Source organism: Allorhodopirellula heiligendammensis (assembly GCF_007860105.1).
GTDB classification, from domain to species: Bacteria; Planctomycetota; Planctomycetia; order Pirellulales; family Pirellulaceae; genus Rhodopirellula; species Rhodopirellula heiligendammensis.
On sequence record NZ_SJPU01000001.1, the window covers coordinates 1895015 to 1952685 of the forward strand.

At 55.6% G+C, this 57671-nt stretch carries 58 protein-coding genes, 1 other RNA gene and 2 pseudogenes (1 of these 61 cut by a window edge); 22 read left to right on the forward strand and 39 right to left on the reverse strand.

The features are described 5' to 3' along the window. Both Poly21_RS27200 and Poly21_RS28250 read left to right on the forward strand, forming a co-directional pair. Positions 1–214 (forward strand): hypothetical protein (locus tag Poly21_RS27200; protein WP_302117948.1); only part of this gene is annotated, 214 nt, incomplete at its 5' end. After that, entirely contained in the window at positions 150–614 is a 465-nt protein-coding gene (locus Poly21_RS28250; protein ID WP_146406194.1) for a hypothetical protein, read from the forward strand. The genes Poly21_RS27200 and Poly21_RS28250, both read left to right, overlap by 65 nt. Before the next feature lie 386 nt (positions 615–1000). On the opposite strand, the pseudogene Poly21_RS28470 reads toward Poly21_RS28250, so the two are convergent. Then, positions 1001–1423, reverse strand: a pseudogene (locus Poly21_RS28470) (transposase); the annotation flags it as partial. A gap of 46 nt (positions 1424–1469) precedes the next feature. Next, positions 1470–2054 (reverse strand): annotated as a pseudogene (locus Poly21_RS07155) (tyrosine-type recombinase/integrase); the annotation flags it as partial. A gap of 448 nt (positions 2055–2502) precedes the next feature. Between Poly21_RS07155 and Poly21_RS07160 the strand changes: the two are divergent. From Poly21_RS07160 to Poly21_RS07170, 3 genes are all read left to right on the forward strand, one after another. Beyond that, positions 2503–3075 carry an Imm42 family immunity protein gene (locus Poly21_RS07160; RefSeq protein ID WP_302117950.1) on the forward strand — a complete coding sequence of 191 codons (573 nt, stop codon included), beginning with the start codon at positions 2503–2505 and terminating at the stop codon, positions 3073–3075. Positions 3076–3265: 190 nt separating this feature from the next. After that, the gene (locus Poly21_RS07165; RefSeq protein ID WP_146406195.1) at positions 3266–3745 is read left to right on the forward strand and encodes a tetratricopeptide repeat protein; all 480 of its coding nucleotides are present in this window, start codon (positions 3266–3268) and stop codon (positions 3743–3745) included. A 181-nt stretch (positions 3746–3926) separates the two neighbouring features. Beyond that, entirely contained in the window at positions 3927–4271 is a 345-nt protein-coding gene (locus tag Poly21_RS07170; RefSeq protein ID WP_146406196.1) for a hypothetical protein, read from the forward strand. 383 nt (positions 4272–4654) lie between these two features. Here Poly21_RS07170 and Poly21_RS07175 read toward each other — a convergent pair whose 3' ends face one another. The 9 genes from Poly21_RS07175 to Poly21_RS07215 all read right to left on the reverse strand — a co-directional run bounded on the left by Poly21_RS07175 (position 4655) and on the right by Poly21_RS07215 (position 10412). After that, positions 4655–4849 (reverse strand): hypothetical protein, encoded by a 195-nt coding sequence (locus tag Poly21_RS07175; RefSeq protein ID WP_146406197.1) that lies wholly within the window; start codon positions 4847–4849, stop codon positions 4655–4657. A gap of 255 nt (positions 4850–5104) precedes the next feature. Next, on the reverse strand, positions 5105–5401 hold the full coding sequence (locus Poly21_RS07180; RefSeq protein WP_146406198.1) for a hypothetical protein: 297 nt from the start codon (positions 5399–5401) through the stop codon (positions 5105–5107). 250 nt (positions 5402–5651) lie between these two features. Next, positions 5652–6302 carry a DNA-3-methyladenine glycosylase family protein gene (locus tag Poly21_RS07185; RefSeq protein WP_146406199.1) on the reverse strand — a complete coding sequence of 217 codons (651 nt, stop codon included), beginning with the start codon at positions 6300–6302 and terminating at the stop codon, positions 5652–5654. A gap of 185 nt (positions 6303–6487) precedes the next feature. Continuing rightward, entirely contained in the window at positions 6488–6802 is a 315-nt protein-coding gene (locus Poly21_RS27215) for a helix-turn-helix domain-containing protein (RefSeq protein ID WP_302117955.1), read from the reverse strand. Between the two features lie 59 nt (positions 6803–6861). Next, positions 6862–7770, reverse strand: coding sequence for a hypothetical protein (locus Poly21_RS07195; protein WP_146406200.1), 909 nt, complete (start codon positions 7768–7770; stop codon positions 6862–6864). A 25-nt stretch (positions 7771–7795) separates the two neighbouring features. Then, on the reverse strand, positions 7796–9244 hold the full coding sequence (locus tag Poly21_RS07200) for an AAA family ATPase (protein WP_146406934.1): 1449 nt from the start codon (positions 9242–9244) through the stop codon (positions 7796–7798). Between the two features lie 563 nt (positions 9245–9807). Continuing rightward, positions 9808–10017 carry a hypothetical protein gene (locus Poly21_RS07205; RefSeq protein WP_146406201.1) on the reverse strand — a complete coding sequence of 70 codons (210 nt, stop codon included), beginning with the start codon at positions 10015–10017 and terminating at the stop codon, positions 9808–9810. A gap of 6 nt (positions 10018–10023) precedes the next feature. Beyond that, positions 10024–10221, reverse strand: coding sequence for a hypothetical protein (locus Poly21_RS07210; protein WP_146406202.1), 198 nt, complete (start codon positions 10219–10221; stop codon positions 10024–10026). Beyond that, positions 10221–10412, reverse strand: a complete 192-nt coding sequence (locus Poly21_RS07215; protein ID WP_146406203.1) for a hypothetical protein — start codon at positions 10410–10412, stop codon at positions 10221–10223. The genes Poly21_RS07210 and Poly21_RS07215 overlap by 1 nt, the downstream gene beginning before the upstream one ends. Before the next feature lie 306 nt (positions 10413–10718). Between Poly21_RS07215 and Poly21_RS07220 the strand changes: the two genes are divergently transcribed. Then, on the forward strand, positions 10719–11516 hold the full coding sequence (locus Poly21_RS07220; RefSeq protein WP_302117958.1) for a hypothetical protein: 798 nt from the start codon (positions 10719–10721) through the stop codon (positions 11514–11516). A gap of 69 nt (positions 11517–11585) precedes the next feature. Here the strand turns inward: Poly21_RS07220 and Poly21_RS07225 are convergent, their stop codons facing one another. From Poly21_RS07225 to Poly21_RS07245, 6 genes are all read right to left on the reverse strand, one after another. Beyond that, positions 11586–11822 carry a metallophosphoesterase family protein gene (locus Poly21_RS07225; RefSeq protein WP_146406204.1) on the reverse strand — a complete coding sequence of 79 codons (237 nt, stop codon included), beginning with the start codon at positions 11820–11822 and terminating at the stop codon, positions 11586–11588. 378 nt (positions 11823–12200) lie between these two features. After that, positions 12201–12260 carry a hypothetical protein gene (locus Poly21_RS07230; RefSeq protein ID WP_302118478.1) on the reverse strand — a complete coding sequence of 20 codons (60 nt, stop codon included), beginning with the start codon at positions 12258–12260 and terminating at the stop codon, positions 12201–12203. Then, a complete protein-coding gene (locus tag Poly21_RS27220) occupies positions 12257–12415 on the reverse strand; it encodes a helix-turn-helix domain-containing protein (RefSeq protein ID WP_367302544.1) in 159 nt (52 codons plus the stop codon). Before Poly21_RS27220 ends, Poly21_RS07230 begins: the two co-directional genes overlap by 4 nt. Before the next feature lie 15 nt (positions 12416–12430). After that, entirely contained in the window at positions 12431–12928 is a 498-nt protein-coding gene (locus Poly21_RS07235) for a DUF6653 family protein (protein WP_302117960.1), read from the reverse strand. Positions 12929–12933: 5 nt separating this feature from the next. Further along, on the reverse strand, positions 12934–13224 hold the full coding sequence (locus Poly21_RS07240; protein WP_146406205.1) for a VOC family protein: 291 nt from the start codon (positions 13222–13224) through the stop codon (positions 12934–12936). A gap of 151 nt (positions 13225–13375) precedes the next feature. Beyond that, positions 13376–14374, reverse strand: a complete 999-nt coding sequence (locus tag Poly21_RS07245; RefSeq protein ID WP_146406206.1) for an RNA ligase (ATP) — start codon at positions 14372–14374, stop codon at positions 13376–13378. Positions 14375–14649: 275 nt separating this feature from the next. On the opposite strand from Poly21_RS07245, the gene Poly21_RS07250 reads away from it, so the two are divergent. The 3 genes from Poly21_RS07250 to Poly21_RS07260 all read left to right on the forward strand — a co-directional run bounded on the left by Poly21_RS07250 (position 14650) and on the right by Poly21_RS07260 (position 17914). Continuing rightward, positions 14650–15708 carry an ADP-ribosylglycohydrolase family protein gene (locus tag Poly21_RS07250; RefSeq protein ID WP_146406207.1) on the forward strand — a complete coding sequence of 353 codons (1059 nt, stop codon included), beginning with the start codon at positions 14650–14652 and terminating at the stop codon, positions 15706–15708. Continuing rightward, positions 15708–16667, forward strand: a complete 960-nt coding sequence (locus Poly21_RS07255; protein ID WP_146406208.1) for a M28 family metallopeptidase — start codon at positions 15708–15710, stop codon at positions 16665–16667. The genes Poly21_RS07250 and Poly21_RS07255 overlap by 1 nt, the downstream gene beginning before the upstream one ends. 170 nt (positions 16668–16837) lie before the next feature. Further along, entirely contained in the window at positions 16838–17914 is a 1077-nt protein-coding gene (locus Poly21_RS07260) for a transposase (RefSeq protein ID WP_146406209.1), read from the forward strand. Positions 17915–18274: 360 nt separating this feature from the next. Here the strand turns inward: Poly21_RS07260 and ssrA are convergent. The 4 genes from ssrA to Poly21_RS07280 form a co-directional block, all read right to left on the reverse strand. Then, positions 18275–18648, reverse strand: a transfer-messenger RNA (tmRNA) gene (gene ssrA, locus Poly21_RS07265). A 203-nt stretch (positions 18649–18851) separates the two neighbouring features. Then, on the reverse strand, positions 18852–20414 hold the full coding sequence (locus tag Poly21_RS07270) for an alpha/beta hydrolase (protein ID WP_302117964.1): 1563 nt from the start codon (positions 20412–20414) through the stop codon (positions 18852–18854). Positions 20415–20671: 257 nt separating this feature from the next. Next, positions 20672–22183, reverse strand: a complete 1512-nt coding sequence (locus Poly21_RS07275; protein ID WP_146406211.1) for a sulfatase family protein — start codon at positions 22181–22183, stop codon at positions 20672–20674. A 265-nt stretch (positions 22184–22448) separates the two neighbouring features. Further along, a complete protein-coding gene (locus Poly21_RS07280; RefSeq protein ID WP_146406212.1) occupies positions 22449–24620 on the reverse strand; it encodes an AMP-binding protein in 2172 nt (723 codons plus the stop codon). Between the two features lie 186 nt (positions 24621–24806). On the opposite strand from Poly21_RS07280, the gene Poly21_RS07285 reads away from it, so the two are divergent. Continuing rightward, entirely contained in the window at positions 24807–25559 is a 753-nt protein-coding gene (locus Poly21_RS07285) for a thioesterase II family protein (RefSeq protein ID WP_146406213.1), read from the forward strand. On the opposite strand, the gene Poly21_RS07290 is transcribed toward Poly21_RS07285, so the two are convergent. Then, positions 25510–26625 carry a tRNA-uridine aminocarboxypropyltransferase gene (locus Poly21_RS07290; RefSeq protein ID WP_146406214.1) on the reverse strand — a complete coding sequence of 372 codons (1116 nt, stop codon included), beginning with the start codon at positions 26623–26625 and terminating at the stop codon, positions 25510–25512. The two genes, Poly21_RS07285 and Poly21_RS07290, sit on opposite strands and share 50 nt — an antisense overlap. 344 nt (positions 26626–26969) lie before the next feature. On the opposite strand from Poly21_RS07290, the gene Poly21_RS07295 reads away from it, so the two are divergent. After that, positions 26970–27512, forward strand: a complete 543-nt coding sequence (locus Poly21_RS07295; protein WP_146406215.1) for a ferritin — start codon at positions 26970–26972, stop codon at positions 27510–27512. Between the two features lie 6 nt (positions 27513–27518). Here the strand turns inward: Poly21_RS07295 and Poly21_RS07300 are convergent, their stop codons facing one another. Continuing rightward, a complete protein-coding gene (locus tag Poly21_RS07300) occupies positions 27519–29054 on the reverse strand; it encodes a hypothetical protein (protein WP_146406216.1) in 1536 nt (511 codons plus the stop codon). 448 nt (positions 29055–29502) lie between these two features. On the opposite strand from Poly21_RS07300, the gene Poly21_RS07305 reads away from it, so the two are divergent. Together Poly21_RS07305 and Poly21_RS27225 are read left to right on the forward strand one after the other, a co-directional pair. Continuing rightward, positions 29503–30096 carry a redoxin family protein gene (locus tag Poly21_RS07305; RefSeq protein WP_302117968.1) on the forward strand — a complete coding sequence of 198 codons (594 nt, stop codon included), beginning with the start codon at positions 29503–29505 and terminating at the stop codon, positions 30094–30096. A 123-nt stretch (positions 30097–30219) separates the two neighbouring features. After that, on the forward strand, positions 30220–30417 hold the full coding sequence (locus tag Poly21_RS27225) for an SMR family transporter (RefSeq protein WP_302117970.1): 198 nt from the start codon (positions 30220–30222) through the stop codon (positions 30415–30417). 73 nt (positions 30418–30490) lie between these two features. Here the strand turns inward: Poly21_RS27225 and Poly21_RS07315 are convergent, their stop codons facing one another. Both Poly21_RS07315 and Poly21_RS07320 read right to left on the reverse strand, forming a co-directional pair. After that, positions 30491–31495 carry a hypothetical protein gene (locus Poly21_RS07315; protein ID WP_146406217.1) on the reverse strand — a complete coding sequence of 335 codons (1005 nt, stop codon included), beginning with the start codon at positions 31493–31495 and terminating at the stop codon, positions 30491–30493. Positions 31496–31526: 31 nt separating this feature from the next. Continuing rightward, complete coding sequence (locus Poly21_RS07320; protein ID WP_302117972.1) at positions 31527–32078, reverse strand: hypothetical protein; 552 nt, start codon at positions 32076–32078, stop codon at positions 31527–31529. A gap of 77 nt (positions 32079–32155) precedes the next feature. Between Poly21_RS07320 and nadC the strand changes: the two genes are divergently transcribed. Both nadC and Poly21_RS07330 read left to right on the forward strand, forming a co-directional pair. Beyond that, a complete protein-coding gene (nadC, locus tag Poly21_RS07325) occupies positions 32156–33106 on the forward strand; it encodes a carboxylating nicotinate-nucleotide diphosphorylase (RefSeq protein ID WP_146406218.1) in 951 nt (316 codons plus the stop codon). A 22-nt stretch (positions 33107–33128) separates the two neighbouring features. Then, positions 33129–33551 carry a hypothetical protein gene (locus Poly21_RS07330; protein ID WP_146406219.1) on the forward strand — a complete coding sequence of 141 codons (423 nt, stop codon included), beginning with the start codon at positions 33129–33131 and terminating at the stop codon, positions 33549–33551. 67 nt (positions 33552–33618) lie between these two features. Here the strand turns inward: Poly21_RS07330 and Poly21_RS07335 are convergent, their stop codons facing one another. Continuing rightward, entirely contained in the window at positions 33619–34701 is a 1083-nt protein-coding gene (locus Poly21_RS07335; RefSeq protein WP_302117975.1) for a DUF481 domain-containing protein, read from the reverse strand. Between the two features lie 356 nt (positions 34702–35057). Here Poly21_RS07335 and Poly21_RS07340 point away from each other — a divergent pair, with 356 nt between their 5' ends. Then, the gene (locus Poly21_RS07340; RefSeq protein ID WP_146406220.1) at positions 35058–35942 is read left to right on the forward strand and encodes a DUF6159 family protein; all 885 of its coding nucleotides are present in this window, start codon (positions 35058–35060) and stop codon (positions 35940–35942) included. 273 nt (positions 35943–36215) lie between these two features. Here the strand turns inward: Poly21_RS07340 and Poly21_RS07345 are convergent, their stop codons facing one another. The 3 genes from Poly21_RS07345 to Poly21_RS07355 all read right to left on the reverse strand — a co-directional run bounded on the left by Poly21_RS07345 (position 36216) and on the right by Poly21_RS07355 (position 37466). Then, positions 36216–36614: a GreA/GreB family elongation factor gene (locus tag Poly21_RS07345; protein ID WP_302117978.1), complete on the reverse strand. Its 399-nt coding sequence runs from the start codon at positions 36612–36614 to the stop codon at positions 36216–36218. A 236-nt stretch (positions 36615–36850) separates the two neighbouring features. Next, a complete protein-coding gene (locus Poly21_RS07350; RefSeq protein WP_146406222.1) occupies positions 36851–37048 on the reverse strand; it encodes a hypothetical protein in 198 nt (65 codons plus the stop codon). Between the two features lie 142 nt (positions 37049–37190). Beyond that, positions 37191–37466 carry a hypothetical protein gene (locus Poly21_RS07355; RefSeq protein WP_146406223.1) on the reverse strand — a complete coding sequence of 92 codons (276 nt, stop codon included), beginning with the start codon at positions 37464–37466 and terminating at the stop codon, positions 37191–37193. 680 nt (positions 37467–38146) lie between these two features. On the opposite strand from Poly21_RS07355, the gene Poly21_RS07360 reads away from it, so the two are divergent. Together Poly21_RS07360 and nhaA are read left to right on the forward strand one after the other, a co-directional pair. Continuing rightward, entirely contained in the window at positions 38147–40426 is a 2280-nt protein-coding gene (locus Poly21_RS07360) for a bifunctional SulP family inorganic anion transporter/carbonic anhydrase (protein WP_302117982.1), read from the forward strand. 139 nt (positions 40427–40565) lie between these two features. After that, complete coding sequence (gene nhaA, locus Poly21_RS07365; RefSeq protein WP_146406939.1) at positions 40566–41810, forward strand: Na+/H+ antiporter NhaA; 1245 nt, start codon at positions 40566–40568, stop codon at positions 41808–41810. 95 nt (positions 41811–41905) lie between these two features. Here the strand turns inward: nhaA and Poly21_RS07370 are convergent, their stop codons facing one another. Both Poly21_RS07370 and Poly21_RS07375 read right to left on the reverse strand, forming a co-directional pair. Next, a complete protein-coding gene (locus Poly21_RS07370; protein ID WP_146406225.1) occupies positions 41906–43288 on the reverse strand; it encodes a sigma-54-dependent transcriptional regulator in 1383 nt (460 codons plus the stop codon). Between the two features lie 102 nt (positions 43289–43390). Then, positions 43391–44608, reverse strand: a complete 1218-nt coding sequence (locus tag Poly21_RS07375) for a PAS domain-containing sensor histidine kinase (RefSeq protein ID WP_146406226.1) — start codon at positions 44606–44608, stop codon at positions 43391–43393. Between the two features lie 276 nt (positions 44609–44884). Between Poly21_RS07375 and Poly21_RS07380 the strand changes: the two genes are divergently transcribed. Then, positions 44885–45184 (forward strand): hypothetical protein, encoded by a 300-nt coding sequence (locus Poly21_RS07380; protein WP_146406227.1) that lies wholly within the window; start codon positions 44885–44887, stop codon positions 45182–45184. 76 nt (positions 45185–45260) lie between these two features. Here Poly21_RS07380 and Poly21_RS07385 read toward each other — a convergent pair whose 3' ends face one another. From Poly21_RS07385 to Poly21_RS07405, 5 genes are all read right to left on the reverse strand, one after another. Further along, complete coding sequence (locus Poly21_RS07385; protein ID WP_302117984.1) at positions 45261–46403, reverse strand: ligand-gated ion channel; 1143 nt, start codon at positions 46401–46403, stop codon at positions 45261–45263. Positions 46404–46931: 528 nt separating this feature from the next. Then, positions 46932–47855 carry a dihydroorotate dehydrogenase gene (locus Poly21_RS07390; protein WP_146406229.1) on the reverse strand — a complete coding sequence of 308 codons (924 nt, stop codon included), beginning with the start codon at positions 47853–47855 and terminating at the stop codon, positions 46932–46934. Further along, complete coding sequence (locus Poly21_RS07395; RefSeq protein ID WP_146406940.1) at positions 47834–48472, reverse strand: phosphopantothenoylcysteine decarboxylase domain-containing protein; 639 nt, start codon at positions 48470–48472, stop codon at positions 47834–47836. The genes Poly21_RS07390 and Poly21_RS07395 overlap by 22 nt, the downstream gene beginning before the upstream one ends. A 29-nt stretch (positions 48473–48501) precedes the next feature. Next, positions 48502–48897, reverse strand: a complete 396-nt coding sequence (locus tag Poly21_RS07400) for a tellurite resistance TerB family protein (protein WP_146406230.1) — start codon at positions 48895–48897, stop codon at positions 48502–48504. A 115-nt stretch (positions 48898–49012) separates the two neighbouring features. Next, positions 49013–49858, reverse strand: a complete 846-nt coding sequence (locus Poly21_RS07405) for a purine-nucleoside phosphorylase (protein WP_146406941.1) — start codon at positions 49856–49858, stop codon at positions 49013–49015. Positions 49859–49962: 104 nt separating this feature from the next. Here Poly21_RS07405 and Poly21_RS07410 point away from each other — a divergent pair, with 104 nt between their 5' ends. Then, the gene (locus Poly21_RS07410) at positions 49963–52398 is read left to right on the forward strand and encodes an ATP-binding protein (RefSeq protein ID WP_146406231.1); all 2436 of its coding nucleotides are present in this window, start codon (positions 49963–49965) and stop codon (positions 52396–52398) included. A gap of 169 nt (positions 52399–52567) precedes the next feature. On the opposite strand, the gene Poly21_RS07415 is transcribed toward Poly21_RS07410, so the two are convergent. Then, entirely contained in the window at positions 52568–53437 is an 870-nt protein-coding gene (locus Poly21_RS07415) for a DUF1559 family PulG-like putative transporter (protein ID WP_146406232.1), read from the reverse strand. Positions 53438–53568: 131 nt separating this feature from the next. On the opposite strand from Poly21_RS07415, the gene Poly21_RS07420 reads away from it, so the two are divergent. Next, the gene (locus Poly21_RS07420; RefSeq protein WP_302117988.1) at positions 53569–54582 is read left to right on the forward strand and encodes an endonuclease/exonuclease/phosphatase family protein; all 1014 of its coding nucleotides are present in this window, start codon (positions 53569–53571) and stop codon (positions 54580–54582) included. After that, entirely contained in the window at positions 54579–54791 is a 213-nt protein-coding gene (locus Poly21_RS07425) for an RNA-binding S4 domain-containing protein (RefSeq protein ID WP_146406233.1), read from the forward strand. Before Poly21_RS07420 ends, Poly21_RS07425 begins: the two co-directional genes overlap by 4 nt. Here the strand turns inward: Poly21_RS07425 and folP are convergent. Then, positions 54775–55668, reverse strand: a complete 894-nt coding sequence (gene folP / locus Poly21_RS07430; protein WP_146406943.1) for a dihydropteroate synthase — start codon at positions 55666–55668, stop codon at positions 54775–54777. The two genes, Poly21_RS07425 and folP, sit on opposite strands and share 17 nt — an antisense overlap. A gap of 188 nt (positions 55669–55856) precedes the next feature. After that, on the reverse strand, positions 55857–57671 hold the 3' portion of the coding sequence (locus Poly21_RS07435; protein ID WP_146406234.1) for a TolC family protein. Its footprint extends 636 nt past the window's final position; only the last 1815 of its 2451 coding nucleotides appear in the window; its start codon lies beyond the right edge, outside the window; the stop codon is at positions 55857–55859.

The window sequence follows — 57671 nt, forward strand, 5'->3', positions numbered from 1 at the left end:
TGTGTTTGGTGGGTGGAGTAAATGTGACGGGCGGCCGCAAGCTGCCCAGATCACGGGTTTGAGTCGCCAGTTTTTTAACGAATGGCTCCCACCCGTCAAACCTTGGACTTACATGGATTCTTTATCCGACTTACAACCCTTACTTGCCTATGAACGACCCATCTTCCCGCACGCCCGAGGGCATCCCGCATCGTTGCGATGTCTGTGGAACTGAGTTCAGACTCAATCTCGCCCTTTCTGGTGACACATGCTGTCCGAACTGCAACTCTCTCGCTTGGCCGGTTGGCGATGACGCATCCGAGTCGCAATCGCAGCTAAGCAAAGCCACCACTCTACGAACAAAGGAGGTTCGGATTCGTCCGAAGACAGATGCCGCGGATATTAGTGATGAGACCCGACGCATCCTTGCCTTCCTTAAAAGGCGTAACGATGTTAGCGTCTCGGTCTTGTTTCCTGGACGTGATCCGGAACACCAAGCCCTGTGCAGGTCTGTGCTTGAGCGGCTCGTAGATTCACTCGTCCCTGAGCTCGCGGTTGTGAAGACCCCTCCACATCTTGCAACTCGACGCATTTGCTGTACTCTGTCTCCCCCAAATCCCATTGCGGGCGGGTAACCAATGAGGATTTGACTTCGCGTAAACGCGACGGTTGAGTTACTATCTGATTCGATTTACTTCGTTCGTCGCAGGCAGAATTGCGAACGCCTAGCCGAAGCTCAAGTCCTTTGTTCAGGAAGCCCGGTGCTTACCCGACGCACCTTGAGCTTTGCTTCCACGCGGACAGCCCAGGTGCAGGCGGTGGTGCGTTTTGTGAATCCGGTGCGACGGATGACGACACCAAGAATCGCCTCCCGTGTACTTGGCAGATTGATGATTGGCGGTTTTTCCTCGACATTCACGCTCCTGTGACGACTTCGGATGTGATTGGCGCATAGCTTCATCGATCGCCCTCCTGCAGACGTTTCGATTCTCGCGGTCTTGTCAACTCGATGCCTCATCGCTTACCCGCTGTCGTAGAAGGTCTGTCCGTGTTCGGGACGAACGCCCAGCGAACCGAGTGAGCGGTAGGTCACTTCGGTCACCCGCATCTCGCCGCCACACTCGATGCACTTCATCGGTGCTGTCAACTTCTTAGTCTGCGGCGCATAGCCACTGGCTAGCCAGAACGTCCAGCCCAGCATGATCCACACGAGCCACTTCACTTCATCGACCGAGATCTTGCTGTTACCGCTCATCCAGCCATAGTGACGGATCTTCATGAAGTTCGTCGGCAGCACGTGCTGCGCGAAGTTTTCGACGAACGTTTCGCCAGGAACCACCTTGGTTTCCATCCGATTGCCTTTGCGGCGAATTCGATACGTCACCGTTTCTTCGTTGACGTCCACGATCCGGCTGTCGTTGATCGCAACGCGATGCACGTAAGGTATGAATGGTGCCCCTCTTAACCAAGTTCATTTTCGTTGTGATCCGCTTCATGGCACCCTGGACTGCCGTTTCGCTCATGGGTTTCTGGGCGCGACTGATACCTTGGCGAGCAAACGTATGATTGCGTCCGTCAGCGGGGAAGCGAAGCCGCGGGTGACAATGTGTTATCCAATGCTTTCTGAGCACCCGGGGCGTGGAATTGGCGATCGGCACACATCGATCCTTGGCTCCTTTGCCGCGATGAACATGCACCAGCCCACGGGCAGCATCAATGCCGCCCACTTGCAGGTGCAGGGCCTCGTTCATCCGCAGGCCCAACGAATAGACGGTCCAGAGGTAGGCTCGCATTCGAAGAGTCGTCGTCGCATGCACGATGGCATGGACTTGATCAATCGTAAGCACTTCAGGTAGGGCGGTGATATTCTGGAGCTTGAGCATCTCGAAAATTGCCCAATCCCGCTTACAGGTATAGGTATAGAAGAACTTCACTCCCGAGAGTGCAACGCGCAGCGTGCCATACGCGAAACCGAAGTCGTTTTTGAGATAGAGGAAGAATCGCCTGGCATCTTGCTCGGTCACGTCGATGGGCGACTTTTGTGCAAAGTCAGAGAGTTGGCGAACGGCGCGGATGTATCCCTTTCGAGTTCAGTCGGCTTTACCGGTCAGATGGAGATCATCACTCAATTTTTTGTTGGAGTTCAGCGGGAAAGAAGTGACCGAGTGGCTGTACGCCGTCGAGGGAGGTAAACTGAGGCATTGTTGTTTTCCTGATTCAGCAGGAGTTTTGGTTCGCTGCTCACAGCGAACAGCTCCTCCTGAAGCAGGTACCTCACGATCCAACCTTCACGACTCCCCGCCGCGATAGCGGCTTATGTGAACCATGCGATGAAGACGGAGCGGCAGTGGTCGCCGTTATCCCAGTGATTGAGTCGCTCGCCGCAGCCCGTATTTCGCCGTCGTTCGTCAGACAAGATGAGTCGCAGACGTGCAGGAAGATTCAAGACGACATTAGTCGTCATCGGATGCGTCATCGCCCTGCCCGTGATTTCTACCGTTATACCATCGAAGATTCCAGGCTTTGACCGATATTCTTATGCTCATAGGTGATCCTACCGATTTCGCGATTGAAGCGATGGTTGAGCCTGACTTAAAGGCTCCATCTGCCGTCTGGCGTCGGATGCGCATTCACCTCGGAAACGTGACGCTTGGAGACTTCGATGATCCCTACTGTGCGTTGTATCCCGCGTACGGACACTTTAAATGGCATGCGAAGTTAAACGATCAACTGTGGAACGACAGTTTCAATGGAATGATACCCGAGGAAATCCATGACACTGTGCGCGAAGCGATTTACGGCGATGACGAGAGGACGACGGATCAAATTCAACGCGACTCGCTGGAATATGGTAGATTCGATTTCCTGACAAACTGGGGTGAGCAATTTGATGGTTACAGTTCCGTGATTCTATCGCCCAAACCAACCGATATGATGGTTCTTCATCGTCCGTTTGTAGCCGTCGATTCGCCGCGTAGACTTCCTGACGCTTTCGTCGTCGCTCATTGTTCGCGTGCCGCTTTTGTCACTGCGTCGCTGGGGTTCGTGAAATGGTTTGATGAGGTGGCGGAGCGACTCTTGCCACGAAATGCATAACGATCCCGTGAACCGTAGCCGCGTGCCAAACGCCTTGGCGATGGTGAACTTTTTCGTCGCGACCCGGTTACGGCTGGCGTTCACTGATTGACTGATATGAACCTTGCCTGTGCGCTCACGATTCGCGTTTTCCGTCTTTTGCTTCATTGCGCTTGCCAATATTCTTGTCACTGGCTGTGGAACTCAACGAATGCCCAAACAAGAAGAAGTCGAGGCACTGGTCGCATCTGCATACCAGCTCAACGAACAGGGTAAAGATCAGGATGCGCTTGATGTCATCGAGCGAGCATTGTCATTGCAACCTGACGACGAAGACCTGCTTGAACTCAAGTCGGTTTTTCTTTGGAATGTCACGGCCTATCGTTCTCCACAAACCTGCCTGGATTTTGGTAACGATTGTCTCGCCCGTGAGGTTGGCAGCGAGCTGTATTTTCGCGTTTGGAGAGCTCGAGTGCTCGACATCATGGGATGCCGCTATGACGACGGGACTCCCGAGGTAACGGACGTAGATAAATGCTTAACCGGGATCGCAGACCTGCAACGAGCTCTTGAGCTCGAGCCGAACCTCTTTTCTAAAGCCGAAGAATGGGGTTGGGTTCCTCTCAGTTGGGAGGAGGACTTTGGTGGACTACGACTACTCCCAGAATTTCCATCGAAATTGATACGTTGACGCTTCGAGAGCTTGAGAACACGGAACCATGCGATGGACCGCAGTCGCGGGTAAAGCGTTTTGAAATGGAAACCGCATTGTCGCGACACGGTCATCGCGGTCGTACGTCGCACTCGGCTTGCACGCTGGCTTGGCTGACCCAAAGAGCTACAACTACCTATGACCTGTGTTGAGTCGCTAAATGCCGAACGCGGAACGAATTGATCCCGGCTTTACAACCGCAGACGCAGACTATCCGTCCATGAACTACGACGGAGGCGATGTCCAACTACGATTCTTCGATTGGCGGGAACGACCTATCCTCGTGACGTTTCGTGATGTCAGCCGATTCGAATGGTCAGACGAACCAGATGACTACTTCGGCGGTAAACCGTATGATGGAACATGCGTCGTTCGGAAGTCTGGATGGATACCTCGAATTGCTGACGACGATTGCCAACACTACCGCTTGAATTTCAATGCGTGTGGTGGCCGGCTGGATGTGACTTGCGTCTCCTTCGACGTGGCTGACGAAAAAGAACGATAACCAGTGAGTCTTTGACGTCGTGAGGTACGCGCCGACGTTCAAGGGCTTTGTTCAAGAAGCCCGGTGATTTGTGAACGGGTTCTCGATTAACTACTTGAGATTTGCTTCGACGCGTGACGTGTGATGATGGCAAGCGGAGCGGTGCTGCAAAGCTGAGATGAGGAGTTGGCTCGATTCGACCGCGTTCGGGTGCCAACTTGCCTGCCCGATCGCGGGTGCGCGCAAGTGTTTTCTGCGACTTGGCTAAGGTCGGTGCCGACCTTCAGCGGACGCGTCCCCGAAACGTTTGCGAAGTCGGCTGATGGTGCAAGTTCATGCGATTGCTCATCCGCTGCCGAAGTAGCCCAGGGCTCGGTTGTCGCTGCAAGTGATCAGCTCGTGCGTCACGTTGTCCACAGCATCCCCACGATACCACACCAGAACAGGCGTGGGGGGCTTCCACCGCCAAAGGATGAGAAGCAGCTAACGAGCCCCACCAGCAAAAAACTCCCGCCCACGGCGAGCACGAGTGGTTCCAAAACTCGAAGAAAATTGCGAAACGTTTCCTGGCTCGGATTGATTTCTTGTTCGTCTAACATGAGCCCCCCTCGATATTGGGTACTATTCACTGTTGGCGACAACGCCATGGTGCTCGCCGAGCTTTTCCAGCCGACGGCCTCCTTGATGTTGACTTCATTCAAAGCGAAAGGGGGGCGCGGTAAACGCCATTCCAGTGCATCTTGAACCGATTGTCGCTTCACGATTCAGCGGGCAAGGCTTGAGAGGCGTTTTACGAGTTATCGACAACGACCAGAACGTCTCAGAGCTTATTTCACCGAGTATCCGGGACTCCACTACTCGTCACTGCCGACTTGGCCGCCGTAAACTGCAAACACGGATTTGACACGAACTGCCAACACGCTGATCAAAGCGGGGTCACTAGCCAAAAGTTCTCTGTGTGCATCGATTTCATTATTTCGAGCAGCCAGCACGATCGCTGCGACGACGTGTTCAATATCGACGGGAAGGTTTGTTGGTTCTTCAAGAGCGACGGCGAGATCGAACAAGACCTCGTTGAGCGATGCGTCGATCGTCGCTTGACCGGCAGAGCTGACCGAAATTCCCGGAACAATCTGTCGTTCTGAGTTCACTAATTCCACCCATAACTTGGTTGTTTGCGTAAACCATCAATTTGCTTGATGACCTGACAGGTGACGGGACTGTTCGAATCTCCGCAGTTTACTCTAATCATGAGTTCATCGTACTTCGTTCCGTCCTTTCGCCGTCAGTTAGGATGTCAATGCTATCAGCATTCCTGCACTCCCGTAAATGGATGACCTTTACAGCAGCAATAACAATCCGCAACGTAAACCAAGCATTCTCGGTCACCGGCATTCGAGTTTAATCCTTTGCATTGACCACGCGGACTTTGCCAATATCCAAGGATTGCCAGCAATACCAACTGGCAATCGATGCGTAGGGACGCCACTTCGATGCGATGGCAGTGCTCGTCGCGACATCGGGTAGTTCGTCGAGGCCGTATCGGTTGCGAATCGCTGAACGTACTCCGAGATCGTCATGCGGGAACACGTCGGGACGCCCCAGAGAAAAGATCAAAAACATTTGTGCTGTCCATTTCCCGATTCCTTTCACAGTGGTCAGTTGTTCGATGATTTTGTCGTCCGAATATCGACCCATGTGCTGAAGGTTGACCTCCGTCTCGTGGACCTTGGCAGCGAGATCAAGCAGATACTTCGCCTTCTGCGGCGAAACACCTGCAGCACGAAGCTCATCTGGTGAATACCGAGACAGATTCGCCGGAGTGAGACCCTTGGGACCAACAAGCTCATCGAGCTTCTTTTTGATCGCCCGAGCGGCACCGGTGGATATTTGTTGGGAAATGATCGAACCAGTCAACATCCTAAAACGATCCCGCTGAGGACGTAGCGTACAGGGACCAACTTCCGCAATCATCGCTTTCATGATCGGGTCGGCACGGCGTAGATGCTTGATCGCACTTTCGTTGCGGCATTCCTGAGATACGTTGACCATGCTTCCTCTCAATGGGGATTCGTCTTCAACCACCAATTCTATGCTTCTCGCTGTCGTCTTGCTAGGATCGCCGTTGATGCGAGAGTGGCAATTACTAGGAGCAGAATGGACGCAACGATGACCAACCTTCCCCGTCATGCACAACTCGGCCAGATGATCACCGGCTATTGGATTTTGCAGGCGATCTACGCCGCCGGTAAGTTCAACATCGCTGATTTGTTGCCAATGCAGATCTCATCGATGGCGATTCGCTGTACGTCTTTCATGGAAGGATTGGCGAATCGCCGCTGGAGGTCCGTCTTTTTGATTACTTTGATCACATCCCAGGTAACGCCAAGCAGATCAGCAACGTCCTTTATCGTCATGCGTCGAGTTAGCTGCAAAGCGTGTTTTCCCCAGCCCTTGGTGTAGCTTCGGCGGGCGTCGGCAGAGTCAATTTGGATTTGGCGAACGGCCCCGCAATCATGGCACTGCACGCGAGGCAAGGCGGCAACGAACACGGTCCGTTTTAGGCCGATCGGAGAAGCTCGAAATTCTCGTTGCCTGAGCCCTCGACGGATCACGTTCGCTGTCGGAGACGATCAAGCTGAACCGCCCTGGCTATCAATAGGCTGAACCAGATCGTTCCGCCTATCATGAGCCACACGATTTTAGCTGGAAATTTGGGGTCAAAAAAAACCAGAGTCAAGAGCCCGACGAAGCCCACACCTGCCCAGACAAGCAGGAACTTAAGAAAACGACCGCTCTCCGGTTGCCCAGCGATACGGGAAGCAGCAAGTCCCTTCATTGGCGTGCTGAAATGCAGCAAAGCCCACAAGAACAGCATCGGCAATGGAGCGATCAACATGCGATGCATTTGAAGCGTCAGCGAGGCAGCAACTCCGAGGATTGCAAACAGCAACGTCGCCGGGATGAAATAGCGAGCCCAACGTTCTCGAGTCACAGTTACTTGGCCAGGAGCAAGGCATCCGGCCTCGTACCTACTCAATGGAACAGCAACTTTGGTGCAGAACACCTCCCAATTCACTTGCACGGCGTCTGGGATTCGTTGTTGAACGTGCTGAATCAACGATAGCTGATCCGCCTTGCTAAATTTGACGAAATGAATTTTCAATCTCGTGGTCCCAGCGATCACCTGAAGTTGCGGTGGTGCCGGACGCCAGACCAATCTGTCGATCTCGTTTAAACGGATGCCCCGTGTTCGGAACACACCACGTTGAATCACCGTGTCGTCACTGACGATTAATCGCTCCCTCCAATAACTCAGCAGAAGCCAAATGGAGAGACACGACCAAGCTCCCCAAAAAAAGCCAAAAAACATTGCCATGTGGACCGGTTGGAGCCGTGCTTTTGGCGGTGGAGCGACTGTAGCGATAACGACCGAAAAGGTCCCCATGGCCAAAAAGCAAAGCAGGCAGAAGACACCGGTCTTCAGAGTCTCTTTCTTAAGCCGAAAAGTCGTTTGCATCAAAAATTCCAAACCTATTCTGTCTTCAATCTTGACCAGCACCAAGAATTTTTCGGTTGAGCGATCCGCCTTTGAACAGCATTTCGTCCAATGCTAAATCCATGTCAGCATCGGTCAATCGAGAGTTCTCGTCCCGTTCAACACTGAATTGGGTTGCCCGACGCATAAACTCCTTGATAAACGCCGCACTCACGCCATCAGTACGGTGAACGATCTCATCAATCAATCCTTCGTCCAACATCGCTTTCGGAGCATAAAGGGCAACCAGCTTGCGCCGACCCTCAGCGTCGGGAAGTGGAAACTCGATCGCTTGATCGACTCGTCCGGGGCGAGACGCCAACGCAGCCTCAAGTGCTTCAGAGCGATTCGTTGTAAGGATAAAGAAGATCTCTGCATCTTCCTTCAAACCATCCATTTCGTTTAGCAGTTTGTTCAGAAGAACTTCCTCGCAGACGCTTTCCATGCTTGTTCGTTCGCGAGCGATCAAGTCAACGTCTTCCATGACAACCATACTCGGCTGCAAGAGACGAGCAAGGGTCATGTATTCGCCCAGCAGTCCAACTTGTTCCGCCGAAATTAAGATCGTGGTATGTCCATCGAGTGATCCGGCTAGATGATGGATCGTGTGAGTCTTCCCGGTTCCGGGAGGCCCGTAGAACAAGATGCCCTTCTTTTTGGACATTCCAAGTCGTGAGAGCCGATTACGGTTGCGAGCGAAGTGAACTACATTTCGTTCGAGAAGTATTAGCGTGTCGGCGGGCAGGATCACATCTTCCCGCCGAACTTCACGAAGCTTGTGTACGGTGATTCCGTTTGACTCGCCAGAATAAGAATGTTCCGCCTGTTCGAGCGATAAGATCTTTCCACGGTATGATTCGCCTCGTGCGACCGCATCTTCGAGTTGCTTAAAGAATCGCTGTGCTATCTGGCTGCCTTCAGAAGAAAGCGGGACGCCAATCTGAAACTGCATCCCAGTTACTTGCCCATATTGTCCGCAGGGACTCAACATGACGGCGAAGCTAACACCATCCACTTCGAGCAACCATAGGCCATTCTTGAGGACTCGAAGCGGATGTTCGTCACCGAGATCGAGTTCTTCGTACTCAGGTGGAATCGAGTACGTCGGGTTATTTACGCTTTCGAGAATGCAGTCGGTCAGTGTCGGGGCACAGTGCGAGTATTCACTTCGGACACCGAAGAAATGCTTGATCGTGATTTCGTCACCGAAGACCTTATCGATGGTTCGCTGCAGATCAGCACGCATCCGAAAAGGGAATCGTCGTTCAGTGATTGTGATTTCGGATGCTGTTGTCGGCTTGAAGTGCGATTTCAACAGTGGAGCAACCAACTGCGGTGATCCATCCTGACCGTCATCAGCAAACGAGTTCACCGAAGCGAACGATTTCGTGCGAAAGAAGAAAGCCAGACCAAAGCCGAGCAATAGCCCCACGAACAGCCACCCCAGATATGCCATCAACCTTTACCTCGAAATCCCGCGAGTGCCTTCCAACCAACTTTGATTAAGAGACAATTGCCGATTGTACCAGGTTCGCGTCCATCGCGAATGCGAGCAAATGTCCCGACAGAGAGTTCCTCTCCGACCCTCGGCCTCCGACGACGACTTCATCCATCCTACGACCTCTGCCATTGTCAATTCTGACACCTCGGCGTCATTCAATTGACAACGCCTCTGAATATCCAACGTCATTGATTCGATCTCCATAGCATCCGCAATTCTCCAGAACATCCATCGAGGTTAGCAGGCACGTTGCACAGCCATGATGCGGTCGGACGAGGCGCACTGATAACGGTCATCGGGATTGAACGAGAATGCTTCACGTAGTATCCGAAGCAAATCATCGGCCTTGACAATCACTTCGTCTGAACAGTTGCGCTTCCACCCCGCCAGTTGTGACGGGCGATCCCGATAGGGGCGTGGCAGAGGCGCACAGTAAAGTTGTCTACTCAGCCGACAGTCCCAGAGAACGCCTCCACCGACAAAGACGATCATCAGACTCAACATCCACATTTGAATTATCATGAACGTTCGGCCTGAATCCACTCTTCGTCCCCAGTCTCCAGCAACCACTGCTTCGCCCGCTCCACAGGCAGGAGTTCACGGGTGCATTGCCGAATATCGTGCCTCCGCATGTCCTGCATCTCTTCAGGGTCGAATGCGGAATCGCCATTAAACAAGCGCGGATCAAAGGGTTCCGTCTCTCGCGCCGTTTCAAGATACCGAGACAACTGCCATTACTCAAAAATCGATTTGATCTTGCCGACGAACGCCAGACTTTCAGCTCGACAGTCGCTGTCTGTTTTGGCTGCTTCTAATAACGTTAAGAACTTCTCGCTGGCGAGGTATTCCAGAGCGTTCGGAGTGCCGAACTCATCCGAGATGCCGACAGCGGTTCCGAATTGCTCGATCCAAATTCTGTGTTGTTCAGCCATCAATCCATGCTCATTTCGCAGCAATCCAGAACGGCAGTTGCTCGCTCTTCATCAACAAGGTCGAGGCCGTAATGTGCGAAGATGTTGCACATGGCGAATGCCAACAGCGGTCGCTGACCGCATTCGTCGATTTTTGTTCCAAACAACACCGCTGTGGATGGCACCGCGTCGGATTCCTCGTTGATTGCCATTGTCAGTTCGCCAGAATGTTCACGCAGCCCGTCGTGAATGATTGGGTTCCCCTCGGCATCAATCTGAATGCGATCGAGGTACAGCGAACGATCAGCGGCCAGCGTCGGCGAGGCAACTCGGTCCGCTTCGAATAAACGATTCGCGGCATCGTTCGGTGTCAGCGTTTATAAACGCGGCCCGGTGCCCAAACGCTGATCGCCGGCGACTTTCCCACGACAGTCCGATGGGACCTGCTAGCCGACGCCGCCAAGGGTCCGTTGGTTTGGAAGGCAATTGCCCGACAGATGGGACCGCAAGCACTGCGAATGAGCCTCAACACGCTGCTGCGTCACGACGTGTTCATTGTAGAGCAGTTGTCTCCAACTGCTCATGAACGATTGGGACAATCGTTCTACACTGGAACCGACAACGCGATGATCGACTATGTGGCCGGCCACCTGGCTGACCGCGACGCGCTTCCTCCCAGCCGTCAGTTCCCGCACCAGTTCCTGGCGGCTTACATGAACGCATCGGATGAGGATCCAAGCAAGATCAAGACGGCGTTGCATGACGCTGCCGAGATCGCGTGCGGAAACGTACCAACGCTTCCTGGACCGGTCATCATCGGACTCGATACGCAGGCTTACAAGGCTCAGGTCGATCCAAGTGATTCGATCCTGTCACTGTCAGCACGCTTGTCGAAGTACGGACGCGGAGGAACGGACTGCTCGTTGCCATTCGTCGAAGCCAACGAGATCACTGGCGCTAGCGGGCGCTACGCGAAGCAACGCTTCGCCGGCATCGTGCTGGTCAGCGACAACGAAAGCTGGATCACCTCGGGACGGCCCCACTTCAACAGTCGTTACAGTGGCTACGGCCAAAACGGCTCAACCGGCGTGATGCCCCAATGGGAGAAGTTCAAGAAGACCCAGCGCGGACACGGCATCGCCGATCCAAAGCTGGTCTGCATCGACATTCAACCCTACGGAACCAGTCAGGCACCCGAGCGAGATGACATCCTGAACATCGGCGGCTTCAGTGACGCCGTGTTCAACGTCGTCTCATCGTTCCTAGGAAACGACGCATCGCGCTTCGTCCGCGAAGTCGAATCCGTCCAACTGTAAGCCGAAAGACGTACAAAACCGAAACGCCCGCGGAGGAGCAATCCCCCGCGGGCGTTCTTTCGTTTTGGGTTACATCTCGATAACAAACCCATTGTTCTTCAACTTTGCTGCGAGGTTGCAGCATGACCAGTTGATGTACTGCGTCGCACCGCGAGTGAACATCCCGTAGTTGCTGCCGCCTTTCTCGTCGTGCAAGTGCCCGAAGGCGAGAATCTTCGGCTTGATCCGTTCTTCGACATGTCGGCGCAGAGCAGCGCAGCCGACCTGAACGAGTTCCTTTGACTCGATGTCGTGTGTGATATCCAAGACACCCTTTGGCCTGTCGATTCTGCACATCAAAGCCGCACGCACCTATTCGATTGCCGAAGTCCAACAACAAATCGCGAGCATTCTGGCCGTCACCGCATCCTCCTTGTCAGCTCCACCGCCATTACCGACGGAATCAAATGAACCATCCTGCCCAAAATGCCACATCGCTATGGTTCAACGCAAAGCAGCGAAAGGAGCACACGCCGGCAAGCGTTTCTGGGCGTGAACCAACTACCCGCAATGCCGCGGAATCATCGGAATTGATTGACACCCAACCAGTGACGGTTCGCGAAATTCGCATTCCCGTCCACTTGGGAATCTCACTCCGGTCGATCAGGATCTCGATCGAACGCGCAACACCAACTTGCCGCTGGATTAGGACTTTTTTTCCAGCATCTTCATCATCTGGTTGACCGATGGCGGTGAGACGTTCAACGCGTCCGCGATTTCTGATTCGGCGGGCGGTTACCCAAGGCGAGCAGAATGGCCTGCAGGTTTGCGAACGAGAATTCGTAGTCCTCACCGCCGAGAATTCGAATGACCGTGGCCCGCGAAACCCCGCTGCGGCGAGCAAGATCCGAAACCGAGATATCGAGCTCTCGTTTTCATTCTTGGATGCGGGCGACGTGGGTCTGCTCGCGGTAGATCCACACCATGCGGTCGATGAACCAAAGCTTGCCAAGCATCGTGACGGCCAGTCCAAACAAAGTGGCGGCAAGATTGAGCCAGATCAGGCCGCTGATGAAAACGAGGGCTCCGACGCCAGCAACAGCGGTCAGGACTCTTGTGATGCGGATGTGATGATCGGCGACGGTGCCGGGTTCGTTGGCGAGCCAAATCCGTTCACCGAGAACTCCCTGCGACATCCAATTGTCGATAGACTTGGGACGCGGGAAGATTCGCGGGTTGATCCAGATCCACGCGATCAACATCACGGTTAGAACGAGCGACCACCATCCGATCCAAACGCGACTCCAGATCGCGATGGCCAGCATCGGCAGGATCGCGACGCGAGTCCAACCGCTCCATGGATTTGCGTGCCGTTCCCACGCAGTATCGCTCATTCCCATCGCGCGTTCGGTGGCTCGGCCAAGTTTGTTCATCGTGTTCAGGTGCCCAAGGACGAGTAAATTTTGACGAGGTAGCCGTTCCTATCACGGACGTAGGAGACCGTTTGTCTCCTCAGTTGCTTCGTCGGCGGTTTGGCGGCGTACGTACCGGCTTCGCTCGCTTGATCGAATGCGGCTTGCACAAACTCCTTGACCAGTTCACACCACGTCGCCCCGTCCAGACCAAGCCGCACCAGAATGGGCGGGGCACCCGCAGCGGTGCGATGCTGACGAGGGACGCTTTGCCGGGCCGTCCAGTCTAATAGCTTCAAGTAATCCGCCGCTCGCATACCCCTGAAACCTTTGTTGCTACAGCGTTTTTCCGATGCACTCTCACACGGGCCCACTGGATCGGACTGCTCGTCAATCGATACTGGCGAGAGAAACCCGTTGCCACAAGTTGTCGACCGGCGACTCCGACTGTCATCAGCCTCCCCGCGTTCATCCACCGTACTTGACGAGAAACTTGTTGGAAATCGTTTTGAATGAGACCCGATCGTCGCCGGATCCGCTCACCCAGACCAGCCCTTCGCGCTGCGTTTTTGGATTCAGCACGCTTTTGCCTTCTGCCAACTCCAGCATCGCATCCAACGACTCCTGAATCGTCATCTCACCGAGCGGAGGAACGATCAGCAGTCCGAGCTGCCCACAAATCGCTTCCATCTCCGACTTCTCGACGTACGCCGAGGCGTCGATGTCGTAGACATTGAACACGAATACGGTCGGCTCTTTCAATCCATATCGGTTTTTCTGGATTCCCGGTCCAACTAACTCCCCCTGAACAGCAATCGATCGCCCGAGTCCTGCCAACCGTGCCTGCAAGTTCAGTGCGCGAACGACACGCCAGTGGCTATTGGTTGCATCTTCGGCCAATTGCCAGTTGCGACCGCAAACGCCGAACTCACCGTCTTTCATGAACGCTGTGAACGAAGTCCCGTCGATTTTTTCCGAAACGTAGAACGTTCGATCGCGATAGGATTCAAAATCACTGGCGAGGTTTTGAATCCGTTCCTCATCCGTCTTCTCAATGAACGCCGGGAAGCCGCCAATCACATCGCCACCCAAGCACGCAGGGATCGGAGCTTCGTACTTCACGATGCCTAATTCCACCGTCACATCCTCGCCCACCGCAAACGGACGCTTCAGGATCGCTGGATCAATCAACAGCCCCTGCGAGATCTGTCCACGCAGCTTCACCGTACGCAGCCGAAAGCCCTCACGGTCATCCATCGTCTTCAGCGAAGACTTCCGCAGGAATTCAAATTCATCACGGGCAGGCAAGAACGAATCGATCTCGCAGTAGATCACCGCATCTCCCGCGGCGTATTCGCCTTTCTTCGTGACGCATTTCCAGCCATCAACAATGGCCAGCTCAATCATGTCCGCGCCATCGATCGGTCTCGTTTCGGTCACGCTTCGGATGGTTGCCAGTTTTCTCATTGTTATTCTTCCTATGCCAACTCGCTCGTGCATCGAGCGTCAACGCATCAGAGGCGTGTATGAGACAAATGGTTCGCCGCTACTCGCAGCGCTGTCAGTCGATACAATGCTGAAGACACCAACTTCCGCTGAGGACAGGCGAGTACGTATTTCAGGGACTGGCTCCGCGCCGAACTCGATCACTGCACCGTGGATGCGAGTCGTGACGAAAGTCAATAACATAAGACCCACTGAAATCGTGGAAACCAACTTTTGGACTTCTTGGAACAGATGCATTGAACAGCGAAGCTATTTTCGGATGCATCCTGGGAACCGCAGTGGGCGACGCGTTGGGGCTGCCCTACGAAGGTGTCTCACCGCAAAGAGCACCGCGATTGCTTGGACCTCCCGATCGCTATCGATTCCTGTTGGGTCGCGGCATGATTTCCGACGACACCGAGCACACTTGTATGGTGGCTCAGTCGCTGATTGATGCTCGCGGCGACGTCGACGTCTTCACCAAGCGTTTCGCAAGTCGGTTACGGTGGTGGATCTTGGCGCTGCCGGCGGGCGTTGGCAAAGCGACCGCTCGTGCGGGGATCAGATTGTGGTTAGGCGTGAAGCCACAAAACGCCGGCGTCTTCTCTGCGGGCAATGGGCCGTCGATGCGAGCAGCGATTTTCGGAGCGGCGATTGACGATGTGAAGCTGATGCTTGAAATGGTGCGAGCATCCTCACGGCTGACGCACAGCGATCCGAAAGCAGAATGCGGAGCGATCGCCGTGGCGTTGGCAGCGAAGCACTCACGGGATCACGAAACCGTCGATGCGAACCTGTGGCTCGATCACGTTGTCAATGCAGTCGGCGACGACGGAGTTGAATTAACCGATCTGCTTCGCAAAGCGGTCCTGAGCACCCGAGCAGGGGAATCCACACCCGATTTTACGCAAGCGTTGGGACTGGCCAAAGGTGTCACCGGATACACCTATCACACCGTTCCAGTCGCGATCCATGCTTGGCTCTCACACCCGAAGGACTTTCGCCAATCCGTTACCACGATCATCCGCTGCGGTGGCGATGCCGATACGACCGCCGCGATCGTCGGTGGCATTGTTGGCGCCGGCGTCGGTTGTGGGGGTGTTCCCGAAGAGTGGATTGATGGCCTATGGGAATGGCCACGTAGCGTGACATGGATGCGTTCGCTCGGCGAATCGTTGGCCGACTCAATCGATGAGAAACCGATCACCGTCACGAAAGCCCCCTCCATCAACCCTCTCGGCGTCCTCGTTCGCAATCTGCTGTTCCTTCTCGTCGTCCTCTTTCATGGCTTCCGCCGGCTTGCCCCGCCATACTGATGCCCACTGAATCAAAAACCGTCGACCGTGACGAAATCGAAGCGAACCTTCGCCTGCATGTCGATCGACTTGCGGGGCTGATCGGCCCACGCACTTTGAAGAAGCCCAAGACGATTCAGGCGACCATTGGCTACATTGAAGGTCAGTGGACCGAGATGGGGTATACGAATGAACGTGAGTGCTACGATGCATTCGGTGACGAAGCCACCAACCTGATCGTCGAGCGCCCCGGAACCAAGCGGTCCGACGAGATCGTATTGCTGGGATCTCACTACGACACCGTCAATTCAACGCCCGGCGCCGACGACAACGCTTCGGCAGTGGCGGTCATGTTAGAAGTCAGCCGTCTCCTGCGCCAACACACAGGTCGACGAACCGCACGCTATGTCGCGTTCGCCTGCGAAGAGCCTCCGTACTTCAACGTCGACGCGATGGGCAGTCAACACCATGCCCGCGAGTCACGCCGCCGCGGCGATAACATCATCGGAATGCTGTGCCTAGAAATGGTCGGCTACTACTGCCTAACAAAAGGCTCGCAAGCCATTCCGCCTGCGATCCCGAATTGGTTGCACCGTTTCTTCCCCCAACGCGGCAACTTCCTCGCGGCAGTTGGCAACATGCCGTCATGGAAGCTGAATTGGCAATTTCGCCGCGGTTTCAAACGAGGAACACGACGGATGCCGCTGTTCTCGATCTGCCTACCCGAAAAGATCAACGAGATTCGGCTGAGCGACAACAGTTCGTTCTGGGACCAAGGCTACCCCGCATTGATGCTGACCGACACCAGCTACCTGCGAAACCCCAACTACCACCAATCAACCGACACTCCAGACACGCTCGACTACCCACGCATGACCGAAGTCACCCTCGGAGTTGCCTCGGCCATGCGACGGTTGCTTGGTGTCACAGCGATGCCAGTGTCTTCATGGGAGTGCGTCGGCAATAACCGAGAAAGGTGATCCCAGCGAACACGTCAAAATGGCGAAACAATCCACCATAGAGGCGGAGAAAGGGACAGGCGAAGAAAGGGACAGGCACTTTTTGATTGACTGTTCCGCTCGGAACTGTAGGATAGAACTGGTCGCGGGGGTTTTGCGGCCCGGTTGTTCCTGCCATCGGAGTCGATGCCATGCCTCGTCAAGCTCGTGGTGAAGTTCTTGATCCTTCTCAAGTGCAGGTGGTGCATTGCATCCAGAGATGCGTCCGTCGGGCGTTTCTCTGTGGAGACGATCCGCTGACTGGGAACTCGTACGAGCACCGACGTGCTTGGATTCGCGATCGGCTGGAGTTCTTGGCTTCGGTCTTCGCCATCGATTGCTTGACTTTTTCGGTGATGCATAACCACATTCACCTTGTCCTACGCAGTCGGGCTGACGTTGTGGCAGCGTGGTCCGATGAGGAGGTGGCCCGGCGCTGGCTGAGGTTATTTCCCCGGCGGCGAAATGAGGATGGTTCCCCCGCAGTGCCCAGCAAACCAGAGCTGGATATGATTCTCAACCAGCCGGAAGTACTCGCCGAACGACGCCGCCGGTTGTCAGATATCAGTTGGTGGATGCGGTGTACTGCCGAGAATATTGCTCGACGCAGCAATGCCGAGGACGAGGTTCGCGGCCACTTTTGGGAAGGTCGTTATCACGCTCAAATTTTGCTCGATGAATCCAGTTTGCTCGTCTGTGCGGCGTATGTGGACCTCAATCCAATCCGCGCTGCATTGGCGGAAACGCCGGAGACCAGCGACTACACCGGAGCGAAGGATCGAATCGACGATCTCAGCGAGCGAGAGGATCGCAGTCGACCGAGTACTCACGATTGGGAGCGGAGTCGTCGCCAACGGCGTAGCGGCTGGATGAGTCCGATCCAGATTGACGAACAGATCGATGAAGTCGGTCCCGCAGTCGAATCGTCTGGGCGTCGGGCCAGCAGCAAAGGCTTCCTGTCGATATCGATGACGCGGTATCTGGAATTGCTCGATTGGACGGGGCGCCAGTTGCGTAGCGATAAGGTCGGCAGTATTCCCGAGCATTTGCACCCGATCCTGCAGCGGATTGGTTTGGACACGCACGGTTGGTGCGATGTGGTGCGTAAGTTTGGGCGCATCTTCAAGCGAGCGGCGGGTACTCCCGAGAGTCTTGCCGGCGAAGCGCGCCGTCGCGGTCAGGGCTGGCTCTGTGCTCGAGACAACCCACTAGGCCTCTCGTCGGTCTGACTTCAATGCAAATCAGTCGCCCTCCAGGTTATTTTGGGATGTCTGCTGCGCGGTCCGCCGCTGCGCAGCGATCTTTGCTCAAGCCACGGCAGCCAATGAGCCGATTTTGCCGTTGGGGGTCGCGATTTTCCAGCCTGAGTGCGTTAGCCTCCACGCAGACGCGATCTAAAAACTGGGTGGCCCTATCTCCTCTAAAACTGGGTGGCCCTATCTACTCCCCAGCCTGAGTGCGTTAGCCTCCACGCAGACGCGATCTAAAAACTGGGTGGCCCTATCAACTGATCAACTTCCTCCGTAAATCAATGGAAACGGCGTAAGTCCATAAAAAAGGCCAACTTACGATTTCTCGCAAATTGGCCTAAGTGGAGGCGGGGAGGATTGAACTCCCGTCCCGCGACGCATCCACGACACCGTCTACATGCGTAGTCAGACTATTTGTACTCTTGCGAGCAATTCGCTTCACGAGGCGCTGCCTGACAGGCTCCTCGATTGGCTAACTCAAATCGAATTTAGCCGATCGCGTCTTGAGTAAGACGATCAACGATCCAGAATTGTGACGGACATTCGGGCGACTCTGGCGATCCCCCTCAGTCCGCGCTACCTGTTCTTAGGCGGCGAGTGCAAAGTTTTCTTCTGCAACTAAAATTTTTGATCAGATTTTTACGTGGCCTTCTGATCAACCACGACATGCAGGTATTCGCTTCTTGACATCCGGTCGATTCCAAGTCGCCCCCATACTTGGGGCGAGGCGAAACCGGCATTTTTATACCGGTCTCGCCTCAAGCATTATTGTATCAGACGCCAGGACCGAGCAAAAGGTTCGCTGGCGTTTTGGTGGCTAACAGCCCGCATTTTTACTGAGCATTTGACTGAAATGAGATTTCAACGCGGCAGCATCCCAGACCTATCCAGCGCCAAACGAGGCTTCCCTGCACACTTATCGCCGTGTTCCTGTGGCAATTTTGGGTTGGATTGGGAGCTGCCACCAGTGTCGCGGCGCTTGGCCGAGGGTGATCAGTGAGCTGCGTTCGGGGGCGGGCAACCGGGAGAGCAGCACATCATAGAGATCTTTTAAGATGGGCTCGCTGTCGCCGTAATAGCTGTGGCCGAGCAAACTTAGATCAATCCCAGAAACGTCGATCGTTTCCACGCCTGGCACCACAACAACTCGTTCTCCAGACTCGCCGGCCCGGGGATACCCGTGTACCTGTTTCGAGGCGATCAACGCCTGATCGTTTGAGGAGGCGTACAGCGTCACCTGGTTGGCAACTTCGGTTAATGATCCGGCAAGGTCCTTACGAAAGAGATCGGCGTCGACGTCCGGTGCTGCCAGTACCACCCGGTCAAAGATCGGTTCCTGCGCGGGACGCTGGAATGCAATTTGTTGCATTGCTGACGTCATGGCTCGATTGCCCATGCTGTGGGCGACAACATGAATCGATTTCGCACCACTATGGTCCGCAAGATCGGTCAAAAACTCTTTCAGATGTCCAACTGTCCAAGCGACGTTATTTTCGTCGACAGGGTATCCGAGCAGCGTGCCCTGACTGGGCCATGAGTAGCAAATCGGCACCCCTTGAAAGGGAAGATCGACGGAGATCTGAGCCGTGCGCAGGACTGCAGATTCAAAATCAACATTAAAACCGTGGATAAACACCAGCACATCGGGTTGCTCTGCCCATGCCAGCTCGTCGTTGAGTCGATTTCCAAAGGCGTCCGCAGGAAGCTCCGTGACGCTCGTTAGCACAATGTGCTGGGCTTGATTCTCGGCAACTTCGAACTTTAAAATGCTGGGTCGCTCAACGCTGCCACGCGTATGTGACTTTGGAATCGTTACCTGGCAGACGCCCCGAACCAGAGTGCCCCGATCGTCCGTGTAGGTGACACCGTGCTTTTCGATGGTTGCGGCGCCCGCAAAGAAGGTGGCGCCAGCGATCAAGGACAGCACCGCCGCCAATCCGCCAGTTAGTTTAGCGGTGGCACTGCGACGGAGGAGCCACGCAATCAAGCACAGCACACTCGAAACAGCGCCCCCGAGCCCGAGCGTCCCAACAAGCTGACGTTGGCCGGCGAGTTGATATGCGTCCAATGAAAGTGGGTTCTGTGCTCGATCCGTTGCATACAGCACGTCGACACTATAATAACCGTTGTCATTAACGTCGCTTCCCTCCGGGATGACCGGCAAACGCCGAGCGGATGGGTCTGCCTGGAAATTGGGGACGGCAATGCTGTCTGCCGCAATGGTGCTGTCAGTCTCCACAGGCGCAACCTGGGCAAACACTGTTCTCTCGGCGGTGGCCGGAGGCAGCGACATGGGGCTGGTGATACTTGCCTGCGGATCAGACCTCTCAACCGATGCACGGGTGGATGCGAATTCGGGAGGCAGCTCAATTTCGGGCGTCGCAGGTCGCCGTTCGCTCGACGGGTTGGGCGAACAGCCAACGACCGCGACTAAGATTGCGAACCCGACAAGCCAGTTGAGATTTCGAGGGGCGGCCATGGGGATCCTTCCACGCGAATGTTTCCGTAACGAATGCGATCGTTGTAGCGGATCGGCAAGTTTGCCGTCGACATCGATTCCGGCCTTCCCCCCTAACATGGGTATTGGTTCAGGTCATACAACTCCCATACGGGATCGTCGACTCCAGTTCAGGATCGTCGACAAACCGTTCTCGGCCAAACGCATGATCTAGCTTTCTGCCGGGTCACAGGAGGAAGGGCGAAGCTGGTAGAGGCGACGTTGCCCCACTTCGCATTCTAGTTACTCGACGGGTTGCGCGACGGCGTGGGCGGAGGCAAGCGACTGCGTTTACGTCGAGAGATCTCATTCAGAGTTGACTGCAAGCGGAGCACGACCTCAGGATGTTTGGCGAAAAGGTTCTCTATTTCGGCAGGATCCGACTCGAGATCGTAGAGCTGCCCCGTGACGCCGTCAGCGGTGGGTGGTAGCAATTTGGGTTTTGAGAATCCGCCCGAGCCCAGTTGGTTGATCAGCTTCCACTTGCCTTGCCGGATCACCATCATGTTACGTACACCTCCTGCCTGCATCACGAGTTCCTGACGGGACGTCACTGTTGGCGTATCATTTCCCAGCAGAGCGGGCAGGAAGCTAAAACTATCCGGGCCGGCGTCGTCAGGCAGGGTCACCTCAAAAATATCGGCAAAGGTTGCCAGAAAATCGGTGAAGCAAACGAGTTGCTTGCTGCGACTGCCACGGGCAACACGGCCGGGCCATTTTGCGATCATCGGCATTCGGTGACCGGCCTCCCACGCATCCGCCTTCATACCACGCCAGCCGCCCGCAGCGTCGTGTTGAAATCGGGTTCTATCCTCATCATACCAAACGGGCCCGTTATCAGACGTCACAATGAGAAGCGTGTTCTCCTCCATCCCCGCGTCGCGAAGTGATTGCGAGATGCGGCCGATTTGCGCGTCGACCATCATCACGAAATCTCCGTACATTCCAGCCCCACTTTTACCCACGAATTCCGCTGACGGCAGCCAGGGTGTATGAGGCGCGGGATAGGCCAAATACATCATCAGGGGCTGCTTCGCGTTTTGCTCTGCGGTCTTGTTCGCTTGACGAGCGGCGTGTTGCGTGATGACCTGCGTCGCTTCGTCGGTGAATCGCTCAAGGACATCGGCGAGGTCGAGGTTGGGAGCAATCCCGCCTTCACGCCAGAATGCACCTTGAATCGGTGACCATCCATCGGTCCGGTTAGCGAGGATCTTTTCGGTGGGCGGCTCGACTGCGCGATCACCCCGGATGTAAAAGTACGGGGGGATATCAGTCGACGCGCGAATTCCATAGAAACTGTCGAATCCACGGTCAATCGGGCCACCTCGCAGCGCTCGATCGTACCCTTCTTCACGGAAGCCGAGATGCCATTTCCCAATCATTGCGGTGTGGTAACCCTGATCTTGAGCAAGTGACGCGATCGTCATTTGGTCGTCGACGATCAGTGGCTGGGTTGGCCATACACTGACGTCAGTGCGAAACGGATATTGCCCGGTCATCAATCCGTAGCGTGACATATGACATAGCGGCCCCGGCGCATGGGCATCGGTGAATCGCATTCCTGACTTTGCAATTGCGTCGAGGTGCGGAGTCGCAATCTTCGAATTGGGATTGAAGCAAGCTGGGTCGCCATACCCCATGTCGTCGACGAGCACCACGACGATATTCGGAGAGGTCGAGGTTGCCAAGGCGTTGTGGGAGAAGATCCAGCCGTGCAAAACAACGATGGCCAGGATGATAATCAGGTTCATTGGCTGGACTTTCATGATTGGCACACGCGACTTCACGATTTATCGGCGGAAGGTGAGAAATCAACACGATACCAAATGTAGGGTGCGGCGGGTTGAACAGGCGTTCTCACTCAAAGCCCGTAACGAAACGTATCGACTGCCCTGCCGGAAGTCGCGCGCACGCGACTCGACGTGATGTCATACCGAGCAGGCAACGCACGGGCGAGAGGTGTTTACAAACGACTGGGTTGTGGATGCCTCGGCTGCCCGCGTTCGGGAATGTGCCTTAGTGCGGTGTCGCTTTCGCCATTTCATCGGCCAGATAGGCGGCCAACGTTGCGGGAGTGGGATGGTTCCAAGCTACCGCAGGTGTCAGCTCAACTCCAAGCCAATCGTCCAGTTCGCCGCTTAACTCCACTGCCGCCATGGAATCGAGCCCGTGATCGGTAAAGCGGGTTTCGGGGCCGACATCTCGCGGATCCATCCCGCTCCGATGGATCAGCCAAGCCATCATCCAGGCTTGGATCTGTTGGCTCGCAGCGTCGCGAGAGTCCTCGTCAACTCGCTGCGGCAATGCCGGCAATTGCTCGGAGACCCCCTGGTCGATCAGTATCGAACGCGACCAGTCATAGAGGGTGGGAATCTCATCGGATTCGAGCATCTGACGACACGCCGACCGCTGAACCTTTCCGCTTGTGGTAACGGGAATCGCAGCGGGACGAGTCAACACGACTTGCCGCGGATCGATCTCGTGCTCCTCAATCACCTGCCTTCGCACGCGACGTACGAGGTTCGGAAGGAGCGTACCATCGATATGACGTGGAAGCTCGACGACGATCGACAGTGCTTCACCAACGTAGGCGTTCGTGGCCAGAGCAACGCATTTCACCATGTCATCACCAAGCGCCCGTTGAACGGTGGCTTCGATGTCCTGCGGAAAGTGATTTCGCCCACGTAGAATGATTACATCTTTCGAGCGGCCGGTTACATACAGGCTACCATCGCGAATGAAACCGAGGTCGCCCGTGCGTAGAAAGCCACCCGCACAATCGTCATTGGCGATATGTGCGTCGAACTGATGGGAGTTGACGCCCTCACGTTTCCAGTACCCTTGGGCAATGGACTCGCCCTGCAACCAGATTTCGCCAATTTGACCTTCGTCGAGACGGGTTCGGCGATCGGGCGCAATGATCTCGATCTGCATGCCGGCGCAGGGCTCGCCACAACTGACAATAGTCCGCGTCTGGTTTGGCGGATGATGGTCAGGGACCGGCGTGGCGCGCCCGCGAGATAAATCGTCGCGATCAACCAGGAGGCGAGGCACGATGGAGCTGCCGCGACTGCTGGCAACCAACAAGGTAGCTTCGGCCAAGCCGTAACATGGAATGAAGGCATTGCTCCGGAAGCCCGCGACTGCAAAATGAGCAGCGAATCGGTCGAGCGTTTCGACAGCAATGGGCTCGGCGCCACAAAACGCGACATTCCAGCGGCTCAAATCGAGCCCAGCGGCTTGGTCACGGCTAATTCGATCCAAACATAATTCGAACGCAAAATTAGGAGCTCCACTAATTGTCGCACCTGATTGGGCAATTGCCTCAAGCCATCGAATCGGCTTGGCCAGGAATGAACGTGGGGACATCAGGGTCGTATGACCGCCGAGGAAAACAGCCTCGAGAATTCCACCGATCAATCCCATGTCGTGAAACGGTGGCAACCAAAATACAGCCGAACAATGAGGTTCATCGGCACGATCACTCCGGTGCAGACCAAAAGCGCGGCGAATCGATTCTAGATTAGCCAATAAATTCGCGTGCGAAACCATGACGCCTTTCGGTTCGCTCGTCGAACCGCTGGTATACTGAAGCAGTCCTAAATCTGTGGTCTTAATCAGAGCCAACCTGGCGGAAACATCAGCCGTCCACTGATCGCCTCCGATCGCATCGGTCGCCACTGAGGGTAGCGAGTTCACCGCCGCGTTGACTCGGTTGGGATCGATACCAGCCAGTGTTTCGGCATCGGCGAGAAGCAGTTTCGGTGCACAATCATGAACGGCGGATTCCAACCGCGGCATCGCCCGGCCCCGTTTTGGAAAACAGGTAGGCACCGGCACTAGCCCACTGTACTGGCACGCAAAAAAACCAATGATGAATTCCAGGCCTGGGGGAAACAGTAAGATCGCCCGCTCTCCCGAATGCGGCTCCATGATCTCGTCGGGCAACTTATCACGCCCAGAAATCTCAGGCGGACTTCGCTCTCCCATCACCTCCCCAATTCGCCCGCAGAGCTCCATGACGCGGTCGTGCAGGCCTGCGTAGGTCAATGTCCGATGACGACCATCATCTTCGACGAAGGTTAACGCGAGACGATCAGGGTGTCGTTGAGCCTGCCCACTGAGCAGATGCGGTAACGACGGCCAATGGGACGTCACTTGAGCAGCCGAGGCCGGATTCCGAAGCATGAGCGGTAGGTTGTCAGAGGTGATTTCGGTTAAAACAGCTCTTGAGCAAATCGGTGGCAAAAATGAGAGCGTTCATTCATTGATCATGCGATAGCATAGGATCCGTAGAAGCAACTGAAAAGTGAACGAGCTCGCAAAACAAAATCGCATGATTCGCCAATTACCCTGCGGATATCTCCGAAATACATGACGATTGCCCATTCTTCGCCCTGGTACCGCCGCATCGGTGAACGAGTCGACTCGGCTGAAACGGTAATATGGTTTCCGCATGCGGGTGGCAGTGCGTCGCCGTTGATACGGCATTTTCGGGCTTTGCCACCCCCCGTCAATCTGTTCGCGGCCGCTTTGCCTGGTCGCGAGGGGCGATTCGCCGAGGAGATGCCAGACTCGTTGTCACAATTGATCACGATTCTTGTTTCAGAACTGCCACGACTCGCTCGGCCTCCCATCTTTGTGGGCCACAGTTTTGGTGCCCTGCTCGCATACTGCCTAGCGAAATCTTGCGCTGCCCAAACCATTGGACCGCATCGCTTAGTGACCATGGCTCTTGCTTCACCAGATCAAATCTCTCAACGAGACTCGATCGTCCATTTGAACAACCGGGACTTTGCCGAACAGCTTGCTCAACGCTATGGGGGCATCCCGCCATCGTTGCGGGCGAACCAAGAAGCCATGGAACTCTTGTTACCGACGGTTCGGAACGACCTGAAACTGTTAGAGTCCTACCAAGACGATCAAGACGTTGTCCTCGATATTCCCATTCTGGCAATCGCGGGATCACACGATGAACGGGCGAGCGCCGCGAAGATGCACGGTTGGCGGACGCGAACCCGCGGACCATTCGCAATGGAGACGCTGCCGGGGGATCACTTCTTTCCACTGACTCAGATTAATCGGGTATTACAATTGGCGATGCTGAGTCACGATACATCGCGTTGAGCCGGTACACGTAATCGACGGCCGTCTGCAGCCGCTCCTGAGCACGCGAACCCTCCGGCGAGGACTGTGTAGGATTTTTTTTCTTGATGGAAGCCGGCACGTTGATGGACTTCAGGATCACCTTTGGCACGAAATCAGCGCCGACACTGCGCAGCAGATCCGCAGTCCCATGGTGCTGCAGCGCAATGCGATCTCCAGTGCGCACGAAAGCTCGCCACCGTTTGCAAAACTCATCCATGCTAACGGCATTCTTCACAACATGGCGATCGAGGCGGAGGTGATGCATCAATTGGTCATCCTCAAAGGCATCTGACTCGATCGCACAGGCAAAGCGTTCTCCGTTTCCGAGTCGCATCGCGTTCCAGTAAATCGGGCGAGGCAGGCCCGACTCGCGTTCTCCGTAGGCGACCACGATATTCTTCAAGTCACCCGTTAGAATGCGTGGGACATTCGCCGACCCTCGCCGACGACGCGAGTTCTGACGCCAATTGGTGGTCGTCTCCCTCAACTGATCACCGATCATGCGGTCGAAGACTTTCGTTAAGCCGGCCAATGCTTCATTTTCAGGTTCGAGATCCATTAAGGCTGCAACGGTCGCTTCGAGCGTGGAGAGGGCGTGTTCGTTCGGCTCTCGACGAATCCGGTAACGGCCAGGTGATGTCGGGGCCAGTCGATACTGTGGGAGCTCGTGCAGCCGAGGGATGTCGCGATAAAGCGTCTTGGCTTGGTGCCACGTCCCATCGAGGACGACCAATTGGCTCGGCCGACGCGGCGGCGGCAGTTCACTCAGCAATTCGGAGTGGGGGCCCGGATAAAGTAAACCAACATCATCGTGAAGTGTCAGCGTCTCAAATTGCTGAGCAAGTTCATCGTTGTAAGCGACTAAAAGTTGACACTGTTGCAGTGACTCACTGACGATTCTGGCCGTATTGAACGGATGAAATCGCTCACGTCGATGCTGCAGAATAACCACCGACGTACGGTGCTCAATCTGCGTAATGCAATCGCAAAAGCAGAGTGGGTGAGGGCGGAAACAGCGGAGGCAGCGGTTGGAGGTCGGTTGCATGCCGCACGATCTTAGCGAACACTCCGCTCGGCGTCAGGCTGCCAAAGCTCGCACATAGGGAGTGGTTGTCAGCGGACAGCCTGCGATTGGCCCACCATTTGCGCACAGAACGATTGGCCCACCATTTGCATACAGAACTGGCCATCGTTCCCCGCATCCTGTTCCTCGGAGGCTACATCGCCTCGAATGACGCGGCCTCGAAACGTGCGTCAAGTGCTTTCGTCAATCTGGACATGGTTAGTGTCTAGCCTGTCAACACATGTCTGCGTGCTGGCTCGAGCGTTCGAGTGACTTCAGGTGCGGTGGAATCTCGCATGCTTTAATTGAACAACAGGAGCCCGAAGATGAAGACGAAACGTATTTCCAATGCGATGGAAACGGCATTGAACGAACAGATGAATCGAGAGGCCTACCAGGCACAGGTTTATCTGGCTTACGCTTCGTGGGCCGAAGTGAACGGGTTCCCTGGAATTTCTGATTTCCTGTACGGGCACATGGAGGAGGAACGCAAGCACATGTTTAAATTCCTCAAATACATCAACGATCGCGGAGGGCACGCCCGCGTTACGGCAATCGACGCGCCCCCGTCGGATCCCAAAGACATGGGCGATTGCCTGCGAAAAGCTCTCGAACACGAGATCGACAACTCCCAGAAGATCGATGAAATCGTGCATCTTGCTCATGAGGAACGAGATTGGGCCACATTCAATTTTGGGCAATGGTTCGTTAAGGAACAAATCGAAGAGGAAACGCTCGTGAACGATCTGCTCGACAAGTACAATTTGGCGACGGGCCACGCAGATGGTCACGGGCAGATTTACGAATTCGACCGCGATGCTGCGAGTTCGCCCCAGGAGGCTACCCTGCCGCGAGAGGAAGAGTTCTAGCAGGGATCACGCCAGGGCGTCTCGAACTCGATCTACGAGGCCGTTGTCACGATCCTTGCTGCCTGGCAATAGGTATGCGGAACTAGCTAGATACGCGTTGCGGAACTGTGGCGAGACGGCGTAGAAATCCTCGAGCGCGGCTGAGCTGAATTTATAGTCATGGGCATCGTTGCCCTTCAGGAAGACCAGACGGCGGGCGGCGTGAATGAGCGACTCAGGGCGTCCGCCCGAAGCCAAGAACGCCTGCATATCCGCAGCAGCCCGTGAGCGATCGCTCGACACTGCCGCAAAGATCTCATCCACACTTGCTGCGCCATCGGACTCGCCCGCATCGTCGGATACATTTATCCGCTTTGCTGCAACATTGCCTCGCCCCTGCATGGATTCCCGAAAATACGGGATGAAGGCGGCGTTTTGCAGGAGAAGTTCACGCCGAGTTTCGTCACCGCAAGCGGTTCGGTAAGCGTACTGCAACGCGTTGGTCGTTGTCGCAGCGTGCAATGACACGATTCCCGGTTGCTGTGCGAGCATCTCAGCAGCGGAAAGAAATAGTGCATCATTGATCGACTGAGGAGCAACCCCGCTAACCATCAGATCAGCCGTAACTGCGACGGCGTCGCTGGGTGACGCTGTGCGCAACGTGTCAAGTAGGTCGCGGGTTGCTCCTGCATCGAGACGGCCATGACTCCACTCTGCGGGGAGAGAGGCGAGTCGTTCTTGAGTGACCCGCCAAGCCGCATCAGGCGCCAAATCATGGGTAGCGGGATTGGGCTGCCCTTCGTGATTGAGCAGTGCGTAGGCCAGGGAACGAAGCACAGGTTCGGCGTATCGCCAACCGATGCACTGGAGAGTTCGGTAAGCATTGGCCACGTAGATTGCTTTATGCCCGATACTGCGGTAGTCCCGGCAACCATAGTGGGCGAGCATGTCAAAAACTTCTGCCGCAGCTGCGGTCCTGCACAAGGCGACGATCGCCGTGTCGGCCGCGTCGACATCCCAATTGTCCATCGCCGCACGGAATGCATCTTTCGCGCGGTGCGAAGGTGGCACACTGGCTTCATCGACTGCGGACATCGTCCAGTCGCCTTCCTGCACATCGCGGGCCTGCGATGACTTGAAGTAGTCAAGTGCCCAAAAAATCGGTAGCCATCGATCCGAATCGGGAGAGTTGAGACTGGCCAAGTGCGCCGAATTCACAACCAAGACGGCGTGAAATTTAAAGCCAACGCTCGGACGCGGTTGAATGTTCCGCACCCCCGCCAACAGCAACGCGGCCAAGACCTCTCGGTAACTCGTGCCTGACTGAATTTTGGCTGCAAACGTTTCAACCACCTGCTCGCGTGGTGTATCTTCCAGAAGGCGCACCAACGGCTCGATGTCAGGAGAAAACTCCACTGCATTGGACGGCAGTTTCGTATCGGCAGCAGACACAGCGGGAAGCCGCCCTAAAAAGCCAAAGTCGGTCATGGATAATGTTGCGCCGGCCAGGCCAGCTGATTTCAAGAACCCGCGTCGTTCGTTGATGTTGTGAGGACGTTTCATCTCAAGTCTCCAGATACGTTGATACGGAACTCGCTGAGCGTTGCACCGGCATTCTACACTTTTGGTGAATCGGTCGCGATAAAATCAAATTCTGTTACCTGCGACGTGATCCCGCATCGTCGCAAGGGGGTGGCAAGTATCTGGCCACGACACGATCAAGTGCTCACTTCACTGCGCTCACTTCTCTGGGCTCACTTCTCTGGGCTCACTTCTCTGGGCTCACTTCACTGGGCTTGCGATCGCGACCTCGGACCGAGGACGACACCCGGCAGGCTAGGTTTTAAACGTATCAAGTACGTCAGACGGGCCCAGCCTCCAGACAGGCAACGGAGCAATGGCGGACCGCAGGAACAGATGGCCATTTGCACAGCAGTGTGTGGCGACGTTATGCTGCGGCGGCGAACTTTGCCTCACCTTCCCTCCCTAACTACTTGATATGAGGTGTCCCTTGAAAGCTCGAATCATGCGAATCGCACTGTGCTCGTTTGTGCTCGCAACCACTGTTGCTGTCCCCGCGTTCGCGCAGTCCTCTGTGGACAATCCAGGCGCAGCAGCGGCGAAGTTGCAGAAAGGGGAGCCTGCCCAGAATTTCCGCCTTCCCGCGGTCGCTGGAGAGCTCTCCGGCGAAGTGGAGTTGAGCGAAGTGAATGCCGACGGCGCGGTAGTCGTGGTCGTACTGCGCGGCTACCCCGGATACCAGTGCCCAGCGTGCTCGGCCCAGGTTGCTGATTTGATTAAACACGCGGACCAGTTTGCGGCGAAAAATGCCCGCGTTCTGTTAATTTACCCTGGCGCGAAAACACAGTTGGCGCAACACGCCGATGAGTTTTTACACGGTACGAAGTTACCCAAGCCGTTCACCTTCCTGTTGGATCCCGGCTACGAATTTACGAACGCCTATGGGCTGCGTTGGGATGCACCGCGTGAGACGGCCTACCCGTCAACCATCGTCGTGGATGAGTCAGGCAAGATAACGTTCGTCAAAGTCAGTAACAGTCACCGTGGACGTGTGAGCGCCACTGACGTTCTGGCAGCGCTGTAATGAGCTAAGTCATCGCGTGGGTCTATTTGGTCATCGCTGGTTGCCTGGAGATTGTCTAGGCAATTGGCTTGGAGGATAGAGAGTGCAGGACTCAATTGTGGCCGAGTGTTTAATCGAGCCACAATGGTTGCACGCTCCTTCTGCCTCGCAATCACAATAGAGGAGTCGCTGATCGGCACAAGCTTCCTGAATTGGTCAGGCATCGGTACCGGCGGGACCGCAACGCTTGATATTGTATTTCTCGGTCAGCCAGCCTCAGCGATGCGTGTCGCCTGCATCGCGTTGATGGTTGCCGGAATTGTCGGCTGGAAGCTGGTTTGAGACTAATTCGCGGGCTCTCTCAACACCCGTCCTCACCAGTCGGTGGCTCCATCCCATTCTCTGGTGAGCGTGCTTACTCGTAGCGAATGCCTCGCAGCGGAGGCCCCGTGGGTGCGGCAGCGCTGTACTGACTAGGTGTGCCCGCCGATGTCGTTGTGGGCTGGGCCCATGCCGACGAGTTCGATGTTCCCACGTAGTTGCCGCTCGGTGGTAGGCCAGTCATCTGCAACAGATCGACTCGATTGCCAGTGGCGGGCATTGTGAAGAGCTGTGGATCGCCTGAGAGCAGCTGATTAATGCTATAAGTGGCAACTTGCAACTGCATCGCGAGCGGGGGTTCTGCGGCGGGAAATAGCTCGATTTTCACCCGGTGCGGCAGCACACTGTTAACACTGTCAAAGTACTCGTGTTCGCTTGCGAAACTCTTGGCTACCAAACGACCGTCGGGAGAGTACAGAAACAGGTGCGTTATATAGCCTGCAGAGGGCTCGATAAAGCAGACCCGTTGGTAGGTACCGGCCGCGGTTTGCACCGCGTTGCGGACTTCAATCAATCCGTCTGGACGGGTGACGGGCCCTGCAATCACTGTGCTTGGATCGAGTCGGGCCAGACCGATGGCGTCAATCAACCAACTTGGATCGACTGGAAGAATCGCTCGGTCCAGATTACTAGCGTACTGCTCATGATTGGCGTAATAGAGAGTTTGCGACATTTTTTCGGGGACCTCGAACCAGAATTCATTGGCATTGCTACCGAGATCGATGCCACTGCCCATGATGAGAGGCACGCTAGCCTTGAGCCGAAAGTTCCGATCACGCTGGAGGTGCATCGTCGCCGTGAGCTTGGGGACTGCTGTCATACTGAGCACATCAAGTGTGGCGGAGTTCGTGGACAGCTCCCGGATAGCGTCGGTACGATTGACTGCAGCTGCGAGTGAGGCCAGATCAGGTGTTTCAGGTAAGACCACAGGCGGAGGCGGCAGGTTGGCAACTGTCACCGTCCGCGGACAACCGCCGCAAAGAATCAGACAGAGAGCCGCGACGGTGGCCAGGGTCGTGCTGGTGCGTGCATCATGCATTGCGTAATCAGGCTCCCTTGCCAAATCTGGATCATTCCACTTCGCGGTAAAGCAGGTCGACGAGTTGCTCTTGTAGGCTTTCCGCTTCGGTCGAGGCAATGTCAGCTACCTCGATCGTGAGGATCGAACCATCGATATTCGATTCCAATTGCAAACGGTCCCTGCCGGGAACGGCCTCATCGTCTGCCGCCGGTTGGTCCTTGGCCTCCGGCTCGGAGCGGATGAGGGTGGCGTCTTCATAGGGTTTTAGGTGCCGCTTTCGCAGCAACATCAGGGCGAGTAGGTATCGCATTTTGCTCATGGCTGGTTGATCGGCCATCGATCGCAGTAAGTCGATCAGGACCTCGGGAGGAGCCAGTTCCCGTTTTTTTTCTTCCGGAAGTGGGACTCGGTTCTTCCAATGCCCAATGCAGCCGTCGGGAGGGCCCGTCCACGCGTCTGCAGCGATATCGACGCGCCGGAATTCCTCGTCATCACCGCTTACCACGCTGTAATAATATTCCCCCGGCAGCAACGGTCGATTACCGACGCTGCAACGACGGGTGGTACGGTTAATCTTGTATTCGCCTATCATGTTCATCATTCCGAGGTCGCAGGCATCGTCGAGATGCCGCTAAAGATGCTAGTACCAAACCGACACTCCTTACCGAAAGGTCGACGTTGAATCCCCAACCTGTTCCAGCGGATTATACCCCTGTTGAGATCGACGAACGTCTCGAAAATGACTTACGGCAACTCGTTAGGCTGGCGATTGCCGAGGACCTCGATGTCGCAGTCGACTGGACCACGCTCGCGATGATCGATGCGGAGCGCCGAGGTGCATGCCAGATCGTCTCGCGAGCCCATGGGATTGCCGCAGGAATCGCATTGACACCTTGGATCATCAATGAGTTCGACGCAGATCTGGACGTCGAAGTCCTCATCGCTGAAGGGGAAACATTCGCGCCCGGGACCCCGCTGGTCCGCTTAGCGGGATCTGCACGCGATCTCCTGACGAGTGAACGAGTTACGCTCAATCTGCTCTCGCGGCTGTGCGGAATCGCGACACTGACGAACCGGTATGTCGAGAAGCTGAAGGGATCAGATGCTCGTCTGTACGATACCCGCAAGACAACCCCTGGGATGCGACGGCTAGAAAAATACGCCGTTCGATGCGGAGGAGGCCACAATCACCGCACGGGTTTGTTTGACGGTTTCCTTATCAAAGACAATCATTTGGCCTTGGGGCAGTCTCGCGAAGCGGGCCATAGCGATGAGATGCCTTTAGGTGCCGCTGAGGCTGCCCGGAGAGCAGTGGCAATGCGGGGTGGGATGATGAAGCATCTCGTCGCACCGTCAATTGTTGAGATTGAAGTCGATCGGTTGGATCAAATGGCAACGATCCTCCTCAGCGGTATCGACATTATCCTGTTGGACAATTTTTCACTCGACGACCTACGCACCGCCGTAGCGGCACGCGACGCTTCAGGCGTCGCCGTCGAGCTCGAGGCATCTGGGAATATCACCCTCGACACGATTGCCAGCGTTGCCGCAACGGGCGTGGACCGAATCAGCAGCGGAGCGCTGACCCATCAAGCGACATCGTTGGACTTGGGAATGGACTGGGTTTAGACGCACTTCGAAAAGGCAGCCGATGACCGAGTTGGAACCCATGATCGAAAATCGCCACGAGCTTCTCGCCGAGTTACTCGAGCTAACCAAGAGGCAAGAGCTCGTCATTGCGAGCGGCCACATGAACGAACTGATGCGTTTGCTGTCCGACAAGCAATTGTGCGTTGAGCGACTTTTAGCGGTAACACGGAAGCTCGAACGAAACGTCGCATCGCATCACCCCCCACCCGAGGTGTCGGATCGTCATCGTCGGCTACACCGAGAATGCGATGCCATGCACCGCGAGCTGATCTCGCGCGAATTGGTGTGTGAGAAGAATCTGGCGCAGCTTCGTGGCACGCTCAACAGCGACGAGAAAGGTCGCCAATCGATTTCGGGGTACTCGCGGCCGAGTCCTCCACCGTCTCTGCGGGGCGACCATCTTGATCTGTCCAGCGAAGCGTAAACTTAGACCGAACTCCTCCCGCTCCCCTGGCGTTGCCAAGCACGAGAGATGGTTCCATCGCGTCGGATTAGAATTTATAAAGCAGGAGGGCGGCATAGTACACGTCGTTGGGCAGCGCCCCTTGCGGTGTGCTGTCGTATCGGTCGGTTACGGAGAGACGCAGCGAAAGATTCTCGGCAGTGTCGATTAAGGTTTCCCAGGCGAGGTCGGTCACGACGCGGAAATCCCCCGCTTTTCGCAGGCTCGGAAAGTAATCCAGTTTCCCAATAACCTTTTGACGCTCTGATAGCTGATGGTCGTAGCTTAGACCCAACACTGCTTCAGGCGTCCACTCGTCCATGGGGGCCCCGAATTCTCTCGACGCACCTAAACCGGTACGGGTGATCAAATTCACCTTGTCATTGCGAAGCCAATAGTAGCCGAAACCGGCATTCATGTTTAGCCGCAAGTCAAAGGCTTTGAATTTGTCGTACTCGAAGCCGATTTTGCCGAATGAAGTCCACTTCGATTTACCCAACAGGCGGTCATAATCAATGTTCAAACGCGCATTGTTCTCAGTATTTCGCTTCTGATTGCTAGCTTGGCGATAGTTGAAATCGATCCCGAGGGTGTAAATATCCGTTTTGCGGTTCATTTCCAACCCGGTTTGAATGGCAGAGGTGACCGCGTTTCCGGAGCTTCCGTTCAACCCAAGCTCAGCGTGGCTGGTCCAGCCTTTGGAAATCCATCGCCAGGGAATTTCGTACCACTGGACGATTTCCTCTTCCAGCGGTGGTTCTTCCAAATCGGCGGCCTCGGCAAGTGCTGCACCAATTGGCAGATCACTGAAGCTCTCCGGTTCTCGATCCGCATCTTCGCCAGCAGAAACTCCCGACGGATCGGTCAACTCGATCTCGCTAGGGACGCCCACCGCGTCCTCCAACGGCAACTCCTCAATCACGGAGGCATGCACGGGCGCTTCCGACAAGCCGAAATTCTCGTTCCACCGCGCCGGCAGCTCGGGTTGTGCGAGTGTTGGCGATGGCGAGGTGGGAGTTACCGCAGGCGGTGGGGGCAGTGTTTCATAACTGCTGCCGTTCCAATTCGATTTTCCCGACTGCCAGCCCGGTACGGAAGAGGTCTGAGGCGAGGACAAAATTGGGGCAGGCAAGGATTGCTGTGCCCAGAGGGGCGCCCCCACTGAAAACATCCACAACAAACAGACCAATGGCAAACGTGGGAAGTGCGTACGTCTCGCCCGGCGGTGACTATCGTGGCTGGGCATGGCTTCCGAAAAAAATCAAGCAGAGGATTCAATGAGAACGCATCATCGCTCTAACTAACAAAGCAGCGCGATGACGGAAAGAGAGGTTCGCGTCGCCCCAGGCGTCACCGCTTGGGCACTTAGCCGTCTGACGCTGGAAGAAGATTGCAGAGCACTCCAATGAGGGGTACGATTGCTCCAGTCCCGTCCCAGCCGAATTGCTCCGCGGGCGGGCGAACACCACTCCTTTTAAGCTGCACGCCATGTTCGAACGATTTGCTACTGGATTTCATTTGGCGAGACAGAGTTGGGATGTGCTCAAAACGGATAAGCATCTGTTGGTGTTTCCGCTGCTCTCGGGCATCTGCTGCCTATTCGTGCTGGCGAGTTTTGCAGTGCCGCTCTTGCTCAGTGGCGTGCTCGAGCAGGTCACCCAGGCTGGCGTCGACGTGGCGGAGAGCGGTGACTCTGGCGAAGTTGCCCCCCCGAGCAACCCCATCTATTGGGCCGGCTTGTTTGCATTCTACTTTTCGAATTACTTTGTGATCGTTTTCTTCAACAGCGCATTGATCGCCTGTGCGGTGAAGCGATTTTACGGGGAACGGCCGACAATCAGCGAGGGACTTTCGGCGTCCATGGCAAGGTTGCCACAAATCGCTGGTTGGGCCTTTGTTAGTGCTACGGTGGGAATTGCGCTGCGTTTGATCGAGAGTCGTAGCGAACGAGTCGGTCAGTTTGTTGTCGGACTGCTGGGCATGGGATGGTCGGCCGTCACCTTCTTCGTCGTACCCGTCCTCGTTATTGAGCGGCTGGGGCCAATCGACGCGGTCAAGCGTTCGACGCAGATCCTCAAGAGTTCATGGGGCGAGGCACTCGCTGGGAATAGCAGTATCGGATTCTTCAGCTTTCTCGCGATGCTGCCCTGCATCGGTTTGGTTGTCGCAGGAGCGGTAGCAGCTGGAAATCAAATGATCGTGATCGGCATCACGCTGGTGGCGATCGGCTCAGCCGGACTGCTCATCGTTTCACTGGTATCTAGCGCCCTATCGGCGATTATTCAAGCAGCTGTCTACATGTACGGCGCCAGCGGTCAGGCGCCGGCAGCGTTCGATTCTTCGACTCTACGAGCAGCATTCAGACGAGCCTGATCGCAGGCCCGCCACCGGTTAGGAATCGTCCCAAGCTTGGATATCAACTACTTATTGGGCGTATCTTCCAACAACTCCGAACGGCGTACGGGATTCACATCACAGCGTCGTGCATGCATCTCGAGATGAAGCCGTCAGTGCGTACGTTACCTCGCAGCCCATCCGTGCAGCCCGGGCGATGACCCCGATCGAATGATTGCTCGAATTGCAAAAAGGTCAATTACGCAACGACGGTAGCTTTAGTCATTCCGTCCAACCTGCGCATTTGCAATCCTACAATCCGAACACTCCGGACCGCTCGGGTTGAAACGAAATGTTCTCAACTCTCTTTCGAGTCTTTACGGTTAGGACCTGGAGCGAGAAGCGTTCGGTGACACGCCGACCGAGCACTTCTGTCCCGAGTGGTGAGAGAATCGATAGCTTTCCCTCGGCAATACATGCTTCTTCGGGGTACACCAACGTAAATGTTTCCGCCTCTCGGCGGTCGATGTCGAACAGTTTGACCGTCGAGTTCATGGTCACGATATCCGGGAGCATTTCGCGGGAATCGACCACGGTCGCGGCCTCTAGCTTTTCCTTCAGGTTGCTGAGGTGTGCACGCTCGTCCCACATGGCTTCGACAAAATGGCTGTCGAGTAGAGTCTCCAGCCGCTGACGATCGGTTCGAGTCAAGGCAAATATTCGAGGTGTCATGATGAAGAAAGGTTTAAAGTACGTTGTCAAAAAGGGAATGGTAGACTGCTCAGCAGCCTGTTGCGTCAATTGCTTTCGGTATCCGGACGCACAACTACTCAATCCATACGCACGCAAAAGACGAGATGGACCTCCTCGGTAGCGCGTCTGGTTCGTGAATCAACAGGCAGTTTGCTCGTCTGACGTCAACTGGATGAGATCGAACTACTGGTCGATCAAGCGATGGCTTGCAGAAGTACAGCGAGCGCGAACAGGAGAATCAACGTGATTTGACCAATCAAGTGTTCCGCATGCGGTTTTGCAGCAAGCGAATCTCCGACCTCACAACTTGTATTGAGAGCTTGCTCATGGCCGAGCGCATCGTCGACCTCGACAGCATTCTTGACTTGGTACTCCGGATTTCGCATCAACATGGCTGACACTCCTTAAGGCATGAAACAGAGAGTTGCATTGTGTGCAGGGATACTCAACGCAACGCGCATGCCACCGTGTGTCGAAGACTGCGAAATACCTCCATTGCATGAAGAGCACGCTTCGAAAACAAAATAATAATGCCTACCGCGTCAACTGAAGTTTCCCGTGTAAACCCAGGTTGACGATATGCCCTTCAGGTTCATGCATTAAGTATTGATCTTTAGATTTTTCACTCTTATCCAATGTTGAGAACGGATTTCTAGTGTTGCTGAAACCTTCCCGCACGCTAGAATCCTCAAAGAGTTTGGTATCAATGCCACTCTCGTTTTGTCGTCCTGGACCGGTGCCCGCACGAGTGAATTCCTTTCTAGAAATCACGCGAGATATCAAGCCCAGCAAGATGATTTGCGTCATCATGCTCGCATTCTTTTCGTGCGCGAGTATGGGGATTACAGCAACGGCGTCACGAACGATTATCAACAATGAAGTTGAAGCTGAAACTCCAGGGTGCCATCAGCTCCTGCCTGGATCACTGGTGAAGCGCATACGCACGTTTCGGTCGGGTACACTCGGGACATCGCCCGCGATTGCTCTCATTCCCAAACGTGGTCATTCTGGGATGACGATTCCGCGACTGCCCCTCGTCGGCCATCGACTTGCCAACGGCTTTCTCGCGCCTATTCGCTGTTAGGCCGCCGTCGGACTTTTCCATCACGCTAACCGCCTTAGCGAGATTTGACGCACGCGTCCGAAGCTGAGAGTTCAGTCTCAACACAGGGAACCTAATCGCTGATTGTTGAGCTTGCGTTCTGCTGGAGCTTAACCACCGAACTGATCGTCATCCATGTTTGCGGACGCGGCGCAGTGGTTTGCGAATGGCATTGCCCTCACTGATTGGCCAAAGCAATTGCGAGCGTGCATTCCGTGTCGCCATGAGTAGGCAAGACAATCTCGCATCCCGAAGTCTGCGAGCTCGGGTTGTCTGAATCACGCTTCTCGCTGGCCGTCGAAGTTGAATGCCAGCATGACTTTCCGCTGGATACCCCTCACCGATAATCTTGACACTGACAGGACTTTCAATGTCTTCACAAAATCCTATGCTTTCAAAATCAAACATCTACCATGATCTCGTATCGGGTCTCGTCGTTTTCTTGGTCGCGCTCCCACTTTGTCTGGGCATCGCGCTCGCCTCGGGTGCCGATCTGTTTTCGGGGTTGATCTCGGGAGTGGTTGGCGGATTGGTCGTGGCCGCGATCAGCGGTTCCCACACCAGCGTCAGCGGGCCAGCGGCGGGGCTCACCGCGATTGTCGCCGCACAGATCGCAACGCTGGGCTCCTTCGAGGCCTTTCTATTGGCAGTTGTGGTCGCGGGTATCATCCAAATCGCGTTCGGCATCGCTCGTGGCGGTGCGCTATCAGCCTTCTTTCCTTCGAGTGTGATCAAGGGGCTGCTCGTGGCGATCGGAATCATCCTGATTATGAAACAGATTCCGCATGTTTTTGGTCACGATGCAGATCCAGAGGGTGACATGTCGTTTCATCAACCCAATAACGAAAATACGTTTTCAGAGTTGCTGACACTTGTCGCGGGCAACATTCACCTCGGGGCGATGGTCATTGGACTGCTCTCGGTGGCGCTCCTACTCACGTGGGATCGCATTGCCGTCCTGAAAAGGTCGCTTGTCCCCGCCCCTCTGCTCGTCGTGATACTCGGGGTCGGCATGAGCCTGGCTTTCAGCGGCATGTCTGAGAACTGGGCGATTGGCACCAGCCATTTGGTGCAGATTCCGGTGGCCAAGAGTCTGTCGGAGTTCGTCGGCTTCCTGCGACTTCCGGACTTCTCACAGGTGATCAATCCTGCGATCTACATCGCCGCGTTGACGATTGCGGTTGTTGCGTCGCTGGAAACGCTTTTGAACCTGGAGGCGGTCGATAAACTTGATCCAGAAAAGCGTAGCTCGCCGCCGAGTCGTGAACTGATTGCCCAGGGTTGCGGCAACATGGTCTGCGGTCTGATCGGCGGATTGCCCGTCACCTCGGTCGTCGTCCGCGGCAGTGTGAACGTTGGCGCGGGAGCTAAAACGAAGATGTCCGCCATTTTCCATGGGGCGCTGATTCTGCTAAGCATCGCGATCTTGCCTCAAGTGATGAATATGATTCCGTTGTCAGCCCTGGCAGCGATCTTGTTGGTTACCGGGTTCAAACTTGCCAGCCCTAAGCTGTTCAAACAGATGTGGGACCAAGGACGCTATCAGTTCCTGCCATTCATCATCACGGTGATCGCAATTGTGATGACTGACTTGTTGGTTGGGATCATGATCGGACTGGCAGTAAGCGTACTGTTCATTCTCAACAGCAACCTGCGTCGACCGATTCGTACGATTCTAGAGACACACTTAGATGGAGACCTGACCCACATCGAACTGGCGAATCAGGTTAGTTTCCTCAATCGGGCTGCGATTGATCGCGTTCTCAACGAAGCGAAGCCAGGTAGCCAACTTTTGATTGATGCAACCGAGTCAGACTACATCGATCCGGATGTCCTGAGTTTGATCCGTGACTTTAAGGATGATGTAGCACCGGCACGAGATATCGCCGTGAGCCTGAAAGGTTTCCGGCCTCGTTATCAATTGCAGGATCAGATTCATTTCGCAGACTATTCGAGTCGTGAGTTACAAGGTCGGATGACAGCGGATCAGGTTTGCGACATATTGCGTGCTGGCAATCGCCGTTTCGTGGACGGAACACGACTCAATCGTGATCTCGGCCGGCAGGTCGGCGCGACTGCCGAAGGCCAGAACCCGCTGGCGGCCGTGTTAAGTTGCATCGACTCACGCGTGCCAGCTGAGCTCGTGTTTGATCTCGGTGTTGGCGACATTTTCAGTGCGCGCGTCGCGGGCAACGTCGTTGGAACAAAATCTCTCGGTAGTCTCGAATACGCAATCGGCGTCGCCGGTGTGAAGCTGCTCGTTGTATTAGGCCATACCCGTTGCGGTGCGGTCACTTCGTCGGTCAAGCTGGTATCCGGTGGGACGGACGCGATGACAGCGACAGGCTGCCAGCATCTTCAAGCCATTGTCGATGAGATTGCGCCCAGCATGCCGTCGATCGGATCACAGGAACTCAACGAGATGCCTGCCGACGACTTTGAAGCGTTTGTAGATAGTGTCGCTGAAAGGAACGTTCAGCACACTGCGAATCAAATTGTTTCCCGCAGCGATATCATTCGCAGCGCTGTGGACGAAGGTCGTGTTAAGGTGATTGGCGCTATGTATGACGTCAAGTCGGGCAGTGTCAAATTCCTCGGAGATGAACTTCGTCCCCTCAGTACACGCGATGAATGGAAGGACCGGGACACTTTGCAATCGATCGGCTGATCGCGATCATTGGCCAGTGTACAAGAAAGCAATTTCCAGTCCGCGCCGCTAGCATGATGGATTTACCTTGTTAGACGATCCCCGACCTCCGTTGCCGTTTCAGCCGATCGACCGGCTGTTGCGTCCACTCGCGAGATTCATGCACGTGGAGGCAACCAGCGGGCTCGTGCTGGTGTTTTGCACGATGATCGCTCTGGTTGCCGCCAATACTTCATTCGCGGCAACCTACCTGGAGTTTTGGCAGACCGACATATCAATCGGTTTTGGCGAGTGGCAGTTTCATCATTCACTGCACCACGTCATTAACGATGGTCTCATGTCGATCTTCTTCTTCGTGATCGGACTGGAGGTCAAACGCGAGATCGTACATGGTTCTTTATCGAACTGGCAACAAGCGTCGCTTCCGATTGCTGCGGCAATCGGGGGCATGATCGTCCCAGCGGGTTTATACCTAGCGATCCAGTACGGGCAACCGGGAATGCGCGGTTGGGGAATTCCGATGGCGACCGACATTGCATTTGTCGTTGGATGCTTAGCATTGCTGGGACCACGAGTCCCTCACTGCTTGCGGGTGCTACTGCTATCACTCGCCATTGTCGACGATATCGGTGCGATCTTAGTAATCGCCATCGGTTACACCGAATCACTCGACGGTCGATTTCTCGTCTTGGCGGCGCTGAGTATTGGCGTGGTGCAGCTGTTCTCGAGGATCGGCGTCCGCCGTTTTCCGCCCTACATTGCTGCCGGCGCGATTGCCTGGTATGCGCTCCACGAATCGGGAATTCACGCCACGCTGACAGGTGTGATTCTCGGCTTGATGACTCCTGCGAAGCCCGTCTTGATTCCCGAGCGGTTTCGCGAATACCTGCATGAAAAACAGCTCGAGTTCGAAAGTGGTCGGTGGTCGACACGAAGCCATCGCGCTGAGGCGGTCAAGGAACTACAACAAATCAGTCGTGAGACCGTATCACCGCTGGAATACCTGGAAATGACCCTTCATCCGTGGAGTGCCTACTTCATTATGCCCGTCTTTGCTTTAGCAAATGCGGGGGTTCCGATCGAGTTATCCAATCTGAGTGATTCGGTGGCGCTGGCCGTCATTCTAGGTTTGGTAGTGGGCAAGCCCTTGGGAATTGTGCTGTTGAGCTGGATTGTAATCCGCATCGGCTGGGCGCAGCTTCCAGTTGGACTGCCGTGGTCGATGCTCATCGCCGGCAGTTGTCTCGCAGGGATCGGATTTACGATGGCACTGTTCATTGACGGACTCGCATTCGGCGCCGACGGGCAGGACACCGCCAAGATCGGTGTCCTCGCAGGATCAGCTATCAGCGGGATGCTGGGGATGGGGCTGTTGTACCGGGCGTCCTCCTACCGGGCGTCCTAGCACCAGCAGTCCTAGCACCGTGTCGCGTGAGAGCGTAGAAAATCGAACCACTCGATTTTGGAGCAGACGCCAAACATGGCGGCGCTACGGCACCTTTAACGGAAATCGTCTGCTTCAATCCCGTGGCGTTTGAGCAACTTATTCATTCCCTGGCGAGAGATGCCAGCCTGTCTCGCAGCACTGGCGATCACACCGTTATGTTTTTTGAGTACTGCGGTCAGATAGGCACGATCTGCGTTATCGAGCGCGACGTCACGCGAAATTTCTGACAAAACCGACAAGTCGATACTGGAGACGTCAGGCGTCCGTAATTGGGGTGGGAGGTCGGATACTTCGATCTTGTCGCCCCGAGCGAGGGTGATCGCCCGTTCGATAACATTCCGTAATTCGCGGATGTTTCCTGGCCAGCGGTATGCTTTGAAACAATCAATCACCTCACTGGAGAACTCCTTCACCGTTGCTTCAGCGGGCCGATGGCGCTCGAGAAAATAGTGCGCTAACTGGATGACGTCGTCACCGCGATCGCGTAACGGAGCCAGCTCGATTGGGATCACAGCGAGACGATAGTATAAGTCTTGGCGAAACCGTCCAGCATCAACTTCTGCTTGCAGATCGCGGTTGGTTGCGCAGATGAACCTCGTGTCAACCTTCACCGGCCTGCTCTCACCCACTGGCGTGAAAGTTTGTTCCTGGACCGCCCGCAATAATTTCGCTTGCGATGCTGCTGGTAGTTCGCCCAGTTCGTCGAAGAAGGCGGTGCCACCGTCACACCGGCGCAGCAATCCCATCTGATCCTTAATTGCTCCCGTAAACGAACCTTTCACGTGGCCGAACAAAACGGATTCAAACAATGATTCGGGTATTGCTGTGCAGTCGATAATCTGAAATGCATGGTGTCGACGAGCACCGTGGTTGTGAATCGCTGCAGCAATAACTTCCTTGCCTGTTCCGCTTTCACCAGTGATCAAGACGTTTGTGTTACTCGCCGCAACCCGATCGACGATGTCGAGTAGCTCCGTCATGGAAGAACAGTCTCCGATAATCTCGGGAAACGCGCCACGCGGTTTGACCTCGGTGGGAACGCCTGGTCTTACTTCGGGCGGCGGATTTTGATGGCGGAGCGCCCGCTCGACTGCACTGAGCAGTTCCTCGAACCGGACCGGTTTGAGCAAGTAATCCGCAATACCCAGTCGCACACTCTCAATCGCCGTGGGGACAGAGGGTACGCCGGTAACCACGATCATCGGGATATGCGAATACTTGATACGTCCTTCTTTAAGCAGTTCCAGCTTCAAGTTGCCCGGCATGTTCAAATCTGACAGGATCAGATCAAAGGGATGCTCACTGAGCAGGCTGATCGCATCGTCGGCGTTCTCGACACAGATGCACTCAAACCCCTCTTCTCGCAGCAAGTCCGCTGTCGTGTCACGGTAAAGTGGTTCATCGTCGGCAATTAAGATTCTTTGTTTATTTTCCATGCGGTTCTGTTGAAATTATCCAACTATGGGTTCGGAGGACGAATTTATTGGGGTTCAGGGCACGAATTTGTTCTGTCCGAATAGTGAGTACTGGCGGAGTCATCAGCGACGCCCCTCATCGGACAATCGTCTAGGCAGCCTGACCACAAAGCTGGTACGCTTTCCCTTCTCGCTGTTGACATCAATGGTTCCATTCATTGCCTCCACGAGACCTCGCGAAACCGATAACCCAAGGCCCATGCCCTGTCCAACGGTTTCCACTTTAGTGCTGAAGAATGGGTCGAAGATCTTGGCAAGGACATCATCGGCAATGCCTTGCCCGTAATCGGTGACTGTCAAAGTAGTGTGCCTTTCATCCGTCGCAGCGCAAACATCCACCCGACTTCCCGGATCCGAAGCCTGAATCGCATTGTGAATGAGGTTTAAAAGTACCTGTCGCAGCTCACCTTCACGCAGACAGACCTCTTCCGACGCGAGCCCCTCGGCCATTGCCGACGAACGGAATGAGGCATCGACTTTGACGTCCGCCTTTCGCGACATTGGTAACGCCAGAGCGATGACTTCATCAACGGTTTGTTTGAGCGAGAACGTGGAGGCGCGCTGCTGACTGGGGCGGTAGAGTTGATACATCTGATGAGTGATTCCGCTGATCCGTTCAATCTCCCCGTCGATGAGGTCGAGCTTGTCGTAGTGCTTCACATCGACCGGGATATGACGCTTCAATAATACGAACGCGTTTCGGATACCAGCCAACGGATTATTGATCTCATGAGCCACCCCAGCGGCCAATTCACCGAGCGCCGCTAACTTCTCCATCTTCAATCGATGTTGTTCCAGTTCCGCAACACGAGCAGTCCGTTCTTGGACGAGTTGCTCCAAGTGCTCGTTGTGCAATCGCAATTGGTCTCGCATGCGACGCTTTTCCGAGACATCCCGCACACTGGCTCGAAATCCCAACGAGCGCCCATCGGAGTCCGTCATTGGTTGCCACGACACCGCGACCCAGCACTTCGAGTTGTCACGATGCAGTGTCTCAAACTCAATGTTGTTTCCCGTGCTACCGCTGCTGGCTTCAATGAGGTAACGAGCGATACGATCTCGATGCTCCGGAGACGTCATCGGCAATGGATAGTCTGCCATCGCCATACATTCCTCCGGCGAGTATCCGGTAAAACGTTGCACAGCGTCGTTAACCCATAGAACTTGACCATCGCTCGAATGCCAGCTCTCCCAGTCGACAGTGCAGTCAGCGATCGAACGGAAGAACTCCGGCGGAATGGGATGCCCTCGCTTGGGAATATCCGGTGGTGGTGCGTTCATGCCGTGATTCTAGCTCCGTGGAAGTCGATCTCGCAGGGGGTACTGGAGACGCTCGAGGCGTCAATCTAGGTTGACGCTAGTGAAACGCAGGTTGACGCGTCGTAGCATCCTACGATGGTTTTCCCAGCGATTCACACAATATAGAGGTCCGGCGCGATGATTGCATTACTTCAGAACAATCCAGACAACGGTGCGTCAATGAATCCAGCCGATCACCGGATCGGGTAAACAGGAATCCGCCGTTGTCGTTGTCCAATCAGACCGGAGGCGATTGCCATGACCCCAGTCATTGTCCCCGAACACAAGCCCATTGAGTTGCCTCGCCATCTCCCTACACCGACGAGAATTGCTAGCGAACGAACGCCGTCATGGAATGACGAGCCGGCTGATCCTCAGTCACTGAAACGCTCCTATTGCGACGAAGAAAAGTACGTCTTCCAGCTCATCGGGTGGTTCCTGATGCTGATTCTTCTTCCAGCCGTGCTCACGATTCTCTACATGTTCGTCAACCCTGACGCGTTCACCACGGATGTTACGCCCACAACGGACCTATCGACTCGCTTGATCGAGAAGTGACCTGCAGCGAACGCCGGGTGCGTTCGAGGGTAGCTTAGCACGAACAATCCGAGTCCAGCTGTTTCAGCGGACCTACTCAAAAGAAGAAAAAGGCCAAAATCAGTATGACCGCGTTGAGCGCAATATAACTCAGTGGGAATAACCAGCGGCAACGGCGGTCGATGCGATCACCTCGGATAGGCCCATGCCGGTCGACCGTGTTCACGTACAGGCTCACCACGACGGTGGCGCACATGATCAGGAGGCTGAGGTTGAGGAAGGCGTTCATCATCGTCACGCTCGATACATTTGGCACGATTCCCACCAACGTTATTTGGTACGCCACCGCAGTAAGAATCCCCACAAATGAAACGTTCACACGGTCGCCGACCGACGAGCGGTCCATCCAAAACACTGACCACGAGAGCATCACAATCAAGCTCAATGGCACCACCACCAGGCGGACCATAAACAGCGGCTCTCGTTTGACATCAATAGCGACCACAAATGATGAAGCCGGTCCTACCCCTATGCTCTCTGAGGCATCGAGTGTTCCCATCGACGCATGTATCTTCCTCAGGGACCACTGTGGAACCTTCGTAAACGATCCGTTGGTGGACGCAGCGCTCGACGTGTCATCGAACGCAATGACACTCGAATCAAAGCCGAATATCCGGAAGACCAGTTCTAAACGCTGGCGGTCGAAGGGGAACCGCCGCATATTGAGATCCACCTTCGCAACCGCATCGATAGCTTGACTGAGAGTGCTGGTGCCATCGGGTTGTACCCGGAGGACAACTGCGGAGGTGTCGTATTCTCCCGCTGTGTTCGCGAGCGTGACCTGGGGGTACCAGCCACTGTATACCTCATAAAACTGAAAATCTCCTGAAAAGACTTTCTCCCGAATGCCTTCTTGCGCCGGGTCGAATGACTGGTTGGCATTCTTCCACACGAGTGTGAGCACTCCGGAAATCCCAACCTGTTCCGCTTCGTCGTTAATGCCGCTGATACTCAGCAGGTCGAAAGTAGCGTGTACACTCACCGGGCCGTCAGCGACTGGGGGATTGAGTGGATGCCACTGCGCCACCGTTGGCTCGGGCGGCGCGACATCAGGTTCGGCGGCAGCAAGTTGCCCGCAACCTATCGCGACAAAAGCGACTGAAACCAAGCCGCTTAGCCATCGGTTTGCGGTGATCCAAATCGTTCTTTGTTGCGCTTTCGTCTCGATATCGTTTGCCACCAACTTCTCGCTTGCACTTCGTGACCCAGGGTGATGAAAATTTAAATGCCGACTCATGGTGCATCTAGGTGCGAAGCAGTGCATTCAGGCGATGTACTGTCAACCCATGGGCGGCCGCAAGGCACCGGATATTCTATGTCTGGCCTGTTTTTTTGATATAACGCTTTCACAGCAGACGCAATGACTTTGCGCATCCCCACCTCTGAATCTCGTGCTCTCGCAGCGGCCCCATCAATTCCGTGGTACTTGGAGAAATCCAATGCGCTGGTCCCCGTGGCGGTGGTAGGTCGCACCTTCACGATGCGGCACGGAACGTTAGAGCAGATATCGCGGACAGGATGCGTCGTGTCCACTCAAAGGTATTTTTCCAACGCGGGGCGAGCAAACTGTGACCAATCCCATCACCAACGCCCCGGGGATCGCGTCCGGGCGGCGATGATGCTACCCAAAGCGACTTAGCAGTGGTGGTCGTATCAGAGCCGTCGGCCAACACATTTGGCGGGACAATGATTCCAGATCCAGCGCGTCTTAGGTTTCCAGTGTGCCGACAATTTCGGCGATGGTAGTGGCACCAAGTTCGGCGAGCGCTGATGGGAGTTCGTCGACAAGACGCATCGAGAGGGTGGGGTCGTAGTAGTTAGCCGTCCCGATCTGCACAGCCGATGCGCCCGTAATGAGAAATTGCATGACGTCGTCGAGACTGGCGATGCCGCCGATCCCGATGATAGGGATTTGGACCGCTCGGCGGACTTGATGGACACAGCGGAGAGCAATGGGTTTAATCGCCGGACCGCTCAGACCGCCCATTCCGTTGCCGAGAATGGGGCGCCGTTTCCGCCAGTCAACTGCCATCCCAAGGACTGTGTTGGTGAGGCAGACCGCATCTGCCCCGCCATCGGCGGCACCGCGGGCAATATCCGAAATGCTGGTGACGTTGGGGGTGAGCTTAGCCAGGATGGGTACCTTCGTGGCGGCGCGAGCTGACGCTACCACGCGCTGGCAGGACTCAGCATTGGTACCGAAGTCGACACCGCCACTGACGTTGGGACAAGATAGATTGAGTTCAATCGCGGCGACCCCGTCGCATTCGCCGATTCGCGTGGCGAGCTGCGTGAAATCCTCTACCGTGCGGCCTGCCACACTGACGACGATCGGAGCAGCGAGGGTGGCGAGATACGGCAGGTGGTGCTCGATAAAGGCCTCCACACCATCATTATCGAGGCCGATTGCATTGAGCAGGCCAGCGGAGGTTTCTACAGTGCGCCAAGGAGCGTTGCCGATACGGGGTTCCGCAGTGATTGTCTTGGGCAGGATGCCGCCGAGTCGATCCAGGTTGACGATTGACTGCATCTCGCGCGCGTAGCCGAACGTGCCCGAGGCGACCATGATCGGATTAGGGAGCGTGAGCCGGCCCAGAGTCGTTTGAAGATTCACTGCGGTTGTTGCGGGCATGACAGGATCAGGCGGTGGTGAATTTGGTGGATAAGTCGGTTGGCAACATGCTGTTTACTGCCCGAAATCTTTTCAATAATACGACCATCTGGGCCCAACAACTCAACGTTATTATCGGCCGCATCGATCGCTTCGGGACCGTTGCTGACCATCAGGTCGCAGCACTTCTTTTGCAGTTTGACGGTAGCACGGAAATGCCGGTCATCGGTTTCGAGCGCGAAGCCGACGACCCATTGGTCGCTGCGTTTGCCTTGACCGAGGACGGCGATGACATCGGGTGTCTCAATAAGTTCCAAGGCGAGTGGTTCACCTGTTTTGGACAACTTTTGGTCGGAAACCTTGAGTGGCTTGTAGTCACAGGGAGCCGCAGCACCAATGGCGCCGTCGCACTCTGGAAAGATCTCGCCGGCGGCGTTGAGCATATCGTCGGTCGTAACGACGGGGATGACTTGGGCGCCCGCGGGGTAATCAACGCCGACGGGGCCGGACACGATCACGACGTCATGGCCCTGCTGCAGCACGGCGGCAGCAAGGGCGGCACCCATCCTGCCACTCGACGCATTGGTCAGATATCGGACGGGATCAAGATACTGTCGCGTGGGACCGGAGGTGATCAGGATCTTCGCACGTCGTGGGGCTTCATCGCTCACGCCGGGTTGTCTTTGGATCCGCGAGAATCCCTGCCGCTGACAACCGCTGTGATAATCTGATCAAGACGCTCACCGACAATATTCATGCGGGCGGCGGCCAATGCAAACAGCCGCTTTTCCGATTCGGCAAGATGTCCGTCGGCCGCCATCATGGAGATTAAATCAGCAAGGAGCGCCTCGCGCGAGGCTTCATCCGCGGGTAGTTCAAGGGCGGCGTCATCACCGAGCCCGTAGGCGAGGGCGGATTGTAAATCGTCTTGGCCGAGCCCGAGCGCTACGCAGCGATCCGCGACCCATTCGACTTCACGCTGGCCAATGGAGCCATCGGCTAATGCCATCACGACGATGTTGCGAAGATGCCTTTGACGCTCGGTATAGTTGGGTTCGCTCATGGGAGCCGGGTGATTCGCGATTTGTTGAGAAGTGACTACTGCGGTGAGCAGGGCAGCATTTTAGCAGAATGAACACAGGGGTGAATCGGACGGATACGCATACCGCGACGAAAACCTACAGCTCAGGAGCTTCGCTGCTACTCAGTTCGCCGACGACGCCACGGACGATCGCTCGGAGTCGAGGTTCAGCGGCATTGGCGGTAGCAATGATTTCGGCAACGTTGGCGGGTTGGATCGCGTCGGGCAAACACATGTCGGTGATTACGCTGAGGCCCACAACCTTCAATCCGCAATGGATCGCGACAATGGTTTCAGGCACGGTGCTCATGCCGACCACGTCAGCGCCTGCATTACGGAGAAATCGGTATTCTGCGCGGGTTTCTAAACAGGGACCTGCCACAGCCACGAAGACGCCTTTGTGAGGGAACAGTCCCTCGCGGTGGGCGACGTTCATTGTTCGCTTGATCCACTCCTGATCGTAGGGCTCGCACATGTCGGGGAACCGCGGTCCCAACCGATCGTCATTGATTCCAATCAACGGATTGCCGCCCATCAGATTGATCTGGTCTTCGATAACCATGATATCCCCGTTTTGATAGTACGGGTTGAGCCCCCCGCAGGCGTTGCTGACAATCAACAACTCCGCGCCAAGCTCCCTGAATACACGCACGGGAAGCGTGATGTCTTGCAGCGAATAACCTTCATAGAAGTGAAATCGCCCTTCCATCGCCATGATCGGGACACCACCGAGCGTGCCGATGACGAGGCGACCGGCGTGACCCGTGGCAGTCGAACTGAGAAAATTGGGGATATCTGCGTAGTCCAGCGTGGCCTCAACATCAATGTCACCGACCAACCCACCGAGGCCCGTACCGAGAATAATGCCAGCTCGAGGAGGCAGACTGCTGTGCTGACGAATGTACGCACAGGATTCTTGAATTTTATCGTGGAGATGGAGCATGAAATAGTTTGGCTGAGGACGAGTTCCGCTACGAAAGGCGTGTCGATTGGCTATGTTATCAGCCAAGATGATTCTTTGCATTGCCTCTGACGACTGATTTTGCCATGGCCACTCCTTCGCCCGATGTATTTGAGAAGCTTGCGACGTTCTACTTGGGACGCCATTACGACACGGCCGAGGGCAAGTTGCTCGACGACTTGATGCTCTATGACGCCAAAGACCTGTGCACGCACGCGATGTGCGTGGGCATGACGGGCAGCGGCAAAACGGGGTTGTGCATCTCGTTGTTGGAGGAGGCGGCGATCGATGGGATCCCGGCGATTTGCATCGACCCCAAGGGTGATCTTGCCGATCTGATGCTGGCGTTTCCCGATATGCAGCCTGCGGATTTTCAGCCTTGGCTGGAGGCCGGGGAGGCCAGTCGCAAGGGCATGACACTGGATGAGTTCGCAACCGCCACAGCGACGAAATGGAAGAACGGCCTGGCGGCGTGGGGGCAAACTCCAGATCGTGTGGGCCGATACAAAGACGCGGTAGATGTTGCGATCTATACCCCCGGCAGCAACATTGGATTGCCTTTGACGGTGTTGAAAAGCTTCGATGCACCACCCCCAAAAGTGCTCGACGACACCGATGCAATGCGGGAACGGGTTACCGGCGCCGCATCTGGTTTGTTGACTTTGTTGGGTATCGAAGCAGACCCGCTGCTATCACGAGAACATATTCTGATCAGTTCGATTCTCGACCACTGCTGGCGAGAGGGACGCTCTGTTTCGGTGGGCGATTTGATCGGGTTGATTCACGCGCCCCCCATCACCCGCGTGGGTGTGCTGGATCTCGAATCATTCATGCCCACCAGCGAGCGAAGTAAACTCGCGATGATGCTCAATAACTTGCTCGCCTCGCCGGCGTTCTCCTCGTGGCTCGAAGGTGAAACGCTGTCGATCAAGAAACTGCTTCATACCGCCGAGGGTAAGCCCAGGATGTCGATTCTTTCGATCGCGCATCTGAGCGAGAAAGAACGCATGTTTTTTGTCACCATTCTGCTCAATGAAGTTGTCGCATGGATGCGAACACAGAGCGGCACCAGTTCGCTCCGCGCGATTTTGTATATGGATGAAGTTGCGGGTTACTTCCCCCCGGTCGCCAACCCGCCCTCGAAGCCACCGATGTTGACGTTGCTCAAACAAGCCCGAGCTTTCGGATTGGGAGTGACGTTGGCGACGCAAAATCCAGTCGACCTTGACTACAAGGGCCTGTCCAATATCGGCACTTGGTTCCTCGGTCGTTTGCAGACCGAACGCGATAAGGCGCGGGTTCTGGAGGGACTCGAAGGTGCGGCGGCTCAGTCAGGCAAGCCCTTCAATCGAAGTCAGATGGAACAGTTACTGGCGTCCCTCGGTAGCCGCGTGTTTTTAATGAACAACGTTCATGACCCGGCTCCGACCCTCTTCCAAACTCGCTGGGCGATGTCGTTCCTTGCAGGACCGCTCGCACGCGACCAAATTCGCCGCTTGATGGCGACACGCAAGACCAACTTGGCCCAGCAAGCCAAAGCAAAAAACGCGTCGGTAGCGAAGCGTTCGGTCACCCCGACCAGACCGGTGCTGCCGGCAGGCATGGGCGAGTCGTTCCTGGTTCCGACGGCCTTCGTTCGTGGTGAAGGCAAACGGATCTATCGAGCGGCGTTACTAGGTGAGGGGAGCCTGCATTACGTTCGCAGCAGCGCCAAGGTGGATGCTTGGGTAGATGGGCGTCGATTGCTCGACTGTGGCGATGGCGTTCCCAAGGACGGTTGGGAATCCAGTGAAGTAAAGGATCCCGCATCTGAGTTCGAGAAAAAGCCGGACCCGACGTTTGCGTTTTCAACCCTACCGGACGAACTTAGAGGCAAGGCGACCATCAAGACATTGTTCAAAGACTTCGAGGACTACTTGTATCGACACCACCCGATGCAGTTGTTCAAAAGTCCTGCATTGGGAGAGTATGCCCCGCCAGGCATGAGCGAAAGTGAAGCTCGACTTCATTTCCAGCAGGCTGCACGGGAGCGTCGGGATCTTGAAACGGACAAATTGCGAGCGAAGTATGTAAAAAAGATGGAATCCATCCGGAGTAAGATTCGCACAGCAGAAGATCGATTGTCACGTGAATCCGCTCAGTATGACAGCGCCAAGATGAGTTCTTTGGTGTCCTTAGGAGCATCCGTTCTCGGTGCGTTCATGGGCCGAAAGTTCGCAACCAAAACGAATGTGTCGAAAGTCTCGACAGCTGCTCGGAGCGCCAGTCGTGCTGCCCAACAACACGCCGACGTGGATCGTGCTGAGCAACAACTCAAAGAGTATCGATTGGACATGGACGAGATGAATGAAAAGCTAGAGGCGGAACTGAGTGATTTGACCAGCTCACTCCAAATTGAGAATCTGGAACTTGAGATACTGGAAATCTCGCCACGAAAAAGCGATCTCAAAATCAGTGACCCCATGATCGTCTGGACACCGTGGCAGATGACAGCTGATGGGGAGGCAGTGCCGTTGTTCTAAGTTTGACACTGACGCGTGATTGATGGGAGCGATGCAAAGCGGTTTCGACGGCAGTGCTGAATGTGTTCGATGTCGCGATATAATCGATGCGACATGTGGCCGCGTCGCGAGCCCGGCTGCGTAAACTTTCACGTCGCGGCTCAAAGAAAGCGACAACGCGTTGGCAACTTTACTCAGCTTGCTTACCGTCGTTGCGGTTGACCATGGCACGGTAGACATTCATGTCGATGGAATCTTGCAGAAACTTAATGGATCCGTCTGCCATTCCAGCGGACGCCCCGCCGGGGTGGAGGCTCCCGAGGCCACCGACGAAGGCTGGGTCGTGATACACCTCCGGTGAAACAGCTGCATTGATTGCTGTTCCCGCGTTTCGTAGGCTGCTGCGGGTACCACTCATCCAGCCGAGATCATACTCGCGGGGCGATAGTTTTTCACCTAGCAGCAACGTATAGGAGATACCATCACTGATCTCGTCAGGAACAATCCAATGATTGAGCATGAGTAGTCCATCATCATCAATACCGATTGGCACGCTCTCGCTGGCGTGCAAACCGGCGTAACTGGTCGTAGTGGCGATCTGCTCGCCTACCGATGCGGGGCACCGGAGAAAAGGAAGGTCGGTTTCACGCACGCCCTCGTTTGCAGGAGCGTAGACGCCGACATCAAAATTAATCGTATCGTAGAGCGCCTTGCGATCGAGGTAGGGGAGCAATGACGAGACCCAGTTGTGATGATAGCCCTCCGGCAGACTCGAGATGCTCAGCTCGGCCATCTGAGCCGAGTCCGGTGAGATCACGCCTGTCCATACTTCCGCTGATCCACTGAACGTGCCGCTGGGCAAATGCCGATGATCGACAGCGTACGTTTGGCAGGCGAGGAGGAGGCGGGTCAGATTTTGGTCACAGTTGCTACGTCGAGCGATTGACCGCATGTCCCGGACCACAGGAATGGAGATCGCCAGCAAAATGGCGACGATCGCGATGATCACCACGAGCTCTAGCAGCGAGAACGCTTGTCTGCGATATGAATTCGGTTTCATGGAAACCTCTCTGTCCTGATAATTTGGAGCGTAGCGTGTATGGTGAGGGCGGCAATTGTAGTAGATATTTAAATGCTGTCTCAGCAAATTGATCCGAATCGTTGGGTTTTCCGAATTGGACACCGATCACCATGCAAAACTATTCGCTGTTTGCCTTGCTATTGTTCGCCTGCGTACCGGGCTCAACGTCGGTTGCAGCGGAGCCGGTATTCACCGTGATGACGTGGAATCTCGAATGGTTCTTTGATGATTCAAAACAGGGAAACTTCAGCGATCTTGCCCAAGAAAAGTCTGCACCGACGCGGGGTATGTGGAATTGGCGGCGTGACGCTGTCGCGGCCGCCATCGCCGGCGAGCGGCCTTCGATCGTCGCCCTGCAGGAAGTCGAAGGCCCGCGTGTGTTGTGGTATTTAGCCCGCGCGCTCGATCGAGAGCACGCGTTGAAATACGAGGATTATGCGATCGAAGGCAATGACCGCTACACTGAGCAGGATGTGGGGTTGCTGACGAAAGCCCCGGCTGAGGTGTTGTCGTTGATGATGGGAGATGTCACCGAACGCATGCGCCGCACCCAACGGTACGCGAGCGTGCCCAAGCATCTCGCGGCGATCGTCGAAGTCGTCGTCGACGGCGAGACAGAGACGATTTTGGTTGTCAACGTGCACCTGCGCAGCGGGGTGACCGGTGATCAACTGCGGGCTAAACAAGCCGAGAGTCTCAATCGATGGATCCAGCTTTGGCAGCAACCTTCCACCCATCTTATCTTGCTCGGAGATTTTAATGCCGACTCCACCGCCGGGGATGTTGATGCGGAGAGCGAATTGGCGATTTTGCTCTCACGGGGCACATCCGATCCCAGCGACGATCTCGTGGATCTGCTCGAGTGGGTCCCAGTCACGGCGCGCCAGACACATTTGCTCCCAGGTAAACAGTTTGATCGAATTCTCGTCAGCCGATCTTTAGTCGAGGACGAACCCGGTCGACTTGACTTGTGTTTGAGGGGCGTCGCGGTTCGTCCTGAACTATCAATTCGCGGCGGTCCGGATGCTGCCGACGAACACTGGAACCACTACTGGGAAATTGATTCGGCAAGCCGAGATCTCAGTGACCACTATCCTTTCATTGCAGAGTTTGAAATAAGATGAGCGATACCCAACCGATGATCCGTTTGGATGACTTTCTTAAGGCCGCAGGTATCGTTGGAACTGGCGGGGAGGCGAAAGTCCGCATCCAAGCTGGAGAGGTGCTCGTCAACGATGTTGTTGAAACTCGGCGGCGACGGCAATTGCGCACCGGTGACGAAGTGAATTGGAATAGCGAGGTGTGGGTCGTTGAAGTTACCGTCGATGACTGATCGCGCCGCAGGCGTTGAACAGGGTCAGCGCCTGCACTGTTTCGGCAACATCGTGAACGCGTAGGACGTGTGCTCCGGCGGCGGCGGCGGCCAGGGAGACGCCAAGGGTTCCCGCCAGGGGATCATATTCTCGGCCAGCAGCATCAACGATCCCTTGGAGTCGCTTGCGAATGAATCCTTTGCGTGAATGGCCGATCAAACATGCGCATCCGAGATCCGTGAACGCGGCGATGCCACGAACGAGTTCGATGTTATGGTCGTGCGTTTTACCGAAACCAATACCAGGATCGAGGCAGAGGCGGGATTGTTCAATCCCAGCGGCCAGGCATGCGTCGCGTCGAGCGATTAAGTAGCTGCGAATATCGGCGACGACGTCTTCATAGCGTGGATCATCCTGCATCGTCTGCGGGGTTCCCTGCATGTGCATCACGCATACCCCCACGCCACGATCACGCACCAAACTTGTCATGGCAGGGTCGCCTTCCAGCCCGGTGACATCATTGACAATTTCCGCCCCTGCATCGATGGCTGCTGCGGCAACACGAGACTTGCTCGTATCGATGCTGATCGGAATGGATGTACACGATGCCAATCGCTCAATGACGGGGATAACGCGAGCGATTTCCATCGACGTATCGACCGGGTCACTGTATGGACGAGTGCTTTCGCCGCCAATGTCGATGATGTCCGCTCCGTCGGCGACCATCTGCAACCCAACCGCCACGGCAGCATCGATGCACAGGGATGAATCGGCACCGAACAGGCGCCCTCCGTCAGAAAAGCTATCTGGGGTGACATTGAGAATCCCCATCACCCGCGGTCCGTCCGAGAGGGTAATCGTGCGTTTCGATGTCTGCCAGATGGGAGTCATGATGATGTTCGTTCGATAATGGGACGGTTCAACGACGAAAAGCCCGAAGGGTCTGCCAAAGCGGACCGATCGAGCTAGTCGTGGGAGGGCTGTCGTTAGCCCGGGCGCGTACCCGGCGACAACCACTCAAGCCTCCGCCCCTACACGGAAAGTCAAATGTATTTTTTCAGTCGATGCTAGGGAGCACGTTGGTCTCAGCGGGTGATCGCCATCCTGCGTACCGGCTGCGGAGCATATTCACTGGCTGTAGGACTTTCGTAGGATGCCGGTGCCACCGCCGCGGACGGTGCGTTTGTTTTGACATGGCGAGCCGTTTGCCAGGCTCCATGAGCCGGTGCCGATGAGGTCGTTTCGAGCACGCTGGGCTGTGTCGACGCTGGGGTGGGTTGATTCAGCGATGGAGCCGGTGTGGGGATACCAGGTGGTTGAGGTGCAAGCAGTTCGGCGGGCGTGTCGCCTAGTTCGGACAAGGGCTGGTCGTTCACCTCGATCGAGTTGCGATAGGGATTCAAGTCGATTCCTAGCGAGTCGTTCATGTTGGCATCATTGAGCATCAAAGCATCCGGTGGCAGGACCTGACCTTCGGTCATGGTACCGCTGCCGATGATTTGGGCTGCCGAGGCAGCGTCTCGCAACGGTCCTGTGCGGACAACGCCTGGTCGGCTCACGCCGTAGACGAATTCCTTTCCTGCACTCCGTTCACGGGCTCGTTCGAGAGCATCCCAGTAGGCCTTCTTGTTCCAAGCACCTTCCCGCAAGGTGATGTTGCTATTGGCGAGCATCGTGCCTTTGAGAAAATCGATGTAATTGAGCGATTTATTGTACTCACCGAGCGAACGGTAGTACTCAATCTGAGCTTGAGCTTTACGTTGTTGACTCTGCAGCACCACGTTGACGGGACTCCGACCGTTGCGGTCATTCTTAAAGTCCGCCAGGCGGGCTTCGACTTCTTGCTCGGCGGCTTGCCAGCGTTGAGCATTGGTTTGAATGAGTTGGTAGTGCGTCGCAGCTTTGGCTTCGGCGTCGGACAACTTGCTGATGAGCAGTCGCTCGGATTCTTGCAAGTTCGCTTTGTCGCGAATCAGACGCAGTTTGGCACCACGAATCCGAGTCAGTTCACGCCGGGCACCGAAGGCCGGAGGAGTGATCTCCAACCGCACAGCACCTTCTTGATAGTTGCCACCCGTCAGGCTCGACAACGCACTGCTGCCCGCGGCAGGGAAGTCAACATCGGAACCCGATGGTGGGCCGAGGGTATCCCCCACACCGACATACCGGTAGAGCACTGAGAGATTCACTTCGGGGAGGATTTGATTCTTGGCGGCGATGAGTTCCAGCTCTTCTTGTTTGATGCGCGTCTTCTTTTGACGTAGTTCCGGCGACAGGTACAGAGCCTGGGCGACTGACTCATTCCAATCGTGCTCCACGCGGGCACTGGTGGGTTCGTCGATCGGACGGATCAGGCGTCCGTCGGTAGGCGAGATGCCCAGCAGCACACGCAGCTGGCGTTCGGCACCGTAGACGCCTTGACGGTCGGCTCCGGGCAGGTTCGATCCACCGATCGCGGACTCGAGCAAGCCACGAAACTGATAGTACTGTTCGACTGACTGGGCAAGTTCCTGGCGGGTGCCGGTACCGTTTTCCAAGTTCAAACGAGCGTATTGAGCCGTCGCGATCGCACTGTTGCGGCCAATGATGGCAGTCGAAACGTTGCGGTAGGCGACGTACAGATCCCAGTACGCGACCTCAACGTCACGGACGAGGTTACGGACCTGGACTTCGTACTGGGCAATCGAAACGTCCTCGTTCAAGCTGGCCAGCACGACGGGAATGCGATTGATCAACGTCCCGCGGTTTCGCATCAAAGGCTGCTGCACCTGAGCTTCCATGGTAACCGTGTAGTCGCTGTGGACCTGGCGTGACGCGGAGTTGATGGCTCCTAAGGGAAGATTGTTTCGACCGTAGACAAGTTGGTTTCGGATCGTCGCAACACCACCGGTGGCGAGACG

Bases quoted from the DNA above. Each gene is read 5' to 3' on its own strand.
- Poly21_RS07330 (WP_146406219.1), top strand. From the start codon at position 33,129: ATGACCGAGTTGGAACCCATGATCGAAAATCGCCACGAGCTTCTCGCC.
- Poly21_RS07260 (WP_146406209.1), top strand. From the start codon at position 16,838: ATGCCTCGTCAAGCTCGTGGTGAAGTTCTTGATCCTTCTCAAGTGCAG.
- Poly21_RS07390 (WP_146406229.1), bottom strand. From the start codon at position 47,855: ATGCCCGCAACAACCGCAGTGAATCTTCAAACGACTCTGGGCCGGCTC.
- Poly21_RS07235 (WP_302117960.1), bottom strand. From the start codon at position 12,928: ATGAACAAACTTGGCCGAGCCACCGAACGCGCGATGGGAATGAGCGAT.
- Poly21_RS07375 (WP_146406226.1), bottom strand. From the start codon at position 44,608: ATGAACGCACCACCACCGGATATTCCCAAGCGAGGGCATCCCATTCCG.
- Poly21_RS07280 (WP_146406212.1), bottom strand. From the start codon at position 24,620: ATGCTTCGGAATCCGGCCTCGGCTGCTCAAGTGACGTCCCATTGGCCG.
- Poly21_RS07170 (WP_146406196.1), top strand. From the start codon at position 3,927: ATGCCGAACGCGGAACGAATTGATCCCGGCTTTACAACCGCAGACGCA.
- Poly21_RS07275 (WP_146406211.1), bottom strand. From the start codon at position 22,183: ATGAACCTGATTATCATCCTGGCCATCGTTGTTTTGCACGGCTGGATC.
- Poly21_RS07175 (WP_146406197.1), bottom strand. From the start codon at position 4,849: ATGTTAGACGAACAAGAAATCAATCCGAGCCAGGAAACGTTTCGCAAT.
- Poly21_RS07400 (WP_146406230.1), bottom strand. From the start codon at position 48,897: ATGAGCGAACCCAACTATACCGAGCGTCAAAGGCATCTTCGCAACATC.
- nhaA (WP_146406939.1), top strand. From the start codon at position 40,566: ATGCACGTGGAGGCAACCAGCGGGCTCGTGCTGGTGTTTTGCACGATG.
- Poly21_RS28250 (WP_146406194.1), top strand. From the start codon at position 150: ATGAACGACCCATCTTCCCGCACGCCCGAGGGCATCCCGCATCGTTGC.
- Poly21_RS07245 (WP_146406206.1), bottom strand. From the start codon at position 14,374: ATGAGAAAACTGGCAACCATCCGAAGCGTGACCGAAACGAGACCGATC.
- Poly21_RS07380 (WP_146406227.1), top strand. From the start codon at position 44,885: ATGACCCCAGTCATTGTCCCCGAACACAAGCCCATTGAGTTGCCTCGC.
- Poly21_RS07270 (WP_302117964.1), bottom strand. From the start codon at position 20,414: ATGGCCGCCCCTCGAAATCTCAACTGGCTTGTCGGGTTCGCAATCTTA.
- Poly21_RS07220 (WP_302117958.1), top strand. From the start codon at position 10,719: ATGAGCCTCAACACGCTGCTGCGTCACGACGTGTTCATTGTAGAGCAG.
- Poly21_RS07200 (WP_146406934.1), bottom strand. From the start codon at position 9,244: ATGGCATATCTGGGGTGGCTGTTCGTGGGGCTATTGCTCGGCTTTGGT.
- Poly21_RS07290 (WP_146406214.1), bottom strand. From the start codon at position 26,625: ATGCAACCGACCTCCAACCGCTGCCTCCGCTGTTTCCGCCCTCACCCA.
- Poly21_RS07340 (WP_146406220.1), top strand. From the start codon at position 35,058: ATGTTCGAACGATTTGCTACTGGATTTCATTTGGCGAGACAGAGTTGG.
- Poly21_RS07165 (WP_146406195.1), top strand. From the start codon at position 3,266: ATGCCCAAACAAGAAGAAGTCGAGGCACTGGTCGCATCTGCATACCAG.
- Poly21_RS07255 (WP_146406208.1), top strand. From the start codon at position 15,708: ATGCCCACTGAATCAAAAACCGTCGACCGTGACGAAATCGAAGCGAAC.
- Poly21_RS07415 (WP_146406232.1), bottom strand. From the start codon at position 53,437: ATGAAACCGAATTCATATCGCAGACAAGCGTTCTCGCTGCTAGAGCTC.
- Poly21_RS27225 (WP_302117970.1), top strand. From the start codon at position 30,220: ATGGTTGCACGCTCCTTCTGCCTCGCAATCACAATAGAGGAGTCGCTG.
- Poly21_RS07420 (WP_302117988.1), top strand. From the start codon at position 53,569: ATGCAAAACTATTCGCTGTTTGCCTTGCTATTGTTCGCCTGCGTACCG.
- Poly21_RS07300 (WP_146406216.1), bottom strand. From the start codon at position 29,054: ATGAAACGTCCTCACAACATCAACGAACGACGCGGGTTCTTGAAATCA.
- Poly21_RS07355 (WP_146406223.1), bottom strand. From the start codon at position 37,466: ATGATGACGCAAATCATCTTGCTGGGCTTGATATCTCGCGTGATTTCT.
- Poly21_RS07285 (WP_146406213.1), top strand. From the start codon at position 24,807: ATGACGATTGCCCATTCTTCGCCCTGGTACCGCCGCATCGGTGAACGA.
- Poly21_RS07195 (WP_146406200.1), bottom strand. From the start codon at position 7,770: ATGCAAACGACTTTTCGGCTTAAGAAAGAGACTCTGAAGACCGGTGTC.
- Poly21_RS07350 (WP_146406222.1), bottom strand. From the start codon at position 37,048: ATGTTGATGCGAAATCCGGAGTACCAAGTCAAGAATGCTGTCGAGGTC.
- Poly21_RS07215 (WP_146406203.1), bottom strand. From the start codon at position 10,412: ATGGCAATCAACGAGGAATCCGACGCGGTGCCATCCACAGCGGTGTTG.
- Poly21_RS07210 (WP_146406202.1), bottom strand. From the start codon at position 10,221: ATGGCTGAACAACACAGAATTTGGATCGAGCAATTCGGAACCGCTGTC.
- Poly21_RS07185 (WP_146406199.1), bottom strand. From the start codon at position 6,302: ATGGTCAACGTATCTCAGGAATGCCGCAACGAAAGTGCGATCAAGCAT.
- Poly21_RS07405 (WP_146406941.1), bottom strand. From the start codon at position 49,858: ATGCTCCATCTCCACGATAAAATTCAAGAATCCTGTGCGTACATTCGT.
- Poly21_RS07425 (WP_146406233.1), top strand. From the start codon at position 54,579: ATGAGCGATACCCAACCGATGATCCGTTTGGATGACTTTCTTAAGGCC.
- Poly21_RS07295 (WP_146406215.1), top strand. From the start codon at position 26,970: ATGAAGACGAAACGTATTTCCAATGCGATGGAAACGGCATTGAACGAA.
- Poly21_RS07360 (WP_302117982.1), top strand. From the start codon at position 38,147: ATGCTTTCAAAATCAAACATCTACCATGATCTCGTATCGGGTCTCGTC.
- Poly21_RS07240 (WP_146406205.1), bottom strand. From the start codon at position 13,224: ATGCGAGCGGCGGATTACTTGAAGCTATTAGACTGGACGGCCCGGCAA.
- Poly21_RS07315 (WP_146406217.1), bottom strand. From the start codon at position 31,495: ATGCATGATGCACGCACCAGCACGACCCTGGCCACCGTCGCGGCTCTC.
- Poly21_RS07320 (WP_302117972.1), bottom strand. From the start codon at position 32,078: ATGATGAACATGATAGGCGAATACAAGATTAACCGTACCACCCGTCGT.
- Poly21_RS07410 (WP_146406231.1), top strand. From the start codon at position 49,963: ATGGCCACTCCTTCGCCCGATGTATTTGAGAAGCTTGCGACGTTCTAC.
- Poly21_RS07370 (WP_146406225.1), bottom strand. From the start codon at position 43,288: ATGGAAAATAAACAAAGAATCTTAATTGCCGACGATGAACCACTTTAC.